The following is a 50,183-nucleotide window of genomic DNA, read 5'->3' on the forward strand; positions in this document are numbered from 1 at the left end:
TTCCCGGGAATCGACAAGGGGATCCTCCTCTCAGCCCGCGTTGAGTACGGAAATGAGCTGCTGCTGGCCCTCGTGCATGACCTGCGTTGCGACGCCCTGCACCTTGCCCAGGAACTCGCCCGAGTCGAGGTACAGGTCGCCCTGGAAGCTGGCCGGCCCGGATGCTCCGTCGCTGCCGCGCACGGAGGCGCCGGTGATGGCGTTCCACTGCGCGGCCGTCAGGACCGGCTCCGGCCTGCCCGTGCCGTTGAAGGCCAGGTTCATGCCGGGCTGCAGGAAGCCTCCGCTGTCGAACTTGCCGGGCATGAACCCGTACCACGACCCGAACAGCTTGTTGTTGTAGCCGCGGGCCCGGGAGCCGACCACGACGCCGTCGCCGCCACGGGACTCGACGTTCGTCTTGCCCAAGGTGCCCGCGGTGTGGCCGACGCCCGCATTCGTGATGCCGATGCGGAATGCGGAGTTGCCGTGATACACCCACCCGGGCGGGGCCGTCTTCCCGGAGAACGCCATCGTCGCCCACCGCCGGTGGGGCTTCTGGCCGCGGATGACGGACTCGATCGCGGACATGAACCCGGAGCAGTCCCAGCTGGGATCGCCGTTTCCGGCCCACTGATAGGGCTTGCCGGCCTGGGTTTTCGCCCAGGTCAGCGCCGCCTGGATGCGGGGGCCGCCGATCCCTCCGGCGCCCTTCTTGTCGGCCTCCTTCGAGTAGCCGAACAGGGCGTCGATGATCCGGTTCGGGATGTGGCGGATCAGCCGGCCGAAGCCGGTGTCCATGCCCGGGAACTTCGCCAGCAGCGGGTTGACGACGTTCTTCACGCCGGCCCGCGCCGACGCCTCCAGGGTGTCGCCCAGCCAGGACGCGCCCTTCTTGATGGCGTTCCACACGTCCGATCCGGCTCCCGAGATCTTGTTGATGCCCTTGCCGATCCAGCCGAAGATCCCGCCGTCCGCGAAAGACTGCGACGGAATGATGCCGCCCCGTGCGTAGCGCAGGGAGCGGTCGGTGGACACGGGTGCGCTGCCGCCGAACACCGGCGCCAGGGCCGCCTTCACGCCCTGCGCGCCCCGGGAGCTGGCGATCGCGTTCATCGTGGAGACGAACCCGGAGCCGACAGCCCGGGTGAACTCGGGCCGCATGATGGCCTCGCCGCCCGACAGTTCCAGCATGCCGCCGGTTGGCGAGACGAACTGGTGGACGTCCCGGCCCGGGGTGTAGCCGGGCATGATGCCGCCGGAGGCGAACTTGAACTTCGACAGCTTCGGGGCGCCGAACGCGCTCGCGACCTTGTTCCAGACGCCGACGATGCCGTTGTTGTAGACGGTGTCGACGACGAACTGGACGGGCTTCTTGGAGACACTTTCCAGCTTTCCCCAGGCCAACTTGATGGCGCCGACCGCATCACGGAAGATCCCGCCGAGCCCCTGGATGATCAGCTTCCAGCCGTCGAAGATCGGCTTGATGCCGTACTTCCAGGCCGTCTTGCCCACCCACACGATCCCGTCGAACGCGGGCTTGATCGCGTTTCTGTACAGCCACCTCGCCCAGCCGCCAACCGTCTGCATGCCGCCCCAGATGGCGCGGAAGATCGGCCTGAGCCACTGCTCCCACATCGCCTTGGCGACGGCGATGATGAAGTCGAAGCTGGGCTTGATCGCGCTGGTGTAGAGCCAGCGCGCCTTGTTGCCGATCAGTGTGAAGACGGGGCTGAACACGTTGCGCCACAGCCACAGGGCGACCATGGCGATCCCGTCGAACGCGGGCTTGATCGCGTTGCGCCACAGCCACATCGCGATCGCCCCGAGGGCCTTGAAGGCGAGAATCCCGGGCAGGATCAGCGCCACGACAATCGCCGTGATCAGAATCCGTGCGGCCAGCGAGATCGCGTCCCAGGCGGGCTTGATGGCGTTCGTCCACAGCCACATCGCCCACCGGCCGACCGTCTGCACAGCCAGCACCAAGGCGTTGAACACGGGCTTGAGGATCGAGTTCCAGGCGAACAGGGCGGCCGTCTGGATGGCCGCCCACACCGTCTGCACCAGGCTGCGGAACCAGCCGAACTTGTTGTAGGCGTAGATGACCAGCCCGACCAGGGCGAGGATCGCCAAGCCGATCAGCACCAGCGGGTTGGCCGCCATGACGAAGTTGAACGCCATCTGCGCCAGCGTCCACAGCTTCGTCGCCAGGATGATCCCGTAGATCAGCTGGATGAACCACGGCGCGTGCGCGGCGATGATGCCGATCGCCTCCGCCAGGCCGCCCAGCAGCGGCAGCAGCACGTCGGCGATCGGTGACATCGCTTTGCTGACGTTGAGGAACGCGGTGAAGATCTGGCCCAGGACGCGGGCGAGGACCGGGCCGTGCTCGGAGGCGTAGGCCAGGAAGGCCTCGAACTCCGGCGAACCCTTCAGGCTGGCGCCCCAGTTCGCGAACCGGCCCGTGATGCGCTGCATCGTGGACGAGATGCCGTCCATGTGCGGCAGGAACCCGTCGACAATCCCGGCCATGCCCTTGATGACGTTCCCGAATGCCACACCCAGGCCGATGATCGCCGGACGGACGTTGCCCTGCAGATCCTGCTTGAAGCCCTGCCAGAACGGCGACTTGACCTGCGCCGAGAACCGGTCCTGCAGCGCCTTGATCGCCGATGCGGCCCCCAGCACGAAAGGCGTCAGCGCCGGCAGTGTGTCCCGGATCGCCAGCAGCGCCCGCGTGAAGATGGGCATCACCGCAGGCTGCAGCGACCGCGACCACGCCGAAAATGCCGTCCTCAGCCCCACGAACGCGTTCAGGGTGTCCCGTGCCGACGGCGTCAGCTTCGCCAGCGCCGCCTGGTACTTGTCCTGCGCGATGGCAGCCTGATCGACGCCCCCGGCCGCCGACTGCGACGCGGAGGCAATCTGCCGCTGGGCCGAAGCGATCGAATCGGCGGCGTTCTGCTGAGCGGTCGCCACATTGCGTTCCGCGTCAGCAACCTTCTGCTGCGCGTCCGCGATCGACCGGGCATTCTGGACCGCCACCTGTGCCTGATTGGCCTGCGCGTCCTTCAGCGCCTTCGTCTGCGCCGCCACATTCTGCTGGGCCTGCGCCACCTTGTCCTGGGCGCTCTGGTACGTCTGGGACCCCTGAACGCCCGCCTTGTTCGCCGCAGCCGTATCGGCGGCCTGCCGCTTCTGGGCGAGCTGCTGCTCCTTCAGATGCTGGACAGCCTCGTCGTACTGCAACTGGGCCTGCTGGCGCTGCAGCGCGGTCGCCTTCGAACCCGCCGCATTGACGCTGTTGAGGTTCTGCTGGGCCTCCTCAACCTGCAACTGCGCATCCCGCACCGACAATTGCGAGTCGACGAGCTGGTTGTTCATGTCCTCCAGCTGGCGGGTCGCCTCCTTGCGGGCGGCCACCAGATCCAGCTGCGCCTGCTTGGCCTCCTTCTGCGCCTGAGCCAGGGACGTCTCGGCCTGCTCCACCTGCTGCTCGGCCTGCTTCGTGCGCTGCGCCGCCTGCGCGATCGCATCCGCGACCCCCTGCTTGGCCTGCTTCACCTGCTGCTGAGCCTGCGCGATCTGCCGCGCCCCGTTACGCTCAGCGGTCGCCAACGCCTGCTGCGCGCCCGCCATCTGTAGCGCCTTCGACGCCCCCTGCGAGGACGCCTGAGAGCCCCGGTAGGTCGCGGTCGTCGCCGCTTCCTGCGCCGCCTTCTGCGCCTGCAGAACGGTGCCGATCTGCTTGAACGCCGGAATCGCCACCAAGGCGACCGAACCGACCCCGGCCGCGGCAGCCGCACCCGCAGCAGCAACAGCCCCCAGACCTGCAGCAATCACCGGCAGGACCGGGATCAGCGCCGGCCCGAGCGCGAGCGCCGCGAACACCAGGCCGTTGATGCTGGCCGTCGCCGAGCTGGCATCGACGTCGACGTTCTTGCCGTCGACCGCATCCACCTCGGCCCGCAGCGCCGCCAACTGGGCCAGCGCCGCCGCGGTGTCGGCCCGCACCTGCACATTGGGATGCTCGGCACCCAGGCGCCGCAGTCGCGCCTCGACATCGGTGATCTCCGCCAGGGCGGTCGCCGCATCCACATCGATGCCGATGCGCTTGCCCGACAGCGTTTCCAGCCGGGCCCGCAGCCGGGCCATGTCCGCGTCGAACCCGGTCGTCGACAGCGTGACGTCGGCCTTCGGCAAAGACCGGAACGCCGCCTCCAGTCTTGCCTTCAGAGAGCGGGAGAAAGCACCGGCCGTCTCATCGCCCTGGCGAACCGCAGCCGGTCGGGCCGCTTTCGCCCCATTGTTGATGCCCTGAGTGATGGCAGGCGTCATGTGCTGGACGATCTGCTGACCGATGATCCGGCCGACCTCGTCACCGATCTGCGACGCCGGAGGAACTAGCGCCGCCCGCAAGCGCCCCTCAATGCCCTGAGCGTTGGGCAGAACATCGACTTCCACGCTGCCGACCGAAATGGCCACCGGGTGCCTCCTCCCGGCGCCCTATGCGACGCGGTCTCGTGTCAGGTTGAACAGGAAGTCGGCGGCGGACGCCGACAGTTGCGGCTTGGGCCGCAACGGCTTGGCGCCAGGGCGGGGCGTGGGTTTCGGCGCTTCGGGCCGCTGCGTCTTCTTCTCCGTATTGGCGCAGATCAGCACGTACTCGACGCGCCGGATCGCATCCAAGGATGCGGCCAGGAGCTGCTCGGTCTGGGACCAGCGCCCCTTTTCGGGCTCACCCTTGTCGGCCTGCTCGGCGAGCTCCTCGTCCGACATGGCGTTGCGCAGCGCCGTCCACGTCGCCGACTCCGGCGGCAACTGCTGGATCAACACCCGCAGCCGCCGCCACGACATGACGCCACGGTGCACGTCGAGCAGGTCGACACCGTGGTAGTAGCGCAGCAGGTCGGCCTCTACCGCCTCCGCGTGCGCCTCGACGACGGCGCGGGTCCACGCGAGTTTCCCAGGCTTTCACCCGCCCGGTCCGCGGCATCCCCGACGAACTCTCCCCATTCCTCGTTCGTGGGATCGATGTCGAGATACAGGTCGTAGTCGTCGGGGTGCAGAACGATCTGAGCGAATGCATCGATCTGCCCCTGGGCGGCAAGCCGCTGCCACGACTGTCGCCACGCCCCCGGCGGGATGATGCGCACTTCCTCGTCGCACAGCACGGCAGTCACATACTTGTTGACCGCCTCAACCTCCTGCGCTTCGGCTGCCGACACGACGTCGACATCCGGATCCGTCGGTGTGCGGGTGGTCGCGGGCCGGGATGCGGCACGGGCCGCCGTGCGCGGCTTCCTGCTGGTGGTGGTTCGCTCGTTAGCCACGGCGCGGGCTCCTCACTATCTGATGGCGCGGGCAGGGTTAGAGGTGGACGGGCCGGGCCCGCGCCAACGTGGCGGCCCGTCCACCCGTCTCACGAGCCCGTGTAAGCGGGCGTCACCGGCAGCTTGTCCGTGTGGTACACGGTGTTGCCGGCGTCGTCGGGATAGGCGGTGATCGTCACCTCGTAGCCGGACATCTCGTCCTGCTTGAAGGTGACGTCCGAGCGGTCCGAGACCTCGCCCTGCGGGACGTAGAAGCCGCGGGAGGTTTCGCCGTCGACGACGATGAACCACCAGGCCCGCCGGTCCGGTGTCGGCGACGCGGTCTCCGCGAAGGACGTCAGGCCGCTGGTGCCGTCCGGGGAGAGGTCGCCGACCGGGATGCGGTACATCACCGACTGCACCGCGACGCGGGCCGTCTCCCACAGCGTCACCTTGAACGTCCGGATGCTCTTGGTGATCGTCGTGCGGATCGGGGAGGTCAGGCCCCACGGGGTGAACTCCTGGTTGTCCTCGTCGAAACCGTAGACGAGGCCGTCGTCCGAGATGCAGCCCAGCGGCTGCCAGGGCGCCTCCGGCTGCGCCAGCGGCGACGTCGGCGACGACGTACCCACGTCGGCCACCCAGCCGCCACCGGTCGTACCGATGACCGTCAGATCCGACGCACGAGTGATGTTGACCATGAAGGGTCTCCTGGGCATGAGAAAACCCCGCACAGGCGGGGTTGAGGGAAACAGGGTCCGGCGCGGGCCCGCAGGCCGGTCAGGAGACCGGGTGGCAGAAGACTTCGTAGGTGGCCCCGACGCGGCGAAGTGCCGTGTTCTCGTAGGGGCGTGAGGCGGGAAGAGCCAGGGCCCGGATGCGCCCGAATACGACGCTGTCGCCCGCCGAGCCGGGCAGTTCCGCCTCCATCCAGGCGTGCACCTGACGCGCCAGACTGATTGCGTCGGCCCGCGTTCCCGCGTACACGTCGACGTCGACGAGCATGCGGGCCAGGCGCAGCCCGTCGTCACTGCCGCCGGGAATCTGCTGGATCTGGATGGTGGGCAGCTCGTTGAGCAGGTCGTTGTCGAGCTCGTCCCGCACGACAGCATCCGGGAATCTGGCGGTGGTGCGCGTGATGAGTTCGAGTTCGATGTCGACGAGAGCCGTCACTAGTCGCGCCCGCCCATCTCGGCGGCCCGCAGCAGCACATGGTGTGCCGGTACGCGCTCGGTTCCGTACTCCACCCAGCGGGCGTAGTAGGCCGTGTTGCGGACGTAGGCGGCGGCCCGGTCCCGGCGGCGGCCACCACGTGCGGTGCTGTCCGTTTCCCACGACGCCTTGTAGTGGCCGGGGGTGGGACTGGATTCGTCGACCGGAGACAGGGCCACCGCGGCGCCCTTGATGGCCTCGGCGCGGCGCAGCATCTCCGCCTGCATGCTCGGCATGCGCAGCATCTCGCCGACACCTTTGCGGTTCATCTTGAACCGTGCTCCCATAGCCCCTCCATCAACTCGCACACCAGGGGGCGGACATGGACGTGAAAGGCGTGCTCGGCACGATCAGCTTCGACGGCGAATGGATCACCATCACCAAGACGCCCATCGGGGCGCGGCCGGCACCCGTCCGGCTGCGGGCCGCCGACATCACCGGAACCCGCTTCAAGCGGGCCAGCCGGCTCTTCCACGGATACGTGCAGTTCCAGCTGCCCGGCACCGTCACCTCGGGCGGAAAAGGCGGGCTCATGGCCGGAGGCAGGCCCCCCTACGAGGACCCCAACAGCCTGTCCATCCCCCACAAGAGCAACGACGCCGCCGAAAAGCTCGTCGCCGCCGTCGAACAGGCCCGCAGCTAGCCCGTCACCCGGTCCGCCGCGAACTGGATCACGCCGCGGGTCCCGGTGAACGGGGAACGGCCCCAGTCGCCGGGCTCGCCGGTGATGTCGCACTTCACGCCCCGCACCATCACCTGATCGGTGGTGCGCAGCGGAAGGCTCGACGCCGCCGCCTGGTTCACCGGGACGTACACGGTCCAGCCGACGATGACCGTGTCCCGGCCCTGCTGCTCCGGGCCGCCGACCTGCGGCGTCTCCGCCCGCGGCGTGACTACGCAGCCCTGCAGGTCGAACGACTCGTCCGGGCCCGGCAGCGGATGGCCGCGCCCGTCACGCCCCGGGGAGGCGCCGCTTCGCACAATGCGCACCGTCTCCCCGAACGGGTACAGGCCCGCCATTACAGGTAGCCCCAGCCCGGCTCGTACTCCTCCGGGAAGCCGAGAACACTCTCCACCGGCCAGGTCGGCGTCGGATCCGCCGTTGCCGGTGTGGGATCCACCGTGAACGCTCCGCCACGACCGGCCAGCGACTTCAACGCCGACTTGTCGCTCTTCGTCAGGTACAGGCCGCCCGAACCGGACGGCCGCTGCACCGACATGGGGCCGATCGTCTCGTAGGACACCTGCTGCGGGTTCACGTAGGCGCGGCCCGCCACCGACAGCACCACCGCTTCCGCGCCCTCGGGCAGCGGCTTGACGACGGTCTGGCACAGCGAGATGGCCGTACTGATCAGCAGGTCTGCACGGTCACCGTCGATTTCGTCCAGCCCCAGGAAGAGGCCGAGCTGCTCGACGGTCGGCGGGATGAACGCCACTCCCCGGCCTCCTATCCGGTCAGACCCTCCACGGCCTGGCACCAGGCGGCCAGATCCGCTGCGGGATTGAGCTCGGCGCTGCGTGCCTTGGCCCGCTTCGACGCCAGCCGGTACTCGGCCGCCACGGCGAGCTTCCGCAGGACCGCCTCGTATCCGGCAACGTCCTCCCGGTCCACGAAGATCCCGGCCTCGCCGAGGCTTTCGCACAGCCCCTGGGTGGGGTGGGCGACCACGGGAATCCCAGATGCCAGCGCCTCGCAGCCGGCGCGCCCCCACGATTCGTAGGACGACGGCATCAACAGCACCCTGGTCCGGGCGTACACCTTGGCGCGCATGTCGGCACCGTCGACGTGGCCGACGACTTCCACGTTCGGCAGATCCGGGAGGATCTGCTCCCCGTAGGCGCCCTTCACGGCGAGGAACTGCTGGTCCGGCATGCGTTCAGCGAGGGCCTTGAGGACCTTGCCGCCCTTCTCCGGATTGCAATTGATCAGCGTGATGGCCTTGCCGGGCTTCGTCGCATACTCCTCGGCGAACACGGGCGGACGCACGATCATGCTGGACGCTGGGCGGACGGACTTCGGGTACTCGGCGAAGAACAACTCCGCCTCACGGGCCATCCACTGGCTGTTGTAGACCGCCAGCGACGTACCGCCCGCCGCCATGTCACGGAACGTCGGCAGGTGCGTGTTGTGACACACCACCACGAGCCGCTTGCCGTAGCCGCGGGCCAGGGACGCCGTCGACGGCACCGTCTCCAGGTGCGCGAGCAGCACATCCGCGCGCCGTACCGCCGTGGGCCAGTCCAGCCGTGACTCAAGCGGCACCACTCGGATGCCGCGGTAGTCGTACTCCTTGCTGGCCTTGCCGTAACGCGACAGCCACACGGACACGTCATGCCCGCGCTCCACCAGTGGCCGCAGCATGCTCACGACCATGTGCTCCGCTCCGGCGTTGTGCTCCGGAGGCATGGCGTGAACGCGGGCCACGATCTTCAGGGGCTTGGCTGCCCCGCCCGGCGCGGAAGCCGGGACAGCCCTCGCCATCAGGACCCCGAAGGGGTGCCGGTGAACTTCACGAACGCCTGAGCGTCGCCCTGCACGTAGCCGTAGAAGGCCTCCGCGAGGAGCAGCACCAGGTTCTCCTGGAACGCCGAGTGCACGCCGCCGTCCTCGTCGACGTAGGTGGCCTCCTTGGAGATGCGCACCGTGATGTCCATGCCGACGCCATACGCAGCCTGCGAGAAGTCACCGCCGATCGCGCGCAAGCCCGTGTCCGTCGATGCGGACTGGCGGCGCTGCTTGCCGGATACCGACCGCGAGTAGGCGAGCGGCTCGCCGATCAGCGTGCCAGCCGACGCCATGTTCGTGCCCGGCGTCTGCGTGTCGACGAGGATCGGCCGGCCCGTGGTGTCGGTGGCCAGAAGCAGCTTCGGCTTCAGCCGGTGATCGGCGATGGTTCCGGTGTAGTCCCAGTCGCCGTCGATGACCTCCTCCATGCCCGTCACCAGGTCGGCCCAGATGCCGCCGGTCGACTGGGAGGCGGTGCCGAGCGCGACCGAGTTGGTGGTCATGGTCAGGTAGTCGTCGAAGGGGCCGGTGGCGCCCTTCATCGTCTTGCCGTGGATCGCCGCGTGGTCGAAGGCCCGCGCGAACGCTGTCGGCAGGTCGTTCTGCAGCTGGGTCCACAGGCCGCCCGCGTTGGTCATGACGACCTCTTCGGCGACCGGGATGAGGACGGCGAGCTTCTTCGCCGTCATCTGCTTGACGTCGACGCCACCGGTCGACAGGGGCTTCTTGGCGGCCTGGCCGACCCAGTCCGCGGTCGGGACGTCCATCGGGATCGGGATGCTCGTCGTCGCATCGATGCTCAGCGGGGCCCGGCGCGCAAGCGCCATCACCGCCGACGCCTCCACGGACTTCTCGAAGATCGGCCCCGTGATCTCGCGGGGCAGCAGCGACGCACTGACGTCACTGAGCTTGAGGGGGGCGGTAGCCACCATGGTTGTCTCCTTCTCGCAGCTAGTGCTTGAGCTGCGGCTTCAGCCACCCGGCGAACACGTCGGCCGGGTCCTTGGCCCGTTGGTTGTTGGCTCCGGACGCCTGAGTGCGATCCGGTGCGGGACGCCGCGGGCCCTCCGGGGGCTGGGGCTTCGCCCAGTGCGGCTTGCGCTCCAAGAGCGCATCGAGGTCCGCCTTGATGGCCGCCTCGTCGATCTCACCGTCAGAGTCGATGTACGAGCCCAGATCGAGCGCACCGACCGCGTCCTCCGGGTCCGCGAACCCGCCCGCGGCCAGCGCCTGCACCTGCGTGCGCACCAGACGCTGACGCGTCTGCGTGATCTGCTCGGTGGCCCGCGCAAGCTGCTCGTTGAGCCGCTCGGACTCCGTCTTCTGCGAGTCCTTGATGCGCTGCAGCTCCTGAGCGGCCGGCTCCAGATCCTTCAGGCGCTTCCGGAGATTCGCGGCCTCGCTGTTCTTCTTGCGCAGCTCAGCCTCGAACTTCTTGCGGTCGAACGGCTCCTCCTGCTTGCCCTTGGCCGCCTCCTGGGCGCCCTCGGCCTCGCTGGTGTCGTCCTCCTCGGAGGCGCCGGCCGTCTCCTCGACGGCCTGCTCGTCCTCCGTGCCGGTCTGCTGCTCGGTGCTGGTCTCGTTGTCTTCGGGCATGACGAAACGGCCCTCCAGGGGCTCGAAAACAGGAATCGGCCGCCACCAGGGCAGCCAGTCGGAAAAGGGTCAGTGGGCAGCCGGGAGGTGCCCGTGTTCGGCCAGCGCCCGCCTGAACAGGCGGAGCTGGTCTCCCGAGTGGTTGGCGGCGTACTCGCGGTAGATCCGGTCCCACTCGCGTGCATGGGCGGACAGCTCGAACCGCTGCCCTTTGAACACCGGGATGGCCATGCAGTGACAGCCGTCGTGAGCCCGGAAGTCGACCGTCTCCCGTGCATAGACGGCGCCGCGGGCCGCGAGGAGCTTGCAGAACGCGCAGGCGCCCAACGATGCCGAGCGGGCCCAGGCGACGGCTTGTCGGTCCGCCCGCACGGCGCCTTGGACCGTGCCCCGGCCGGTGTCCGCCACCAGCTTCTGGGCAACCGCCTCGGCCTTCTTCTCGGCCTGCACAAGCCGGGTGTCCAACGGTAGCCGCTGAGCCTCCGTGGTCGTGGGATCCTGCGGATCGCGCGGCCACAAATCCTTCGTCGCCCACCGCAGTGACGCGTCCGTGTGATCCGGCGAAGGAGGATCAGCGACCGCAGCAGCGAACACGCCGCTCGCACCGGCAGCATCCCTCTGCGTGTCGTAGAAGTCCGCGGCCAGCGACGACGACACCTGCGCGTACTGGGCTATCACCGCATTCATCGCGGCCAGCCAGTCCGGCACAGAAGCCTGCAGCCGAGCCGGAATGATCAGCCTGCGAAGGCCGCGGACATCGCGCACCAGCAGCCTCGTCAGACCGAGCTGAGCGGCCCGGTAGCGCTCGGCATCGCGGCCCCCGTCAGAGACTGTTGCCGCCACCGGAGACCTCCGCTGCCGACGGAAGCGGCGACGACTGCTGATCGTTCAGGGCGGCCAGGCGCTCCATGAGCCCGCCACCGGCAGCCGTGGCACTCGAGCGGCGCCGGTCCGCCGCGACCCGCTGCCGCTGACCCTCCGTCAAACCGGCCATCTCCAGCGTCACATCCGAGTCCGCGGGCAACACCCCGGCCTGGACGAGCTTTACCGTGGCGTCCACCTGCGCCGCCACCGTCGGCGTCGCAGGATTCCGCCACACCGTCTCGATGCGGCGCGCCTTGTCCGGCGGTTCACCGTCTCGAACCCACAACGCCAGCCGCATCGCCTGCTGCCAGGCCGCACCGAACCTGCGGATCCGGCGTTCGCTGCGCTTGACGAGCTTCGACTCGGTCGAACGGATCGCGTCCGCCGACGCCGGGTTGTCGGTGGTGTAGCCGAGCATGTGCGGCGGCAGGCCGAACTGGCTCGACATGATCCGTGCATACAAGTCGATGATCTTCGTCATGCCGGTCGGATCATGGGCAGCGAACTGGCCCACCGCCGGAACATTGCCGTCCTCGTCCCGCTCCAGCGCCAGCACACGCCCGATGTACGTCTCCCACGCACTCTTCGCGTTGCCCTCGGCATCCTGGAACGCCGACTCCGCCGCCCCGAGAATGTAGCGCTGCGGAGCGCCGAAGAACTCGCTGGCCACCTCCATGCCCATCAAGCGCCGGCACGCGGCATCCGTGATCGACATAACCTCCGGGGTGATCTCCGAACGGCCGATGCGGTCCGCGGTGCGCTGCCGGTTCGCCATCCGCACCACCGGCACAACACCCAGGTTGTGCACATCCCGGTCGACCACTTCCCAGCCGCCCGACTGAGACGGCAGCGCAGTCACCGTCTGATCCGGCAGATACAGGACGAGCATGCGCTCTTCCGGCCCGGACTCGAGGAAGGTGTCGGCCATGCACTCCCGCAGGGCCGCCGTCCCCATCCGCAGACGCGCATCCCACATCAGCGTCATGTCCAACGGCGACTCAACCGAGATCAGCGGCGGCGCATCCGTGTCATCGGAGGAGCCCACCGCCAGGTACTCGCGGCCGTAGACGAGAGCGTCCAGATGCGCCAGCGACGACTCGTCGAACAAGTCGTTGGCGTCCGCGATCTCATCCAACTCCGCAGAATCCGAGCCGTCCTTCCAGCGGAACGCCTCCAAGTCGAGGCGCTCCTCCAGCGACTCCACACCCACCCGCGGCCAGCCGATCACCGTATGCAGGCCCTTGAGCTGCGGAGGAATGCTGATGCCGAGATCCCGCACCAGCTGCTCGCCGTTGAAGTAGGCGTCCCTCAACAGCAGCGCCCAGCGATCCCGCAGCATGTCCGCCCGCAGCACGTTGATCAGCGCGAGTTCATCGTCCGACAGCGTCAACAGCGGCAGTTCGGGGATCGAGACGGTCACCGCAGCACCACCACCCGTCCCTTGCCTGGCGTGCGCTTCTTCGCCCGCTTCGGAGAGTTGAGGATCATTCGGCGCAGCATTCGCGCGCCCACCATGCAGACGGCGAGGTCGATCTTCCGGGCCGACTCGCGGTGTTCCTTGCCGATCGTGACGCCCCAACGATTCGTGCGCCGCCGCGCATTGATCACATGCGTGCGCAGCACCTTGTGCCCGTCATGGATGAGAGTCCGCTCCAGCACGTCCGCATGGGTGCGCCGCACGGCCTCCGTGAACGTCTCCTGGTTACGGGAGTCACGCATGTCCCAGCGCACCGCATGCGCCTTCGGGCCGGAAGAAACCGAACGCAGCGCCAGCTTCGCACCCCAGGTCTGCCCCCACAGGTCGATGTAGGAATCCCAATACATCTCGCCGTCATCGTCCTGACCGGAGCCGGGGTCCGCGAAGAACGCCAGCACCTTGAACCGGGCGAAGGCATTCTCGACGACACCGTGCACTTCATCCCGCGGCACCTGATAGGGGACGAAGCCCGGCGTGTTCGGCGCCGGCCAGTTCGCCGGCTTCTGCCACACGCCCAGCGCAGTTACGAGTCCGTCCGACAGGCGGCAGGCGCACAGCCCGGTCGCGTCGTCCGACTTGGAGCCGTCGAAGAAGAGGACGACCTCGTCGCCGTCCGCCAGACTCACGCCGTCACGCTTGCAGGCATCCCACTCGTAGCGGGCCATCCACGCGTCCTCGGCGGCGACGATCTGGTTGTACCAAAACCGCCGGGACCGGCTGGGCGGATTCCGGGGGTCGAGGATCGACGCCTTCAGGCGGCCGATGTCCAGCCATGTGGAATCGCCCCGCACCGCGCGCAGTGTCGGCTCGATCCACGCATCCGTCAGCTTCGCCTCGGGCGGTGCTTCCAAAGAGTCGTAGAACAGGCCCACGTCCACGACGCGTCCGGCCTCGGCAGCCTCGTAGGCGTCCCGGGTGCGCTCGGCCACCGAGTCCTCGCCGGGCTCGAAGGCGTTCGTGTTCGCCAGCGACCGCGTCTGCCCGTCCGCCGACTTTGTGGCGTTGCGCTCGATGACGGCCGCCATCTCGTGGCCGCCGTTCGACTCCAGCCAGTGGTGGGTCTCCCCCATGTTGACCGCTGTCGGCCGGCCGCCCTCGAGGGCCCGTGGCGACGACGTAACGGCCTCGATGCGGGCTCGCCCTTTGTCGGCGTAGATGATCTCCTTGCCGAGGTCGATGCGGTACTCCTCGATCGCCCGCTTCGAGAAGATCGACGGGAACAGGGTCATCGTGTTCCGCGTCTGATCCTGCGACACCGCCGCGATCTGCACCCACGCCGCAGGATGCTGAACGCCCAGCGGCTGCCCCGGCGGGACACCCCACTCGTTGCCCTCGTCGGCGATCCCACCGAACCGGCACGGGCCGACGAACTCGAAGGCCGAGTACGTCGCGACCAGTGGATCCTTGCCGTGGCCCTTCAGCCTCTGGATCACGCCGTCGCGGTACAGGAACCGGTTCGTCGTCGGGTCCATGGCGTACCACCACAGCGTCAGCCGGGCCTGCTCGGGCGTGTACTGCCACGGCTTCCCGACATAGTGCTGCAGGTAGGTCTTCGTCCAGGCCAGACAGTGCCAGCCGAGCGTGTACTCGGGCAGGACGAACCGGCCATCCGGACCACGCTTCCAGGTCGGGCCGATCGTGAAAGGTTCGACGACGTCGGGGACCTGCTCGTCAGCCCCCTGCAATGTCACGGTACGAATCCAGCGGGCTCACCGACGCCAGTTGGGCACCAGCAGGCTTCTTCCGCTCCAGCTCCATGCGCGCCCGGCGCCGGTCGCCCTCCGTCGTCAGCAGCGACGACATCACCGAGTTGAGGGCGGCCACCAGTTGCCCGTTCGGCCCTCGCTCAGAGCAGTCCAGCACCCTCGACATCAGCTCCGCCGCATACCGGGCCACCGCCCAGTCCGACGGCTCATAGAACGCCGCCTGCCCCGACTCGCGCAGTGAGAGATACCAGTCGACGGCGATGTCGTGCCAATTCGGATCAGGATCCGGGAGGACCGGCAGATCATCCGGCGCTCCGGCCGGGGCTTGGATCAGTTCGGGACCGTCGTCCTTGTTGCGGCGGCGGCGCTCCTCGGAACGCTTCGGGATGGGGCCATGCGTGCCCACGAAGACCTCCAGGGTCAAAGCACGCCACCGGGGCGCGCAACGGGCGTAACAAACGAGGCCGCAGGCGGGCATGCCGGCGCCACCAGGGCGCAAGCCGAAGGCCGCCTGCCGGCCAGTGAGAGCAGCTCCGCCAGGCCCGGGAGGGCCAAGGGAACCCGTACACAGGGTCAGGTGCTATACGGCCCCGATCCGGGAAGATCGCCGGGGAGGGGTAACCCCCCGGGTGGATCATGGGCGGCCCGGCCGGCTGGGACCCTGGATCGGATCGTGGGGTCCGGCTGGGCTGGACCTTCCGCGGTCCTGGCCGAAGCGTCTTCGACCTTCGTGAATTGATCTTCGATTGAAGATCATTGATTGCTCGACTCGACAAGGTCACACACGATGACCATCACCACATCGCCTGCCTCACCCGTGTGCCATGCCCAGGCCGGCACGCACCCTGGGTGGGCGGCACCCGCCCGTGCCCGCCGGCGCCAACCCCGCAGCCTGGTCCCGGCCGTCGAGGGAGTCGTGCACCAGCAGCCAGCCCACCGACCCGTACCCCAAGGGTCCGGCCTGGTGCTGGGTCCGCAGACGCAGCCGGCTTCGCTCGTGCTGGTGTCGTGGTCGACCGGGTCGTGGTGCGAAGCAACGTGATGGACGCTCGTTACCGCTTCCGTCCGCTGGCGCCGCGCACGAGCTTGGCGTGTGCGCTCGTGGTCATGCCGGTTGCGGCGATGTGCCTGAGCTGGCAGTAGCCCTTGGCTCGAGGTCCCATGAACTTGCTGACCTGGCGCACACAGCGTGACCAGTCTCCGGGTGTCCCCCACCTGATCTTGGCTGCGCCTGCTCCGTGGGCCCAGTAGTCGCGCAGGGTCTGGGCGTTGCCGCCGCCCCTGCGCCCGCCGTTGCCCTGCCGTCCGCGCGCCATCACTTGCCGCCCTTGGTCTTCGCCGCGGTCGTCTTGGCGGAGGCCGTCCTGGTGGGGCTGACCTTTCCACCCTTGGCGCCAGCGGCCTTGGCTTTGGCGCTTCCCTTGGTGAACTGGTGCGCCTTGAGTACTGCGGGAACCTTGCCCTTGGCCATGACGGTCACCTCTTCCGGGTCTTCTTGGGGGCGCCACTGACGTTGATGGAGGGGTACTTTTTCGCGACGGCCTTACGCACGGTGGCCTTCTGTGCGGGGGTGCCGTGCTGCGCTACTCGTGCGAGTGCGTTGCGGGCGTGGGCTGCGTCGTCGATCCGGTACTTCTTCTGCTTGGGCAGGGCGAAGCTGGTTGGGGCCATGGCCTTGCAGCCGACTTTGGTGTTGCGCCGCGCGTTGGTCTTGCTGGGGATGCTGGTTGATCGTTTGCCTGCCATGACGGTTACCCTTCCGGCGCGGGCCCGTCGTGTGGTTCGTCTACCCGCATGATGCAGGCGACTTGCTCGCGGGGTACGGCATAGCAGGGGCCGTTGGCGTCGTGGAAGGTGACCCAGTGGGGGGTGAAGTCGACGGTGAGGTGGTCGTCTTCTAGCCGGACGTCTTCGCCTCGGCGTTCGTTGTGGACGATGACGTAGGTGGGCATTGGTTCACCTCAGCCCTGGGTGTGGTTCTTCGGGCCGGCGTCGTCCGGGGCGGGGGTTGGCGCGTTGGGCGTCGTTCCCTTCGCGGCTGGACTTCAGTCCGTGGCAGGTGGCGCATACGCCTTGCAGGCGGTCCTCGGCGTGAGCGTCTGTCTTCGCTTCGATGTGGTCGCAGTGGGTGGCTGGCCGGACTCTGCAGATCTGGCAGATCACGTCGCGGGCGAGGACTTTGGCGCGGATCTTCTCCCAGTTCGAGGGCAGTCGCTGCTTGCGATCGCTGCCTTGCCAGCCACCGGGCATCAGCCCATGCCGCCGCAGTTGCAGCCGTCCGGCCCGTCCATCTGTCCGGTGTCGCCAGCGTCGCCACCGTCTGCCTGGTCGTCTTCGGTGGGGAGTTCGACGCCTGCTTGCTGGAGCCAGTTGCGCATGTCGGTGGCGGCTTGGCCTTGTGCCTGTACGACGTTGCGGGCGAGGTCGGCGATGCGGCTTTGGCGTTGTGCGGGGCTGCTGTTGTCGAGGTAGCCCTGGGCGATGGCGACGCCTGCTTCGCTGTGCTGGATCATCAGGTCGAGGAACTGGATGTCGTCCAGGCTGATGGCCACGGCGTCTCCTTCAGGTCGTGGTCGACTCTTTGGGTTCGTGGCCCGTGCTTCCGGTGAGCGCCAAGATGGTTGCGCACTGGTCGTAGGCGATGGGTGCGTTGTCGGTGGTCTTGCCGACGAAGTCGTAGGCGGAGCACTCCCAACAGATCTCCTGGCCCCTGTGGAACACGGGCTTGTGGAGCTGCCGGACACGTTCGATGGCGGCGCCTTGCGCGTCACGCTGGTTGCGCAGCCCGGCAGCTGCGTTGCGGATGTCGTCCCAGTCGCGGGTGCGGTCCATGCCGAGCGCGTCGAGGAGTTCGTTCTTCCATTTGGCGAGTCGGTCCATGTCGCGGGTGATGCCGGCGCGCTCGTGTGCGAGCCGCAGCCCGTCAGGCTCCCGCGCGTCGCGCAGGAAGAGCGGGTAGCCGTCGGGTCCGAGCGGCGTCTCGTTGGCGGGGATGTCGATGGCGTCTTCGAAGACAAGGACGCCTTGGGCGCCTATGCGCGCGGCGATGTCGTTGTCTGCCAGGTCGCGTCGGAGCGCTTCGAATGCGGGCTCGTCGCGCGGTACCTGGTCGACGACGATCAGGTAGGGCGGGCGTTCGTCTCCGCTGCCTTCGGGGAGTTCGAGGATCTGCAGGCGGGCCATGGGCGCGGGCCTTCCGTGGGTTCAGGTGTTGAGTGCTCGCCGCACGCCTTCTTCGAGGGTGATGCGCGGGACGTAGTGGTTGAGCATTCGTGAGGGGTCACTGACGCGGTGGTGGACGCCTTGGGGTGCGTCGTGCCGGTGCTTGAACTGCGGCCGGTATCCGGCGGCGTTGGTGACGGTGCGGGCGAGTTCGTCGAAGGTGACGGCTCTACCCCAGCCGAGGTTGACGGGCCCGGTGACGTCGCCGTCGAGGAGTGCGAGGGTGGCGCCGACGAGGTCGTCGATGTGGATCCAGTCGCGGGTGCTGTCGCCGCTGCCCCAGATTTCGAACGGGTCGTCGTGGCGCTTGGCCCGCTGGATGAATGCGGGGAACGGATAGCAGGGCGCCTGATCCTCGCCATAACCGGAGAACGGGCGCGGGATGAGGATGCGGCAGCCTTCGGCTTCGGCGTAGGTGGCGAGCTTCTCCCCCGTCAGCTTCGCCCAGCCATACGTGGCATCGGGTTCTTCCATGTACGCGAGGCTGATGTCCTCTTCGTATAGACGCCGCACGTCCCCGGGCTGCTGTAGCGCGACCGGGTACGCGGCGCTTGAGCTGAAGTACACCGCCCGGGGCGTCTTGGTCCTGATCAGCCAGCGCATGTACCAGGCGTCGAGGGCAAGGTTGGTGGCCACCCCGAGGGGGCTACCGTCGATGGAGGCCCGGCCGCCGACGATCGCCGCTGCGTGGATGGCGAGGTCGAAGCGGACGTCGCTGGTACGGAAGTAGTCGAGCGCGTCCCGCTCGTGCACGTCGTCGCCGGGCTTCAGGTCGATTGCCGCGACGGCGTGACCGCGAGCCTCTAGCGCGCGGTGCAGGTGGCGCCCGACGAAGCCGGAGGCGCCGGTGAGGAGGACGCGCATCAGGCCTCCTCGACGAGCTTCCGCAGCTTTTCCAGGTCGGCGGCGAGGCCGCCTTCGTCGCGGTAGGCGTAGTAGGCGGCGGCGTCCTTGGATACCTGCTCGCTGCTGTTGACCTCTTCGTAGCCCGCATCTGTCGGCGCCTTCCCGGCGGCCGGGTGCAGGTGCTCGATCACCACGTCGTCGAGGTAGGTGATGCGCTGCATCCCTTTACCCCAGTCGACCCAGACCAGGTCGGCGCACAGGTGCTCCAGCTGCGGAGGCGCGAAGTAGCCCAGCGTCTGGACGATGTCCGAGGTCATCGCCACGGCAGTGGCCATCTTCTCGCCTTGCAACAGGTCGTTGCCGTAGACGATGCCGGGCCCGCCGCTGAGGCATTCCCGGAAGCGCTCGTCCCACGGCCGGTCAGCGGGCCGCGGCCGGTGGTCGTCGCCGAGGAACGCGAGGAACCGGTAGTCGCCGGCGTTCTTGAGGGCAGCCTGGTTGAGGGTGCCGACGAGGCGCTTCCGCGCCCAGTACACGAACCGCACCCGGGCGTCGTGGGCGAGCGCCTTGGCCTGCTGCTTGTATGCGGCGAGCTCAGGGTCGTCTTTGTCGACGCAGAACAGCAGGTCGGCGGTGGCCTTGGTGTCGTCCCAGGCTTGCATGATCTCTGGGATCGCTTGGGGCCGGCCGCGGGTGGGGATGATAACGAGCAGGTCGTCGGCCATGGCGCGGGCCTCCTGTCTACCGGATGCGCTGGCCGTAGCCGGTGTCGCAGCGGACGGTGTTGGCAGTGGCGGCGGCCGACCACTGGGCGGTAATGACCAGGTCGTTGGTGCTTGTGGTGGACTGGGTGACCGCCGCGGATGGGGCGCCGGCGGTGGCCGGGTTGGCGGCAGCCGTGAAGCCGCCGGACACGATCTGCCCGACGGCCTTGATGGTGCCGCGCCAGGTTCCGCTGCTGCCGGTGGTGATGCACACGGCGTCACCTTCGACGGCCCAGGCTGGGGCGGCGGTTGATGCGGACGACGTGCAGGTGAGAACGCAGGTGGCGATGACGGCGCCGGTGACGCCGCCGAGCCGGACGCGCAGGGTCAGGGTGGGGCTGCCGGTCGTCCAGTCCATGGTGCCGGTGGCCTTGATGGCGTACACGGAGCCTGCGGATGCGTCGCTGCCGGCGATCGTGAAGGTGTGCAGGACGGTTTCGGTGGTGGTGTTGGAGACGGTGGTGGTGCTGGTCTTGCCTGCGCCGCTGATGGGGATGGTGCCGTTCAGTCCGGACGCGTTCTTGAGGACGGCGCGGCTGGTTCCGCCGTAGATGATGGCGCCGGTGGAGGGGGTGGCGGGGGCGGTGGCCGCGGATGGTAGTGCGAGGCCGAGGCCGGATATGGCGACGCCGTTGTTGTAGGCGAAGGTGGGGGATGTGCGGCTGCCTGTGGCTTCGTCGACGTTGAAGCGGCGGACGACGGTGCTGGTTCCGTCGTCGTTGATTCCGGCGGTGTTGCCGTGTGCGTAGCCGTTGTTGAGTTGTACGTAGGCGTTGGTTCCGGTGAGGCTGATGCCGTATTGGGGGCTGTTGGTGCCGGATCCGTCGTCGTCGACTCCGGTGTTGACGGTGATGCCGTTGACGATGACAGGGTTGGCGCAGCCGTCGATGCGTAGTCCTGCGTAGGCGCTTCCGCCGCTGCCGCTGTTGCGGCCGTCGCGGTTGAGGCTGGCGGAGGTGATGACGATGGGCGGGGATCCGCTGCCGGAGGACGTGCCGAGGTGGATGCCGTCGTGGCCGTTTCGGTCGGTGAGGAAGCCGACCAGGGCCACGTTTCCGACTTGGGTTCCGCCTGCGATGTTGAGTCCGTGCTGGGTGTTCCACAGGGCTTGGCAGCAGTCGAAGGTGAGGCTGCCAAACGGGCCGAGGAGCCAGCCGTCGCCGCCGTTGGTGGTGGCGATGCAGTTGCGGAAGTAGCCGTCGGTCATCGACATGCTGAAGCCGTAGGAGGCGTTCTGGTAGGTGACGACGGTGTCCAGGTACCAGTCGTGGGGGGCTTTGGTGCCGGTGCCGACGTTGGTGTGGATGCCGTTGTGCGTGAACTGTTTGATCATCACGCGGGTGAGGATGACGTCGAGGACTTCGCCTTGGGCGTGGATGCCGGACACGGAGCCGGCGGCCAGGGCGGAGCCGTCAAGTTCGATGTCGAGGATCCGGCAGTTGCCTTCGTTGCCGGATGATCCGGTGATGTCGGCGCCGAGCATGGAGATGGCGCATTCGCCTGCGAACCCTGATGTGGGTTTGATCGCGCACAGGGAGGTCGGGAAGCGGTTTACCCAGGCTGTGGAGTGTGTACCGCGCAGCGTGACCTTGCTCTTGAGGGTGAGGCTGTTGCTGATGCGGTAGGTGCCGTAGGGCAGGTAGACGGTGCCGCCTCCGGCGGCGGCTGCGGCGTCGATGCAGGCCTGGATGGCGGCCGTGTCGTCGGTGGTTCCGTCGCCTTTGGCACCCTTCTGCTTGACGTTGATCCAGTCGAGGAGGGGGGCGCGGACGGTTCGGGTGGTGGAGGTGGTGGCTCCGGCCGTGGTGATGATGGTGGAGCCGTAGGAGATGAGGGTGTTGGTGCCGTCGTCGGACAGGCCTGCCGTGTTGGCGTGCAGGTAGGCGTTGTCGAGGGTGACGGCGGACGCGCCGGAGAAGCGTGCCCCGTACTGGGGGCTGGTGGTGCCGCTGCCGTTGTCGTCGATGCCGGGGTAGCACTGGATGCCGTCGATGGTGACGGGCACGGTGGCCGAGATGACGGCGATGCCCGCGTAACCACCTCCGCCGGTGCCGCCGTTGCGGCCGTCTCGGCGCGTCATCAGCCCGGTGATGGTCATGGGGGTGTTGCCGGTGGCGTCGACGAGGACGCCGTGGAAGCCGTTACGGTCGGTGGAGCAGCCGGTCAGTTGCATGCCGCCGGATCCGGTGCCGGTACCCCAGCTGCCGGTGAGGTGGAATCCGCTGTTTCCGCACCATTCGGCGCGGCAGCCGATCAGCTGGCTGTTGGGCATGTTGGTGAGGGCCCAGCCGGTGGCCCAGCAGCCGATGGCCTGGCAGTCGACCGCGGTGAGGTCGGTCATCAGGGTGAGCAGGTAGCCGTTGGCGTGGCAGGTGTCGACGATGACGTTCCGCATGCGCCAGCTGTACGGGTACTGCCCGTCGCTGGAACGGGGTGCGGTGACGATGCCGTTGTTCGGCATGTTCTTGATCGTCACGTTGTCGAGGACGACGTTCTGCACGTTGCCGCGGGCGTAGAGGCCGTCGACGCTGCCGGTGAGGTTGGCGCCGTCGATGAGGATGTTCGTCAGGCGCTGCTCGCCGCTGAGGCTGGGGTGGGTGCCGTCGTTGTCGCCGATGATCTGAATGACGGAGGTTCCGGTGAATCCTGCGGCGGGCTTGATGCGGCAGGGGGATTCGTTGCCGGTCATGCCGGGCCCGGTCATGAGGCTGGCGTGGTCGCTGACGAGGCTGACGCCGTTTTTGAGGTCGAGGGTGGCGGTGGTGGCGTAGTCGCCTGCGGGCAGGTAGACGCGTCCGCCGGGCGAGCAGGCGTCGATGGCGGCCTGGATCGCCGAGGTGGGGTCGCCGATGCCGTCACTGGCGGCGTTGTAGGGGGCGTCTGCGGCGTTGACCCAGCCGGTGAGGCCGCGCAGGGTGACGTTGCCGGTCTGCCCGTTGACGGCGAACACGGCCCCGGCATTGACCTCGATGACGGGGCTCTTCTGCCCGCCGGACACTTCTACGCTGTCGGGCTGGGTTTCCCCGGTGACGATCAGCCTCAACGGGTCACCTCCAGCGACACGATCGCTTTGCCTTCGAGGAGGCGGACGACAATGGATCCCTGGACGACTTCGAGGTCCCAGACGCCGTTGCGGGTGAGGTTTTCCGTCTGGTCGGCGGGGATGGCGAGACGGATCGCGGCACCGGTGACGGTCAGGTAGGGGGTGAGGTTGAGCAGCAGTTCGCCGGAGTCGGCGGGCGCGGACCGGATTTGGGCCCGGGCGGTCCAGCCGTCCCAGGTGAAGCCGGGGTCGGTGACGGTGTAGGTCTGGGAGAACGTGGCGCCTTGCTCGATGTAGAGGTCCCAGTCTCCGGCACTCAACTCGGCCACCTCCGGGATCCCTTGGCTGGCCGCGTCGGCGGTAAGGGTGGCGTCAGCGGCCAGGGTGACGGTGGGGCGGGCCGACATGCGGAACGCTGCGGTGAGGGCGCTGTCGGATGCCATGGGGGCTGCCGCATGCGCGGAGAGCAGGGCTGCGGAGGTGAGGCTGCTGTCGCCTGCGAGGGCGGCGGAGGCGGTCCAGACGGCGCCGTCGGAGAGCGTGTTGAACAGGTCGAGGGCGGCTTCATCGCTGGTTCCGGCGTCGCGGTGGGCGGACATGTCGACGGCGCACTGGTCGACGGAGGCGGTGATCCAGGCGGGTGTGGCGAGGGTGCGGCGGTTGGTCCACGTCGACCCGTCGGGCGAGGTGTCCCAGTAGACGTTGGTGCCGTCCTCGCGCAGCCGCAGGAAGGCGTGCGTGGTCGGACTGTAGGTGATCTCGACGGCGCCTGCGTCGAAGTAGCCGGCGTCGGATTGCATGCGCAGCATGCCGGTGACGGCGTTGATGGTGAATCCGCAGCGGTAGCCGAAGAGGGGGCCGCCGCTGTCGTTGATGCCGGGCGCGTTGACCATGACCGCGCAGTACGCCTCGGTCGCCGTGGAGGCTGCCGGGACGGTGACGACCTTGACGAAGAAGGAGGCGCCGGCCATGGTCCACGTGTAGGCGGTCTGGTAGCCGGCGTAGGAGCCTGCGACGCACGGCACGTGGGCTTTGCCGCCGGACTCGCTGACGCCGCCGTAGGCGTTGCCCCAGTCGGGGGCGATGATTCCGTCGTTGAAGTTGTCGATCAGGGTGGAGAGGCTCGGCATGCCGCCCCCTCTACGAGATGGACAGGGCCAGGCTGGCGGCGACGAGCCTCAGTTCGTCTCCGGCGGCGACGGTACGGGATGCGGCGAGTGCCCCGTACCAGAGCCGCACCGGACTGCCGGCGGAGTCCCAGATTTCGACGCCGACGACGGTGCAGGCGGGCATGCCGGAGAACACGAGGTCGGCCGAGTTGCTGGTGGCTCCGGCGGATGCGGCGCCGACGGTGAGGGTTTGGCGGGCGTAGGAGCCGCCGGTGACCTCGGTTCCTGCGGTGGCGTCGTCGCCGTTGGCGGTGACCAACGCGACCTTGAGCGGGGTGGTGGGGGCGGTCGCCGTCAGCCCGTTGATGAAGTCCAGGCAGCGGTTCTCCGCGGTATTCGTGAGCGCGTCAGGGATCGGACTCGCCCCCTCTCAGGTGATGGTGAGGATTCCGGCCTTGCGGACGATGTCTTCGCTGCCGGGCGGATCCACGTTGACCCACACCCGGTAGTCGCCTGCGGCGAGCGTGATCGTGGCGCCGGGGCCGATGAGGATGCGGGCGTCGCTGCCGGACCAGTCGGCGTCGTGCCATTCCTCATCGGACGGGTTGTTGCGGTGGGAGACCAGCGCCACCCGGACCGGGGTGGCGCTGTAGTCGACGCCGGCCGGCAGCGTGACGGGGACGTGCAGGTATTCCGTGGAGGTGGCGGGGATCATCACGGTGCGCCTGCCTCCCAACCGTCGGTCTGCGGCGGGCCGGTCGGCCAGGGGTCACTGCGCGGCTGCCCCGTGGCCCACGGACTGTAGGGGGTTCCGACGGTGATGGTGACGTCGTCGTGGGTGGAGTGCGTTGTGCCGTTGGCGGTGAGGGTGGCCGTGATGGCGGTGGCCGCCCCCCTGGCGGTTGCTGTGGCGCCTGCCGCTTCGAGGGCTGCGGTGGCGTTGAGGCCGGCTCCTGTGGAGGCCGCTCGGGTGCCTGTTGCGGTGAGGGTGGCTGCCGCATTCAGGGTGGCTTCTCCGCGCACGGGCGGCACGCCCAAGATTCCGTCCGCGGCGAGCGCGGCTGTGACTGCTAGGGCGGCATCCGTCTTGTAGGTGATCTGCCCTTGTGCGGCCAGGTCTGCCGCGGCGGTGACGCCCGTGTCGGCCTCGGCGCTGCGCAGCCCATCTGCTGCGAGGGCGGCGGCTACGTCGACTGCGGCCTGCCCGGGGTGGTCTACGAGCGCGTCGGCGGCCAGCTCGGCTGTAATCGCCAGGCCGGCGCCTGCGGTCGCCGCGTACTGCCCGACCGCAGTGAGGGCCGCAACGCCCGCGAGTGCGGCGTCGCCGCCTGTCGACCTTTGCCCAGCTGCAGTGAGTGCGGCTGCCGCCGTGACGGCCGCATCGCCGCTGGTGGCTACGGTGCCGCTGGCGGCCAGGACTGCGGATGCGGCGAGAGCCGCCCCTGCGAATGCCGACCGGGTGCCGTCCGCGGTGAGGCCGGCTGCGGCGGCCAGGCCGGAGTCACTGGTTGTGGCGCGCACCCCGCTTGCGGCCAGGCCGGCAGCAATTGCGAGTCCTGCACCGCCTGCGGTGGCCCGAAGTCCCGTTGTGGTCAGGGTTGCAGTCGCAGCTAGCGCGGTGGAGCCGACGGCGCCGCGACCGCCCGACGCGGCGAGCGTAGCGGTGCCGGATAGTACCGCGTCGCCCGTGACGCCGGAGGTGATGTCGCCAGCAGAGAAATCGTCGAAGCGGATCGCCGATGTCGACTCGGAGCGGACACCGACGGACGTGCCCGTGGGGACGACGGTGTCGGTGACCGAGATCCGCAAGGTGCCATTGATGTACACCTTGATGGCGCTGCCGACAGCCTGCAGTTTGACGACATCGCCTGCGACCGCTGCGGCGGCGTAAGTGCCGATGCTGGTGAAGGATCCACCGACGACGTAGAAAAGATCCCAGCTGCTGCCGTTGTTGCGGACCAGGTAGCCCTGGCTGATGTTGCTGTTGCCGCGGATCCAGATCCCGTGACTCGCTGCCGCGGTCGCCGTGATGGTGATCTGGACGAAGTGGTCGTTCGTCGCCATGGCGGTGGCGGCACGCAGAATGATCGTGCCGCCTGCCGATCCGGGACTCAACTGCTGGGAAACGATCGACCAGTCGCCACTGACCTCGACCCATCCGGCTCCGAGGTTCGTGGAGTCGGCCCTGTTGAAATCGTCGCTGATGCTGGTCACGACGACCTCCCCGTCAGGCCGTCACGCCGCCTGTGGCGTCAATGCCGCCGTCAGCGTGGCCAGCGTGAACGTGTCGCCCGACGCCCAGGCCTTCGAAGCCGTCAGCGCCACGGTGAACAGCAGCGTTCCAGCAGACGACGCCGTCCACACCGAAATGTGGGTCAGCGTCTCCGAGGTGCCGCCGTTCGTCCACGCCGACGGTGCCGTGCTCAGCGACAGGGACGATCCGGAGGAGGAGCTGGAGAAGACGAAACTGTTGCGGGCCGTGGAGCCGACGCTGATGTTGGCGGTACCGGCGGCGCCAGGGTCGCCGGTGTGCAGCTGCACGAAGGTGCCGGCGACCGCGCTGTAGGCGGCTCCGCCGTTGCCTGTGGTGCGGAGCGTGTTGAGCCAGCCGGAGACGAGACTGGGGGCGAGTCCTGCGGTCACTGCTCGGCCTCCTCGGATTCGGCCTTCACGGGTTCGGCCTCTGAGGCTTCGGCGGGAGGCTGGGCGGGGGTGACTTCGCCGGACGCTTCGATGGTCACGGCGAAGGTGTGCGTGGTTGCCATGACGTCCCCTCAGCCTGACGCGGGCGGGCTTGCCGGTTCGGACTCGCTCGGTACAGGCGAAGTGTCCGGCGGCGCGCTCGGCGTTGGGGTCGGCGACGGAGCGGCCGTGGAGGGCGCCGGACTCGTGGGCGGCCGGCTTGACGGCGGCCTACTTGTGGACGACGGCGCAGGAGCCGGCTTGTCGTGAGTGCAGGCGACGGGCCCGGCCATGAACGCGGCCACGAACAGGGCGGTGATGACGGGACGGCGCATGCTGCTCCTCGACTTCGGCCCGTCGCCCGGGGCGTAGGTTCCGGGCGACGGGGGTTTGGCGGTCTCGCCGCCCGCAACGGGGTGTAACGGGCGGCGAGATGTCGGGGCCTGGATGAGCGGCCAGCCCCGGCTGTTTGGTCCGCCCGGCCCCCACATAGGCCGGGCGGACACGGCCCGAGCGCGTGGCGCTACAAGGGCCAACCTGCGCACCGCCGCGCAGGAGCTATGCGGCGCGGGTGTGGGGTCCGCGACTGTTGGAAGCGGGGTCGGCGGGCGTGAACTTGGCGCCACCTACTGATGCTTGCCGCACGGTGGGGAGGTGGAAGTACTGGCCTGCTTCACCGTCGAGGATCGGTTCGATCTTTCCCCGGGTTACCCAGACACGGATGGTGCCGGGCTTTACGCCAGCGGCGCGCGCTGCTTCCCAAAGGTCGCCGAGGTCTCGGTCGCCTTGGAGTTGAGCGAAGTGGATTTCGAGCCCGTCGGGGTTGGGGTAGGCGACCACAGCACCTCCCCGGGGTACGAGAAAGCCCCCGCCGGATGGTTCACGGCGGGGGCTCCAGAAGCGTGTTGTGACTCGTGTGCCACGATCAAGGATCACGATTACAGCTTCGGCACCTATGCGTCAAGTACCCGCAGTATCTGCGCCTTCCTCTGCCTCGCCGGGACAGGCTTCTGTAGCTGGCCCGATGAACACCTCAACGGGTCCGCCAAAGCTGAATGGTCCAGCTTCTAGGGCGACGCTCTCTACGCCGGGCAGTCGGGTAAGGCGGGTGATCCGAAGGCCATCGCAGGTTGGGCCTAGATCGAGATGGTGGATGCAGTCTCGAGCATCGCTCATGCCGCGGCTCCCGCTGCTTCGGCGAGCACGGCATCTTGTGCGGCCCGCAGGTCCCGCCACTCCCCCAGGGTCTCCCACCGTGTCCCGCAGCCGCCGCAGCGCACGCGGTGGCTGGCTGCGGTGGCGGTGAGCGGCGTCCAGCACAAGCTGCCATCGACACTGATCGGGCAGTTGCCGATCTGCACCCGGCCAGGGCGGCGTTCGTCGTTGACGAGGGCCACGCATTCGCCGTGTAGCCGTCGGAGGTCGTCGACGTCCTGGCCGATCTCCTCGTAGCCAGAGCAGGCCCACAGCAGGTTGTTGGCGAGGAACGCCGCCAAGTCGGGCACCGCCTGGGCCGGGTTGCCGCGCCACGGGGCCACGGTCCAGCCCAACGTCTGCCGCCACGCGTCCTCGATCGCCGACAGGCGGGCGGCGACACCGCCCGGGCCGACCAGGTTGAGGACGTCCAGGCGGGGCGGGATCGGCGCGGTACGCGAGCCGGAACTGCCGTTGGTGGCACGGCGGGCGCCCTTCATAAGCGACGCCGTCGTATCCAGCTGTCGGAACAGAGCGGGGAGTTCGGCAATGCGGGCGGCGGTGCGGTCCTCGCATGGCCGGCACACCCGACGGCCGGCTTCGACTTCAGCCGTCCACAGTTCCCGACCACAGCCGGGGGCGAGGCACGTGGGCCACGAGTAGTCGTCAAGGGTGGTGTCGTGCATGGTGCGGCTCCTCGGCGGCGGTACGAGAAACAGGGGCATCACTGAGCCAATGGTGCACCAGAGGGTTGACAACAGCCGTTCACGGCCCATCGACAGCCAGGACGACGCATCCATCGGCCCAACAGCCGGGCACGACAAAGGCCCCGGCCTGGCGTGATGCCGGCCGGGGCCCTGGTGTGTCTGGCTGATGGCTACGGGGTGGCGTCGTCGAGCATCTTGTTCTCGTCGAAGTTCCCGTTGTCGTCGAGCCAACCGAGATCGCCCATGGCCGCGTTCAGGACGAGCGTGTCGTAGTCGTCGCTCTTCACGTCGTTACAGGCGGACGGCTTGCCTTTCCCGCCGGCCTTGTACTGGGCTGCGAGCGCCTTCTCGCATCCTTTGACGATGTCGTCGTAGGACGGCTGGCTGATCCAGTAGGCGATTCCGCCGATGGTGAGGGCGAGCGCGGCGGCGGCAGCGATGATCAGGTTGCGGCGCTTCTTCCCTGTCGGCTTCGATGCGGGCAGGGGTGGGGTGTTGGGCATCGGCGGCAGGTCGTTCGTCATGGTCCCCCAGGGATGTTATGGATCGGCAGGATACGGCCAGACGAAGGCCCCGGCCGAGGATCCGGCCGGGGCCCTGTCGCGTCCGGGTGGTTCAGTCGGCGCTTCAGTGCCGGTTGATGGTCTTGGACCAGACGGCCCGGGTGTTGGTCTCGGTGGTGTGGTGCTCGTGGTACTCGGGCCCGTTGTGGTGATGGATCTCCGGTACGACGGCCCGCTTGGCTTTGCTGATGGCGCCTCCGATGGCGGTGGCGAGCATCGCGGCTCCGGCGAAGGGGATGGCGACGGTGAGGACGCCGGCCAGGGTCACGGATGACAGGCTGTGGATCACGGAGGCCAGGCCTTTGCAGGCGAGCCAGACCGCGCAGCCGAGGCCGGTTGTGCCGGCGCCGACGCCGATGGATGCGACGGCGACGCCGAGCGCCCACTGGGGTACGAGCCGGCTGTCGGGCTGCGGCACGGGCGGGGTGGTGCCGACGCGCGGCCCGTCCTGGTGGCTGGGGACGTTGGGGTCGGGGTTGCGGTAGCTGGTCTGGTGGATGAGGTCGCGGACGGCGGCCTGCATGACGGAGTCAGTGAGCGGGTTGGTGGCCTGCCCGGTCGTGGTCACGGGCGGCTCGGGCAGGTCGTACACGGTGCTGGTTCTCCTTCTGGTCGGGGTTACGAGGTGGCGGTTTTCGCTGCGGCCTTGCGGGTCTTGAGCTTGGGTGCGGGTGCGGGCTTGGAGGGGGCGAGGGCTGCGGCTTCGGTCTGCTGCGCGTACCAGGTGCCGCCGACGCTTGCGCCGCCATGCTTCGTCTTCTCGTGGGCTCGGAGGGCTTTGGTGGCGGTCTTGGCGTCGCGGTAGCGGGGCTTCTCTTTCTTGCCGCAGGGGCAGGTCCAGCCGACGAGCCCGGTGCGTTTGTCGGCGCCGATGCGTGCGGCCCGGTTGATCTCGGCGCGGGAGACCTTGGTCTTCGTCGGCTTGGCAGGGCAGGGCTTGGAGCCGGTGAAGGAACCGTCTTTGCCCTTGGTGAAGATCTGGCCGTTGCCGTGGCAGGTGGTGCAGCCATCGTGGGTGGCGCGGAGGATGGCGGCGTCCTTGCGGGACTGCATGACGGATCGGCGGTCGGCGACCATGGGGACGACAACGCGCAGCACGAGCCAGGTGCCGAGCCGGGCGTGGAGGGGGCCGCGGCGGGGGACTTTGACGCGGCGGGCGGGGTGCTTGCGTCGGGCGGTGGTGCGACGGCTCGCCGGGGCCTTCCGGCGGGTGGCGGGGCGCTTCGCGGCCATGATCGAGACTCCTTGGGCGGGTGATCGGTTTGCGGTGGTTTGTGAGGTGCTATGTGGCTGCTACTGGCCGCTAAGCCGCAGGTCAGGGCCGCTACGGCGGGTGCTACGGCGGGTGCTACGCCTTTCCCTTAGCAGTCCGCGTAGCAGGAGGCGTAGCGGCTGTGGCCTGCGGCTTAGCAGTGCGTAGCGCCCGCGTAGCAGTGGACGAATGCCTACAAAGTGGTCAGCATGTCGATCGTGAATCCGCGCGGGTTGCGCTCCCCCTCGCACGGGCCGAGCTGAACCGGCGACCCGGCCCCCGCGTCCTTCAGCAGCGCTCGCAGCTCGGCTGCGGTCAGGTTGCTGTAGGTCTCGGGGTCGCACTGGGCGAGTGCGTCAGCGAGAGTCTCGGTCTTCATCCGGTCGACGCCCGCATCGGCCATCACGCCAATCGCGTCGGCGGCGATCTGCCGGTCCCCAGGGATGAGCTTCTTTTCTACTCCCCCGCCGGTCAGGCTCATCAGCCCTGCGGCCCGCAGCGTGTCCTCGTCGAACCACGGTCGGCCCGCCTGTCGGCGATCGACTACCGCCCTCTTAATGGCCTCGTTGCTGTGCTCGTTCCACCCGTACAGCAGAGGCCGGTCGAGGCTGGGCCCCTTGATGTAGGACTGGCCGGCGTCGTTCTTGATCTGCTTGTTCTGGGCGGGTACGAGCCGGTCGGGCCGGTAGCCGGCGGCGATGGCGCCCTGGCCGAGGACGAGCGGGATGTCGGCATGCCGGGCGGCGAGCATGATCCGCAGGGTGAAGGAGTCGGCGATGGCGTCACCCATTGCGTCACTGGTGGCGTCCTGGCCTGCCGCGACGGGGTAGATCCCGGATTGCTTTGCGAGGCGCAGCAGTTCGATGAACAATTCCTTGGCCTTGGGGCTGAGGTAGATGAACTCGTCGACGAACGGGAAGATTGCCGGGTGGTCGGCGGTAGCAACCCAGGTGTCGCCCATGTTGAGCCGGTTGCGGACCGTGTTGCGGGCCTTGGCCATCTTCACCAGGTAGTCGAGCCACTTCTCGCAGTCCTTGTTGCCGCGGATCGGCGGCACGGCCATGGCCCCTTCGAACTCGCGCAATCCGTCCTTGACCGGGTCGAGGTCCAACGCGATGGCGTTGTGGCAGGCGGTAATGATCTCGGCCAGGTCGCGCAGCACACCGGTGGTCTTGGCGGCGCCGGAGACTCCGATGGCAAGAATCCGCAGACCTTCGAGGACGATGTTGAGCGGGCTGCCGTCCATGCAGCGGCCGAAGTTGTGCGCGTCGGTGATGTCGAGGCTGTTCGGAGCGTGCAGGTCGGGCGTCGGCATGTTCTCGAACGGGTTCGAGGTGACGAGGCGGAGCACCAGGTGGGAGGCGTCCTGTGGGTCAGGGTCGACGAGGGTGCCGCCCCGCTTGATACCGAACAGGCGGTCCAGCTTGTCGGCCTTCGCGCCAACGTCGTCGGGGGTTACGATGTCGATCTCCCAGCCCCAATCACGGTGGCCCAACGCCCTCACCGACCGGGTGCTGATGCCCTCCCATGCCAGGGCGCGGGACACGCATTCCTCGACCCGGTCGGGGGTCTGGCACATGCTGAGCGGGAACGGCTCGTCCGACTCGGGGTTGTCCTGGTCGGCGATGATCTGTTCGGGGGCGAGGCCGGGCCGGTTGATGCGGTAGCGCCCGTACCAGGAGACTGCGGCGAACGCTGCGAGTGCGACGGTGGCTGGCGTCATCCACCACGAGTCGGCGGCGGTCAACTGCCCGTACTTCACGAGCGCCCACCAGCCAGCCAGGTTGAGTGCGACGACGGCGCCAGCACTCCAGCCGAGGATCTTCCAGCGGGAGCGACGTTCGGCTTTGTTCTGGTTCCAGTCGGACTTCTTCTGGACGCCGCCGACGGCTTCCTGGAAGTCGTGGGTGCGGACGTACCGCCAGCCGAGGTAGCCGATGGCGCGGGCGCCGACGCCGAACCAGCGCAGCAGTCGGCCGCTGCCGCGGGCGGTCAGTCCGATGGCGCGGCCGGTAACGGAGGCGACGACCATGGCTGCGGAGCCGGCCTGCCGCAGCACGGGGAAGGACGGCTCGTAGGGGACGAGGATGCCGGGCGGGATGTCCTCATCGGACAGGTCGTCGGGCACGTCGAGCTCGCCCGGGATCACCTTGGACAGGTCCCAGTCGGCGGGGAAGTCGGGGTGCTGGTCGAGGCTCATGACGGGTCCTTCTTGGCTGCGGCGTTGCGTGCTGCGATGGAGGCCTGGCGGCGGGCTGCGGGGGCGAACTTCACGTCGCCCTTGGTGCGCTTGCCGGCGCGGGCGGGCGGGTTGTAGACGCGGGGCTTCTTGGGGCCGAGCACTTGCGATGCGACCTGCTGTGTTGATCCGTTTACGGAGCGCTTTTCGCGGGCTGCTTCGACCCTCGCTTCGGCGGCGTTGCGCATGCGGAGAACCTCCGCGGACTCGCCCGGCTTCGCGCCCTCGACGTCGAGCTTGGCCCGCTCCCAGATCGAGTTGGTGACGGTCGTCTGACCGAGGTCCGCGGCGAGCTTCTCGGCGTGCTCCCACACCTTCGGGAAGAGGTGGGCGCGACGCTTGGCGAGTAGTGCGGCATCCTCCGCCGCCGCCTTATCTGCGGCCTCCTTCTCGGCGGCCCGCTTCTTCTCCTCGGCGGCCTTCTGTCGGGCCTCCTCCTTGGCGGCTTTCTCGGCGGCCTTGCGCTCCCGGCGGGTGAGGACGCCGTCGCGCTTGCGGATGCGGCCGTGCTCGTGGAGATCCCACACACCGGGGCCGGCAACCGACGCGAACGCGGTACCGATCGCGGTGGCCGGGTCGAAGGCGTTGAGGCCGTGCCACAGGTTGATGCCGGCGGCGATGAACGCCAGCAGCCAGGCGATCAGCCGGTAGTGCCAGTGCGGCCGGTGCCCGGCAACAGCTGCTGCAGCCCCCTTCAGAACGACCCAGGCGCCGCCTTCGAGCATGAGCGGGGCGGCCATCAGCCACAGCGCGTGCGGGTCGTAGAAGGCGGCGACCTGCACGGGCAGGGCGACGATGGCGCAGACGATGTAGAAGCTGCGGGCGTAGCCGCGCCACCGGTTCTCGGCCTCTTCAACCTCGGCGGCCTCGGTTTCGGCTGCGGCACGCTGCTCGGCGGCCAGACGGTCCGCTTCTTCGCGGGCCCGGTCGGCGTCCGCCTTGCGCTTGCGGCTCTCGGCGATGCGCGCCTCTGAGGCGGCGTCGTCCTCGCGGGCTTTACGCTCGGCACGGTCGTTGGCGAGGCGCAGCTTCCGCGCCTCCTCCTCAGCCTTGATGCGAGTCGCGTCCGCTTCGGCCTGGGCCGCGATCCGCTCCTTCTCGGCCGCTGCTTCGGCGGCGATACGGCGTTCTTCGACTTCGGCCCAGGCTTTGGCGCGAGCTACCTCGGCGTCAACGACGGCGGGCTCGGGCTGGGGTTCGGGGGTGCGCTGTTCCTCGACGGGTTCGGGTGTGGCGGGCCGCCAGTCCCCGAGCACGGGCATGGCCGGCCTCTTGTGGCCGTTCAGGGGCGGGCTGGCGGTCATGATGTTCGTGTCCTTTCGGGTGTCAGCGGGTACGTCGGCGGGTGGAGCGGTATCCGAAGGGGCCGGGGAGGTCCATCGAGGTTGTGGTGCGGCCGGTGCTGGACCAGGTGCGCTTCGGCCCGTTCTTCGGTCCGACGGTCACCGACCACGACTTGGCGTTGATGTTGAGTCGGATGCCGGGCAGGATCCGGAAGCTCTTGCGGAACGTGATCGGCATCAGACAGTCAGCCCCTTCTGTGCGAGCGCGAGCCGCAGTCCGGCAGTAGCTTCGTCGTCGGTGAGCGGTGTCTTCAGGTACTGGCCGTACATGGCGCTGGTTTTGGCGGTCACGTCGGCGGGGGTGGCGGTGGGCCGCCCGTCGGACCACTCGCCCCAGGTGGCGAGCTCGGATGCGGCGTGGCGGGCCATCGCCACACGCTCGGTGATCTTTCCGGGCATGTCGGTTCTCCGTTTCAGTACGAGGCGGGGATGGGCTTGTTGGGGTGGCGGACATGGAATCCGGCGGCGAGCATGGCGTGCTGGTCGTCTTTCTGAACGCCCCGCCTTCCGCAGCTGCAGGTCCAGGTGATGCCGTCGGTTGTGGCCTTGTGGCCGTTGCGGCGGTTGTTGTAGACGCCGTTCATGGCGGCCCCTCTCAGGCGGGCGCGCCGGTGCGCGCCTTGTGGAATTCGGTTCGGAACTCGTCGGTCAGGCCAGCGCCGAGCGCAGCCCCGAGCGGGCCGATCCCGGTCACCGATGCGGCCCACAACTCCAGCCACGCCGCCCGGGTCGCCGCATAGTTGATGACCGGGCGAGCGCAGCGGACGGTGAACACGACCGCGCCGAGCACGGTCATCACCGTCAGGGCGAGGGCCCGCAGCGCCCACCGGCCAGCCCATGCGGCGGCGCGATGCAGCCGGCCAGGCTTCGCAGTGATCAGATAGGCGTGCACTGTGGGCTCCTCTCTCGGGGTTGATCGGATGGGGGTGGTGCGGGCCGGTTCTCCTTGGCGCACGACCGGGGCCGCGCGCCGCGGACAGCCGGTCAGCGGCGGTTCTTGGTTGCGTCGATGTGGCGCTGTGCGGCGCGCATCTCGCGGTCGCCGGTCGCGGTGTCGCCCCGGCTGTCCGCTTCGAACATGCGGTTGAGTGCGTCCCGCGCCTGCTCCGTGTGGCTGGCGGGCGCGGCCGGTGCAGGGGTGTCGGACTTCGGGTACTTCGGGGTGAACAGGCCCATGAAGGGGTCCAATCGGTTCGGGTGGTGGGTGGTTGGTGGTGCTGGGGGCGGTACCGGTGGGGCGATATGGTCCCCGGCAACACCGGCCGGGGCCGTGGCGCGGGCGGGGGTCCCGCACCACGGCAGTCAGGGGGTCAGGCGGCGCCCAGTAGGGCGATGGCTTCGTCGAGCGCCGCCCACACGCGGTCGCCCCGCCCGTACTCGGGGTCGATGACGGTTACTTGCCAGGCGTCGGCGATCTCGGCGAACGCCGGCCGGGACACGCCCGGCCAGATCTGCCGCAGCGTTCGCACCGACAGATAGGCGCCGAACTCGGTGTACGGCTCACCACCCCGCAGCGTTCCCGTGATCCCGCGGCCCTGTGGCAGCAGCCACGGATGCGCGATCAGCACCACCAGCCCGGCCCGCTCGCCGGCCTGGCGAACCTGGGCGAGCAGCTGCTCGTCGGCGATGAGCCCGGACACGGAGGCCCGCTGCTGCCAGTGCAGTCCGTCGTAGCCGATGCCGTCGAAACCCGGCTGGGACTGGTCGGTGAGGAAGCCGGCCCGGTTCGCGCGGGCCAGCACCGGTACCAGGGGTGAGGTCTCGCCGTCGGGCCAGTCCTGATGGCCGGGCCACATCGACAGCTCGCCCTCCAGCCAGCGCGCCATCAGGACGCACAGGTCATCGAAGGTTGCGGCCTGACGCCACAGCCGCCGGTCAGCGCGGATCCTCCGCCACTGGGCGAACATCACGCCGCCGCCGGGTAGTCGAAACCGTCGAGCTGAGCCTGCAGCTCCGGGTCGGCGGCGAGACGGATCTCCGCCCGCCGGGCCCGGCCGGCAGCGGCGTACTCGGCGAACAGGTCGGAGATCGACAGCACCGACGCCTCAGCCACGGTCACGGCGGCGCGGGCCCGGCGGCCCACCTCGGAGGCGGCGAAATCGGCAGAGAACAGGAACGGGGACATGGGGGTAGCCCTTCAGGATCAAGAAGTGGGTATGGGGTCGTGCGGAATCGGGTGGCTGCGGGCGGAGACGGGGGGGTTGTCGATCCGCCCGCAGCCGGACTGTGGGGTTACTTCGGCCGGGTCTGCGACTGCCGGTTTGCCTCGGCGACCTTCCGGAACAGCTCCTGGTGGCCGGCCTCGTCGAGGAAGAGCACGAAGCCCGGGTGTCCGCCGCGGGGCCTGGTCGGCAACTGGGGCTTCGTCTTCTCGTGCTCGGCGCTCATCGCTTCACCAGCTTCAAGACGGGCTGGCCAGCCGACCACTGCCGGTCCTCGACCTCCTCAAGGATCCGGGTCAGGCCCTCCACGGCCGTCTCGGACAGTTCCAAATCCCAGGCGAACACGTCGTCGTGGGTTCGGATCGGCAGTTTCAGCAGTGGTGCCGCCCCGGGTTCGGGGTCCAGGGCCTGCAGGAGGCGGGCGAGCCGGTGGCCGAGGGTCAGTGCGCGGTTGTCGATGATGGTCACTGCTGCTCACCCCGCTCGCGGAACTCGCGGCGGGACAACTCGGACGCCTTCGTGCGGGGACCCTCCACCCACGGGAAGGGGCGGATCGAGTCGGCCGCCGTGAAGACGCGGATAGCTGCACCCTCCGGGGCGTCTGGCAGCCCGTACACCCGGCCGCCCTCCAGCGAGGCCAGCAGCCGGGCGCCGTGATGCTCACAGCCGGCCGCGCCAGCGTTACGCGCATCCAGCACCATCACGACCGGCGGGCCGTCACACGGAGTGGGATCGTCGGGGTGGGCTGCCGGGCAGCGGACGGCGCTCACGACGACACCTCGTGCAGATGCCGGCAGCGGTCACGCCAGTTGAGGTGGATCGGGCACGTCGACCGCAGATCGGCCGGGGTCTGCCGCGACGTCTCCTGATACAGGCGCAGGATCAGGTCATCGGAGGCGTCCGCGGGGATACGGGGCAGGGTGGTGGTGGTCACGACGCCACCTCGATGAGGTCGAGGCGGCCGGCCTTCGTGAGGGTGGCGCGGGCGCTGGCCATGTAGTCCTCGGCGAGCTCCCAGGCGCGGATGTCGACTGCCAGGAGGTCGTGGCCGATCTCAGCCTTCGCGGCCAGCTTCGCAGCGTGCCGGGCGTGCGTCTGGTAGCTGACCGCCGCCGCCTGCACCGCCTTGTACTCGCGGATCTGGCCCTGCAGCGAGAGGATCTCCCAGGCGGCGCTCTGGAAGGAGCCCTCCGCCTCGGCGCGCTTCGCCTCCGGGATGCTCAGGTCGCGCATCGTCGCCAGGTCGGCGTCGCGGGCCTCGCGCTGGATGCGCAGCGACTCCTCCAGGCGGGCAACCTGGACACGCAGCCGCTCGATCGGAGCGGTGCCCTCGTGATCGGTGCTGCTGAGAGCACCGCTAAGCTCTTGGGTAGCCACAGGATCTCCTCGTTAGAACCTGGTGGTCAGGGCCGGCCTGCGAGGTAGGAGTCGCAGTGTCCGGCCCGTCTTCTTTTGTGGGGTGCCGCCCTCGGACTGGGTCCGGTAGGAGTGGACAGCTGGGCCGCTCTCAAATCTCGATTTGAGCGGCTTGGTACGACCGTAGAGGCATGACGTTGGCGAGTCAAGCGCCCAACTCAACTTCTCCAATCGAGTCTTGAGCGCGCGTCGGATCGCCCGTACCCTCACGTCATGGCCGACTCCCCCGACGCTCCCTTCACCCGCTACGACGACCAGCTGCGCCAGATCGCGGATCTCAACGAGCGCTGGGACACCTTCGTCGACCTTTCCAAGCAGTTGGAACGCGAGCTGGAACTGTTCCGCAAACGCCACCGCCAGGAGATCGCCCTCGGCTTCAAAGACCAGGGCAAGACCTGGAAGGAGGTCGCAGAACTCATGGGGGGCGTCACGTACCAGCGCGCCCACCAGTTCAGCAGGGGTGAGTGACCGGGAATCCATGGGATCGAGTCTTCGCGTGCATGCGCGCCCAGACCATGAAGGCCCCATGCAGCAACATGCAGTGATCATGCAGCGGGCATGCAGGCACCATGCAATCCCGCCGCATGAAGGCCCACGACAGCGGCGCAGGAGCCGATAGTGGACGTCGAACAGTGGACAGGCCAGAAAGCGGCCTGGCTCCAAGAAGCATTCGACATGACCCAGGAAGAATTCGCGGGTCGCCTCGGAGTGTCGGTACGCAGTGTCGCCAATTGGCACGCATCACCGAACATGATTCCGCAGCGCGAAACGCAGCGAATCCTGGACACGGCCTACGAGAGGGCAGGTGATGCGGTGCGCCGCCGATTCATCCATTTGTCGCGGATAGCGGTGCCGCAGCCAGAGGCGCAAGCACTACGAGTGGCGATCGCCGTCGTCCGCAGGGGCGGTGACGTGCTGCTCGTCTGCAGGCAGGACGGCGACGACATCAGCTGGCAGTTCCCGGCAGGCATCGTCAAGCCGGGCGGCTCGGCACCGAAGGTCGCCGTGCGGGAAACCCTGGACGAAACCGGGGTGCACTGCATGGTCCGCGAACACCTGGGTGAACGACTCCATCCTGTTACGCGCGCACTCTGTAGCTATTTCACATGCGATTACGTTCACGGCGAGGCAATCAATGGGGACTCCTCCGAAAACGTCGCCGTGACGTGGGCCCCGATAGCGGAACTCAGCCGCTACATCCCCGCCGACCGCATCTACCCGCCGATTCTCGACGCCTTGGAGGCGACCGTATGACCACCGAGACGAAGAAGCCTGACGTGTCCGCCGCGATCATCGTCGACCGGGGGCGCGTGCTGATGGTCCGCCGCCGCATCAAGGAGGGCGAGCTGTCGTGGCAGTTCCCAGCCGGCGGCGTCGAGGGCGGGGAGACCGCGGAGCAGGCCGCGGTGCGGGAGACGCTCGAAGAGACGGATCTGACGGTGCGCGCCGTGCGCTACATCGGCGACCGCGTTCACCCGAAGTCCGGCAAGTTCATGGCCTACACGGCTTGCGAGGTCGTGTCGGGTACGGCCCGGGTTGCCGACGAGGATGAGCTCGACCAGGTGGCCTGGGTGCGTCACGAGGAGATCCCGGCTCTGGTGCCTTACGGCTTGTTCGGGCCGGTTCAGGAGTATCTCGACGAGGTGCTTGCCGGCTGATGTGTAGATGCCGTGTGGTGCCCTTCCGTGCGGGGTGATCCCGCTGTGAGGCTCCTCTAACGCGAAGGGCCCGGTGCGCGAACACCGGGCCCGTTCCACCGGCGAGCGCGAACTCGCCGATCACGAAACCCACCCTTCGAAGAGATGAGGTTCGTCCATGACTTTAGCGCCTGCGGCGGTAACGGTGCCTGCGGCTTCCGCCACACTCGACCTGCTCGACGCCCCACTGGTCGATCTGCTGGCCGCGCACGACGTGGAGCTGGTCGATTCGTCGATCACGGACGCGACGTTCTTCGGTGCCTACGTCGAGCGCCGTGACGGTAGCCGGGTCCTGTCGATGCCAGTCGGCCGGTCCAGCTTCGAGCGGGACACGGCGGCGCGCATGCTGCTGGCCGAGGGGTTGGGATTGAATGCTCCGCCGCTGCCGGAGCCGTTGGCGGTGGCGCGCGCCTGAGCTGCTGGTGAAGCGCCCCACCCAAGTCGGGTGGGGCGCTTCTGTGTCACTGCTCTTCGTCGACTGGTCCGGCCCGGTCGTCGATGACGATGCGTACCGGTTCAGCTCCGTCGCCGCGGTGTGGCCTTGTGACGATCTCTTCGATGGTTTCGGTGAGACGGGCGTGGAGGTGCCCGGCGATGGCTGCGGTGCCGGTGTCTGCGGCGGTCTTGTTGACGGCTGCGAGGCGGGTGAGGGCGGCGACGAGGGTCGGGCCGGAGACGGCCACTTCGATGGCGCCCTCGTTGGCTGTCGCGGTGGCGGGCAGGTGGAAGTGCTGGTCTTGGCCGGCATGCTTGACGAGGAATTCCCAGGTGTCGCGGTGGGCGTGGAGGGTGGCAGCGGAGATGCCGGCTGCTGCTTGCAGGATGGCCGGGTCGTCGCCGGGTTGCTCTGTTGCGGCTTGATCGTCCGGCTCCGGGTTCGGCGCCAGTTCGGGAGTGTGGTCGTCGGGCTGGGCTTCGGAAGTCGGCTCGGCGGCGGCCAGGGTGGGGGCTTGCTGGATTTGGGCGCCGAGTTGGGTGATATTGCCGCGGATGGCGACGAGTTCGTTGCCGATGTTGGCGAGTGGCCCGGTGGCGATCTCGTTGGTGCGGGCGAGTCCGTCGCGGGCGACGGCCCGGATTTCGGCGAGACCGGTGGTGATGGCGGCGGTCGCATCCTGGCGGATTTGATCGATGGTGTGCTGCTGGTCGGCTACTTGCTGCTTGAGTGCGGCGAGGTCGGCTACGGCCTGGCCGAGTTGGCTGCTGATCTGTCGGAGTACTTCGCGATCTCCATTGCCGAACGGCACATTTCCCCCTCTGATCGTCAGCTGACCAGGAAAGGGTGAAGGTGGAACGACTTGTCGACAAGCGCGCGATCCGGACACACGAAGAAGCCCCGCACCGTTGGGTGCGGGGCCGTCGTTCGGTGGGCTACTCGTCTGGGTGTCTCCGCATTCGTTGCAGTGTCCGCGGGCTGACGGTGCGTGGGTACGCCTGACCCCACATCAGGACGTCGCGTGCTGCACGAAGTCCGTCCGTCCAGTCGCGTGCGAGGGTGCGCAGTAGTCGCGTCAGCTTGCTCATGGTGTGGGCTCCTCGTCCGGGCGCACCGGGCCCGCGCTCGGGTCGTGCCAGTACGCCACTGACCCGTCCGGCATGATCACAGGCGTGCCGTCGTCTCGCGTCATCAGTCGGAAGGGGATCCCGAATACGCCTGGGGTGTCGCTGAGATAACGGCCACTTTCGCTGAGCTTGTGCACGTAGACGGTGGCCGGTGGCTCATTCCACTCGTCCGGCATGGGAACGTCGACGGGGCCGCCTGGGTGTCCGCCGAGGTGGGCTTTCGTGGTCATGCGCTCTGCTCCTTTATGGCGGTCGGGGTCATTCTGTCGCGTCGGCCGGGCGGCTACTCGCCGGTCTTCTGCAGTGGCCATCGCCGGTCGTCCTTGGCGCATTCGGCGACAGACGGCCCGTTGTCGCTGGCTGGCTGGTCGGTGGGGAGGATGGCGTTGCGGAGTTCGGCGAGTCGCTGGTCCCACCAGCGGGCCGCGGGTGTGCCGATCGGTGGCGGTCCGGCTTTCACCCACCGTTCGTACAGGGTCGTGACGCGCTGAATGTCGGCCGCGGCCGTGCGGGCGAGGGCGGCGGTGATGCTCACGCCTGGTTGGAGTTCAGCGACTACGGCGGCGGCGAGGGCCCGGTAGTCGGGGCCGTCTTGCATCTGGCAGGAGTGCTCGTCGGCGAGTTCGATCGCGCGGGCGAGGACGCCCCGCAGCGGGTTGTCCGCCGTGTCGCTGCTGGTGGCGGGGTTGTCCGGGGTTGTCCGGGCGCCGGTCAGGTCGTCGGGCTGACTATCGGCGATCTCCAGTCGGATGGCGGAGGTGAGGTCGCGGACGGCGGCGGCGAGTTCGTGGATGGCGCCGGGTGTCTGCTCGTCGCGCACGACTTCGAGGGTGGCGAATTGCTGGGTGGGGTGGAGTGGGTGGCCGGTGGGGATGATCCCGGCTTCGGAGCCCCATTCGGGTGCGAGGAGGGCGGAGGCGATGTCGTTGAGTTTGGCGACTCGGCTGAACAGTTCGCGGATGTCTTCCTCGGGGGTGGACTTGCGGATCTGCTGCTGGGGCTGGTCGGTCATGCGGCGGTCTCCTGGGTCTGTGCGAGGGCGGCGGCTGCGATGGCGTCGGCGAACGGCTGGTCCAACGCCTGCACGGCCGTCGACAGTTGCGGGTAGGGGATGAGATCCCGGTGGTCGGGCCGACTCCGGCTGCACCAGATCGCCCACGCGTCGTGCACGTCGGCCGAGGTGACGGCCGGCCCTTTGACGAGGGCGAGCAGCAGGTACAGGTCGAGGAGGGGCGGGTCGAGGTCGGGGATGCGGGCGGCCAGGGCGGCACGGGTCGCAGCGATGTACGTCACGCCGCCTCCTGCTGGCCGGTGAGTTCGGCGATGCGGGCTTCGAGTTCCTGGATGGCTTCGGCTGCTGCGGCCCGGTGGCGTTCGAGGGCCCGGGTGGTGTCGCCAAGCCTGCGCCGGGTGAGCTCCCCCAGCCGCTGGTCTTCGCGCCAGTACTCTGCGAGCACGGCTGCTTCGGGGATCGTCAACACGCCGCGCAACGCTCGCTGGAGGAGGTTGTCGATGGTGGCGTCACGGAGGGCACGTTCCCGCTGATTGGGCTTGAGGGCGTGCCCGTTGGGCCGGCGTCGGGTCACGGCCGCCTCCGGTGTCCGGGTTCGGTGATGATGCGGTCTTGGTTGTCGAGGATTCCGTCTGCGCGGGCGAGGGCGCGCAGGGCTCGCTGGAGGACGTCTCGCCAGTTCTGCCGGCGTCGGGCGTAGGCGGTGAGGATGGCGGCGGACAGGGTGTCGGGCTGCCAGCGGCGAATCGGGCCGGTCACAGGTGCTCCTGGGTGGGGATGTCGGTGATCGCGGGTTGGGGTGCCCAGTCGGGTTCGCAGTCGCCGGCTGGCGACGCTTCCGACTGGTCGGTGACGTGGGCGCCGCCGCACTTCCCGCACTGCCAGGCGGTGAGCTGGTGGTCGGCGTATCCGTGGCGGAGGGCCTCGCAAGCGAAGTCGAGGGTGGCGAAGCGGGGCAGGCCGGTGGGACAGCGGATCGGCCTGCCGAGGGTGCGGGCGGGGTGTGGGAGCCAGGCGCGGGTCATCGGCACCACGGGCCGTTGTCTTCGTCGTCGGGCTCGGGGTCGACGACTGACGCGGGGAGTTCGGTGATGGACCACAGGACGGTCACCGCTGGCCCCCGTTGATCTTGCGGGCTGCGGCGAGTGCGGCCTGTAGCCAGTGAGCGGTCTCGTCGACCTCCAGGCCGTGCCGGATGACCGCGTCGACGGTCTCGGCGGTGTCGCGCAGGAGTTGGGCGTAGCAGGCGTCGAGGTCGGGGTATTCGCCGGTCAGGGTCAGCCGGGTCGTCGATTCGGGGGCCAGCTTGTCGGCTGCGTCTCGGAGTTCGTCGGCGGCGGTCATGCGGCTTCCTTGTCGGTTCGGGCCCACGACGGGGCGGGGTGTGCGCCGGGCCGGTGAAGGCCCGGCGGGGAGACGGGTTCAGTCCCAGGAGTGGAGAAACCACTCGCTGCCGTCCCATGCGTCGGCGACGGGTACGCGTTCGATGCCCATGTCGCGGGCGAGGATGGCGCGGTGGTGGCCGTCGACGACGTGCTTGGCCTGGCAGCAGGTGGGGTGTCCCCAGCAGAGGCGGATGGGTTCTTCGATGCCGAGCTTGGTGATGCTGGCGCGGAGCTTGGCCATGCGCTCGGTGTGGTGGGTGTAGAGCCAGGCGGCTTCGGTGTCCCAGTCGTGGCCCGGGGTAACGGTCTGCTCGGTGGGCGTGAAGAGCCGTAGGAGCTTGGTGGTGGACATCGTTTTCTGGCTTGGTCCTTTCACGCTGCCTCCTTGTCGGCGTGGGCCCACGACGGGGCTGTGCGGGCGTGTGCGGCGTTATGGGCGGCGTGGCGCTCCGGGAGTGCTCGAAGGGCCTGTGAGGCGCTCAGCGCGGCGTACAGCGCGTCTCGCGCGGTAGTGCACGGCCACGCCACGGCCGCGACGACCGTGTACGCGGCGAGCGTGGTGGCGACGGCCAGCAGGACGATCCACACGGCGAGCGCCCAGCCGAGGGTGCGGATGCTGTCGACGGCCTCGACGAACAGAGCGACAGTCACGGGCGCGCCTCCGCTATCGAGGCGCCACGACCCGCGGCCTGCTCGTTCCACTCAACCCAGCCGCACATGGCGTCGTGGAGGACATCGAGTGCGGCGATAACGGCGGGCGGAACGTCGGTGCGTTGAAGGTTCTTGATCGCGTGATGCCAGTCGCCGACGTCTTCGAGGAGGGCGCTCGCAATCTGCGCGACAGGGTTCTCGGCGAACGACACAGCGGAGGCGTCGGGGTCGTCCATCGCGCAGATGAACATCCAGGGCGTGTGGACGGCGGGGTGCGGTTTGAAGTCGGCAGTGGCCACGGCTCAGGCCTCCTTCGGCTGCTGCTGCGCAGCTTCGTAGTCGAGGGCGCGCTGTTCGTCTTCGGCCCGGAACGCGGCATAGAAGTAGTGGCCGTCGGGTGGGAACATCCGATCGCTGTCGGGCCACTCGGCGAGGGCGGCGTCGGTCTCGTATTCGGCGGCGATGGTCTCGGAGGAGAACCCGCACGCGTTCAGCCGGCGCGTCACGACCGGGCCTCTCCGTCTGTAGCAAGCGGCTCGTCGCACTCGCAGCGCTCCCCGTACTGGAGGGCTGGGCACTTGCGCGCACGGTGGACGAGGTGGCCGCAGCCGTCGCACTGCGGGACGGCAGGAGCGGACTCCTTCGGCTGCTGCGCGGCGGCGGGGAGTTGTCCGGAGGCCGCCCGGCGCAGCAGCTCGTCGAGCATCCCGGCCGTGCCCGGGTAGCCCTTCGCGAGGATGAAGTTGCGGAGCTTGTCGCTCGGGAACTCCACCTCGCAGGTCGGCCCGCAGAATGCGTGCTCGCCCTCGGCGTGAGCGCGTTCTGTCTCGTGCTGGTCGCAGAGGTCACCGTCGGGGTCGCAGCCGTTCGGCTCGCTGCATGGGGTGGGCTGCGCCGTCTCGTCGACGAGACGGCGCAGTTCGCGTGTCTGCCAGGCGGCCAGCTCTTCTACAGGGGTGCGGTCCGGGCAGTGGGAACACCACCCGAACGCCCGGTGTGCAGGAATGCTGTGGCCGAGGGGGATGTTGGGGTCGACGTTCATCGGGGCTCCTGGGTCTCGGGCTGCTGCGCCTCGTCGTCGTGTCCCGTGTCGGCGGGCGCGGACTCGGCGGCGACGCAGATCGAGTGCCCCTTGGCCCGACAGTCGGGGCACAGGGTGGCTTTCCCGGGCGCGTGCTGGACGGGCTGCGGAGTCGTGGCGGGCGCCACCTCGGCAGACGCGTCCGGCTCGTCGTCGCCGTCCTCGATGCGCTGGATCACCGCGCGCATCTCGTCGGCCCATTCGGCGGGAACGTGGATGGGCACGTTGTCGCTGCGGCAGGCCATGGTGGCGAGATGGCCGTGGTTGTCGCCACGCCAGCACCACCAGCCGACGTGCACGAGTTCGGGGTTGTCAGTCACAGCTCACCTCGGTACTGGAGTTCGGCGCGGAACAGGTCGACGACGGCTGGCAGTTCGTCGCCCGGCGCCTCAGGGCGGAAGCAGACGGCCTGACGGGCGTGGGTAGCGGCGAGGTCGAGGGCGGTCTGCAGCACCTCGGTGGGCTCGTCCGCGAAGGGGCGGACGGGCGCGGTCGGTTCGGTCATTGCTGGCTCCTGGTGGTGTGGGTTGGGTTGACGCGGCCCCGGGAGTCCGCAGGAGGCCGTGTGCGGGCCGAACGGCGTCCTGCGGCTCCCGGCGCCCGTTCACGGCCGCCTGAGACGCCGTCGGCAGGCTTGGCGGGCGTCACCGGGCGACATAAGGGCCGGTAAGGTTCGAGGCAGACCCGGGCGCGATACGAGCGCGCCCGGGTCGCGGCATTCACGGGGCGGCGGGGCCGGCGAGACGCTGACGGCCGGCGTCGGTGACGGACACTCGGTGCCCGCCGATGCTGGACACCCGCTCGGTGCGGACGTAGCCGGCCTTCTCCAGCGCCACCCAGATGCCGATGGACGCTCGATGCCCGTCACGAGAGGCGACCCGCCAGACGCGGCGCAGCCCGTCGTCGTAGACCAGCGACCCGTCGTGCTGGGCGATCTCCCGGAGCAGGCGCAGCGCGGTCGCCCCGTCCGCAGACGGCTTCGGGCGGCCCTTCTTCCTGGCTTGCTCCGCCTGGTACTGCTCCTCCAGCTCGGCGGCCAGCTTCCGGCCGGCCTCGGTGATGCGGACCGGCGTCTCGTCGCTGCCGCCATCGTCCACCAGGCCGCCGCCGGTAAGCGGGAAAAACGTGCGGCGGTTGTAGACACTCCGCGTGTGCGGGTGGCTGTAGCGGCTTCGGGGCTCGTGCCGGAACAGGACGCCGACGCCGGTGTCGTACTTCGCGATCTCCCGCAGCAGCTTCTGCGAGGCGGGGCTGAGGTCGGTCATGTGCTTCTCCTTCGGGTTGGCGGGTGGGGTTCAGGGCTTGGTGACGTGGAGGCGGCGGCGTCCACCGCCGGGCATCTGGTCGGGGACGACGTGGAAGCCGGCAGCCCGCAACTCGGCCTGGTAGGTGTCGAGGTGGTGTTCTTCGCCGGGGCCGTCGTGGAAGACGTTGACCTGGCGGCGGCCGTCCTGGGCGGTGCGGTAGCCGGGATCCCAGTCGTCGCCGAGCCACTCGGAGGGTTCGAAGCCGCCGAAGGCGAGGACGGCGTCGACGTCGGCGCGGCGGATGTGGCGGGCCATCAGGAGGCCGTCCCGGCGCGGGCGGCGATCTTTGCGAGCTTTGCGTCGAGGACGTAGCCGGGGTTGTCGATCAGCGAGGCGAGGGCGACCGCGGCGGTGACGATGACGTCGCAGAGTTCGTCCTGCACATCGGGGTGGGTGTGGGTGACGCCCTTGCGCGGGTTCTGGCCCTGCACGCCGATCCAGGCCTGGGCGACCTCACCGGCCTCCTCGGTGAGCTTCAGGATGCGCAGGCTGATCTCGGCGTCACTGCGGCCGTTCTCGGCGTCGAGCCAGTCGACGAGGCTGCGGATCGTGGACCACTGGTCGGGGCTGATCATGTTGAGGCTCCTTCGGGTTGGGATGGGGTCAGGTGGCGGTTCGGTGTTCGGCGGGGAGGTCGGTGTCGCAGTAGAAGCCGATGCTGAGCATCGGGAAACCGTCCGCACTTTCGTGCTCCTCGACGACCTTCCATACGGCGGCCGCAGTGCACTGCGGCCGGCCGTCCTGCTGGCGGTGGAAGTTGCTGGTGCAGTCGGCGAAGTCGGTGTAGTCCGGCCGCATCCAGCCGGTGTCGCGGCGGAAGACGCGGACGACGGGACCGGGATCTTCGGCAGGGGGCGCCGCGGGGCTGTCGGCGGCCAACTGCTCGTACACGGCGGCGGCCCGCTCGAGGTCGCGGCACATCCAGTCGCAGCCGTCGCCGCCTCCGTGGGCGAGTCGCAGGAGATGCAACTGCCCGTGGAGCTCGTCAGCGCTGGACCACGGCATGTCGCCCGCATGCAGTTTCGGGGCGCGGGTGCAGCCCCGGTACTGGAAGGCGGCGAACGCGGTCAGCCGGTTCGTGCGCTCGTCCCGCCGCTTCGACTGGGCGTACAGCCAGCGGGCGAACGTCGGCCGCAGCACCAGCAGCGGCACCGTGCCGTCACCCGGGCAGCCGTGCGCGTACAGGCGGCCGTTGGCGCGGAGACGGATCTCGTCTGGGCAGTCCGGGCAGCGGCCCAGACGCGGCAGGGGGACGGCGGTCGGGGCGGTCATCAGGCGGCCTCTCCCGTCTCCGCCGCGACCCACGCCTGGTGGGCGGCGCGGTCATAGGATCCGGCGGCCAACCACTCGGCGGTCGCCTTGGCCGCGGCCTCCTTGCGCCAGCCACGCTTCGCGGGGCGCGGGTACAGCTCGCCGTCCTGCCAGCTGTCGCCGCAGTGGCAGCACGTGGTCGTGGTGCCGTACCAGACCTCGTCCTGGAAGAGCATGCGGCGGCGGGTCTTGCAGGTGGGGCAGCGGAAGATGCGGCGGATGTTGTACTGCCGGGCGCGGCAGACGATGACGGTCACGCGACTTCTCCTGTCTGGGGCTGGTGGATGGTGCGGCTGGCGGGGTTGCCGCCGCACTTGGCGCACCTGCACACATCGGGCGGCGGGGTGGGGCCGGTGGCTGCGGTACCGAGGGGCCAGCCGCCGACGTGAGTGATCTGGTAGCCGCGGCGCGGAGCCGCTTCGGTCTCGGGCTGCGCGTCCCGGGGAGCGGTGACGGTCCGGCCGGTGATGTGTCGCAGGTAGTCGCGGAAGCTGTCGGGGTCTTTGCGAAGTTCGGCGATGTCCTCGACGTTGGGCTCGCTCATCAGGCGGCCTCCCCGTGCTCGAAGCGGGCGGTGCGCCCGAGCGTGTAGGCCGCCTCAAGGTGCGGGCCGACGGGTATACCCGGGTGGAGCATGGGTTTCGTCAGGTCACCCTTCGGGGGCTTCGTTGAGGCACGGCCGACGGGGATCGGCATGGCGCCCCAGCGCTGGAACGTCTCCAGGTCCCGGGCCTTCATGGCCCCTAGGTCGGCACCCAGGCGCTCTAGGTCGTTCGCTGCCATGAGCCAGCTCAGGCCGAACAGGGCCGGCGGGAACGTGCACTCGTCGGAGCAGCGATGGAGTGGGGAACGGAGGAGTTCGTCGCAGTACGCGCCACGGGTGACGCTGTGGTGCAGTGGGGCGGCGCCGTTGGTGTCGGGGATCTGGCCGAGGATGAGCAGGTTCGTGCTGCCGCCGTCGGGGCCAAGGCCCTTGGTGGGGTGGACGGCGTCGGCGAGCAGAGTCAGGTCGAGCCAGTCCTGGCTGCCTTTGACTTCGACCCACCAGCCGATGTCGGGCAGGTGGAAGTCGGGCAGGTAGGGACGGCGGCTTTCGCCTACGTGGTAGCCCTGCGGCTCGTACTCCCAGCGGATGCCGAGGTCGTTGAAGACGTGCGCCCAGCGGGCTTCGAGGCGACTGCGGAAGTGATGGCCGGAGTAGTACGTGTTGATCGCCTGGATGGTCATGCTGCACCTCCGAGCGAGGAGGTGGGCGACCAGCTGGGCGGTGCGATGGAGCGGAGCCGACCGAACTCGCCCTGGAAGTTGAGGGTGATCTCGCGCCCCTGGCCGCCGTTGCGGTTCTTGCCGACGATCAGGTCGACCTTGCCCGCGGTGGGTCCTGTGTCGGATCCGTCGGCGGCGAGCTCGCGGTGGAGCAGGAGGATGACGGAGGCGTCCTGCTCGATCTGTGAGGAGTCCTTGAAGTCGGTGACGAGCGGCTTGCGTCCGACGCTGCCACGGTTGAACTGGGCGAGCGCGATGACGGGGACGGCGAACTCGTCGGCGATCAGCTTGAGGCCGCGGGAGATCTTGGCGACCTCCTGGGCGCGGTTGGCGTCGCCGCCCTTGGTGGACTCGGGCGTGATCAACTGCATGTAGTCGACGACGACGAGGCCTGGCCGCTGCCCCTGGGAGACCATCCAGCGGACTCGGGCGCGGATCTTCGGGACGGTGAGGGCGGCGGAGTCGTCGAGGATGAAGTTGTCCGCGTTCTGGATGCGGTCGGACACCTTGGCGATGCGCGCCCAATCGTCGTCGGTGAGCCTGCGCCTGACGAGGTGGTCGAGCTTGACGCCGGCCTCGGCGGCCGTGAGGCGGGCGATGAGCTCCTTGCGGGTCATCTCCATGGACGCGAACAGGACGGGCTTGCCGCGGCGCATGGCGACGTGAGCAGCCATGTTCATTCCGAGGAGGGACTTGCCGCCGCCCGTCGCGGCGCCGACGACAGTGAGCTCCTTGGGCTTGAACTGGACGACCTCGTTGAGGTCCTTCCACGGGGAGTCCATGGCGTCCTTGTCGACACCCTCGTTGAGCTCGTCGACGAAGGACGCCCAGTTGTCGGCGACGGACAGGCTCTCTTCGATCTGACCCCCGGTGGCCTCGACGAGAAGGGCCTGCAGGTCCGCAAGGGCCTTGTCGAGGATGACCTCGGGCTCGGCCTCGGCCATGCGCGCGGCGGCGGTGGCCTCGGTGTTGATTTGCATGATGCGGCGCAGCCGGTAGAGCCGCACGACGATCTCGGCGTACCACTCGGTGTTGGCGGCGGTCGGGATCATTTGCACGCAGTGGTGCAGGTAGGTGGCTCCGCCGACCTTCTCTAGGTCGCCGCTGCGCTTGAGGTGGTCGGAGACGGTGATCGGGTCAGGGCGGACCCCGGGGGCGCCGTTCAGTTCGAGGATGGCTCGGTAGATGGTTTCGTGCTTGGGCCAGTAGAAGGCCGGCAGTTGGCCGATGATGCGCTCTGCGTCGTTCACCCCGATGGGGGCAAGCAGCATCCCGCCCATCACGGCCTGCTCGGCGTCGAGGTTGCGGGGCAGGTCCAGTTCGGGCGTCTGGTCGTAGTCGTCGGCGGGCGGCTCGTCGTACAGGTCGGTCACTTTCGGGCTCCTTGGCTGTGTGGATGGCAGATGGCGCACGGGATCAGGACGGGGAGGCCTTCGTCGTCTTCGACTTCGCGCAGCCGGGTGGTCGGGTGGCAGTCGATGTCGCCGCAGTGCGGGCCGCCCCCGCTGGGCGGCGAATCGCGGCCGGGCGGCATGTAGCCGGGTGGCAGCGGCGCGAGCTGCCGCCAGGCGGGGAGGAAGTACTTGGCCGACTCGACGCTGGTCCGGGCGGCGACCTTGGCGGCGGAAGTGACCATGGCCTCGATGCCGGATTTTTGGATCAAGGCTTCGATGACGAACCACTGGTTGCCTTCGAAGGGCCAGCGGATGTAGCCGA

Annotated in this window: 79 protein-coding genes (2 of these 79 only partly in view); 6 read left to right on the forward strand and 73 right to left on the reverse strand. The window is 68.8% G+C overall.

The features are described 5' to 3' along the window. From ABZZ74_RS23210 to ABZZ74_RS23240, 7 genes are all read right to left on the reverse strand, one after another. Window positions 1–17: the 5' portion of a hypothetical protein gene (locus tag ABZZ74_RS23210; protein WP_356767795.1), read on the reverse strand. It extends 2,209 nt beyond the left edge of the window; only the first 17 of its 2,226 coding nucleotides appear in the window; the start codon lies at window positions 15–17; the stop codon falls past the left edge of the window. Window positions 18–30: 13 nt separating this feature from the next. After that, window positions 31–4,464 (reverse strand): hypothetical protein, encoded by a 4,434-nt coding sequence (locus tag ABZZ74_RS23215; protein ID WP_356767797.1) that lies wholly within the window; start codon window positions 4,462–4,464, stop codon window positions 31–33. A gap of 21 nt (window positions 4,465–4,485) precedes the next feature. Further along, on the reverse strand, window positions 4,486–4,836 hold the full coding sequence (locus ABZZ74_RS23220) for a hypothetical protein (protein ID WP_356767799.1): 351 nt from the start codon (window positions 4,834–4,836) through the stop codon (window positions 4,486–4,488). A gap of 59 nt (window positions 4,837–4,895) precedes the next feature. Beyond that, complete coding sequence (locus tag ABZZ74_RS23225; RefSeq protein WP_356767801.1) at window positions 4,896–5,312, reverse strand: hypothetical protein; 417 nt, start codon at window positions 5,310–5,312, stop codon at window positions 4,896–4,898. A gap of 89 nt (window positions 5,313–5,401) precedes the next feature. Continuing rightward, window positions 5,402–5,992, reverse strand: coding sequence for a phage tail protein (locus ABZZ74_RS23230; RefSeq protein WP_356767803.1), 591 nt, complete (start codon window positions 5,990–5,992; stop codon window positions 5,402–5,404). Window positions 5,993–6,071: 79 nt separating this feature from the next. Beyond that, window positions 6,072–6,464 (reverse strand): hypothetical protein, encoded by a 393-nt coding sequence (locus tag ABZZ74_RS23235; protein WP_356767805.1) that lies wholly within the window; start codon window positions 6,462–6,464, stop codon window positions 6,072–6,074. Beyond that, window positions 6,464–6,790: an HK97 gp10 family phage protein gene (locus ABZZ74_RS23240; protein WP_356767807.1), complete on the reverse strand. Its 327-nt coding sequence runs from the start codon at window positions 6,788–6,790 to the stop codon at window positions 6,464–6,466. The genes ABZZ74_RS23235 and ABZZ74_RS23240 overlap by 1 nt, the downstream gene beginning before the upstream one ends. 35 nt (window positions 6,791–6,825) lie before the next feature. On the opposite strand from ABZZ74_RS23240, the gene ABZZ74_RS23245 reads away from it, so the two are divergent. Beyond that, complete coding sequence (locus tag ABZZ74_RS23245; protein ID WP_356767809.1) at window positions 6,826–7,146, forward strand: DUF4429 domain-containing protein; 321 nt, start codon at window positions 6,826–6,828, stop codon at window positions 7,144–7,146. Here the strand turns inward: ABZZ74_RS23245 and ABZZ74_RS23250 are convergent. The 24 genes from ABZZ74_RS23250 to ABZZ74_RS23365 form a co-directional block, all read right to left on the reverse strand. Then, a complete protein-coding gene (locus ABZZ74_RS23250) occupies window positions 7,143–7,493 on the reverse strand; it encodes a hypothetical protein (RefSeq protein WP_356767811.1) in 351 nt (116 codons plus the stop codon). The genes ABZZ74_RS23245 and ABZZ74_RS23250 overlap by 4 nt on opposite strands. Before the next feature lie 29 nt (window positions 7,494–7,522). Further along, the gene (locus ABZZ74_RS23255; protein WP_356767813.1) at window positions 7,523–7,939 is read right to left on the reverse strand and encodes a hypothetical protein; all 417 of its coding nucleotides are present in this window, start codon (window positions 7,937–7,939) and stop codon (window positions 7,523–7,525) included. Between the two features lie 11 nt (window positions 7,940–7,950). Further along, entirely contained in the window at window positions 7,951–8,985 is a 1,035-nt protein-coding gene (locus ABZZ74_RS23260) for a glycosyltransferase family 4 protein (protein ID WP_356767815.1), read from the reverse strand. Beyond that, window positions 8,985–9,941, reverse strand: coding sequence for a phage major capsid protein (locus ABZZ74_RS23265; RefSeq protein WP_356767817.1), 957 nt, complete (start codon window positions 9,939–9,941; stop codon window positions 8,985–8,987). The genes ABZZ74_RS23260 and ABZZ74_RS23265 overlap by 1 nt, the downstream gene beginning before the upstream one ends. Before the next feature lie 19 nt (window positions 9,942–9,960). Beyond that, the gene (locus ABZZ74_RS23270; RefSeq protein WP_356767819.1) at window positions 9,961–10,605 is read right to left on the reverse strand and encodes a hypothetical protein; all 645 of its coding nucleotides are present in this window, start codon (window positions 10,603–10,605) and stop codon (window positions 9,961–9,963) included. Window positions 10,606–10,674: 69 nt separating this feature from the next. Then, window positions 10,675–11,448, reverse strand: a complete 774-nt coding sequence (locus ABZZ74_RS23275) for a hypothetical protein (RefSeq protein ID WP_356767821.1) — start codon at window positions 11,446–11,448, stop codon at window positions 10,675–10,677. Further along, window positions 11,429–12,889, reverse strand: coding sequence for a phage portal protein (locus ABZZ74_RS23280; protein WP_356767823.1), 1,461 nt, complete (start codon window positions 12,887–12,889; stop codon window positions 11,429–11,431). The genes ABZZ74_RS23275 and ABZZ74_RS23280 overlap by 20 nt, the downstream gene beginning before the upstream one ends. Next, window positions 12,886–14,637, reverse strand: coding sequence for a terminase (locus tag ABZZ74_RS23285; RefSeq protein ID WP_356767825.1), 1,752 nt, complete (start codon window positions 14,635–14,637; stop codon window positions 12,886–12,888). Before ABZZ74_RS23285 ends, ABZZ74_RS23280 begins: the two co-directional genes overlap by 4 nt. Beyond that, window positions 14,618–15,076: a hypothetical protein gene (locus ABZZ74_RS23290; RefSeq protein WP_356767827.1), complete on the reverse strand. Its 459-nt coding sequence runs from the start codon at window positions 15,074–15,076 to the stop codon at window positions 14,618–14,620. The genes ABZZ74_RS23285 and ABZZ74_RS23290 overlap by 20 nt, the downstream gene beginning before the upstream one ends. A gap of 628 nt (window positions 15,077–15,704) precedes the next feature. Continuing rightward, window positions 15,705–15,968: a hypothetical protein gene (locus tag ABZZ74_RS23295; protein ID WP_356767829.1), complete on the reverse strand. Its 264-nt coding sequence runs from the start codon at window positions 15,966–15,968 to the stop codon at window positions 15,705–15,707. Then, window positions 15,968–16,123 carry a hypothetical protein gene (locus tag ABZZ74_RS23300; RefSeq protein WP_356767831.1) on the reverse strand — a complete coding sequence of 52 codons (156 nt, stop codon included), beginning with the start codon at window positions 16,121–16,123 and terminating at the stop codon, window positions 15,968–15,970. The genes ABZZ74_RS23295 and ABZZ74_RS23300 overlap by 1 nt, the downstream gene beginning before the upstream one ends. Window positions 16,124–16,128: 5 nt before the next feature. After that, window positions 16,129–16,398 (reverse strand): DUF6582 domain-containing protein, encoded by a 270-nt coding sequence (locus ABZZ74_RS23305; protein WP_356767833.1) that lies wholly within the window; start codon window positions 16,396–16,398, stop codon window positions 16,129–16,131. Between the two features lie 5 nt (window positions 16,399–16,403). Beyond that, window positions 16,404–16,604 carry a hypothetical protein gene (locus ABZZ74_RS23310; RefSeq protein WP_356767835.1) on the reverse strand — a complete coding sequence of 67 codons (201 nt, stop codon included), beginning with the start codon at window positions 16,602–16,604 and terminating at the stop codon, window positions 16,404–16,406. Window positions 16,605–16,901: 297 nt separating this feature from the next. Further along, window positions 16,902–17,204 carry a DUF305 domain-containing protein gene (locus ABZZ74_RS23315; RefSeq protein WP_356767837.1) on the reverse strand — a complete coding sequence of 101 codons (303 nt, stop codon included), beginning with the start codon at window positions 17,202–17,204 and terminating at the stop codon, window positions 16,902–16,904. A gap of 10 nt (window positions 17,205–17,214) precedes the next feature. Then, complete coding sequence (locus ABZZ74_RS23320; RefSeq protein ID WP_356767839.1) at window positions 17,215–17,835, reverse strand: hypothetical protein; 621 nt, start codon at window positions 17,833–17,835, stop codon at window positions 17,215–17,217. A 21-nt stretch (window positions 17,836–17,856) separates the two neighbouring features. Next, complete coding sequence (locus tag ABZZ74_RS23325) at window positions 17,857–18,738, reverse strand: NAD-dependent epimerase/dehydratase family protein (RefSeq protein ID WP_356767841.1); 882 nt, start codon at window positions 18,736–18,738, stop codon at window positions 17,857–17,859. Continuing rightward, on the reverse strand, window positions 18,738–19,445 hold the full coding sequence (locus tag ABZZ74_RS23330; protein ID WP_356767843.1) for a glycosyltransferase family A protein: 708 nt from the start codon (window positions 19,443–19,445) through the stop codon (window positions 18,738–18,740). The genes ABZZ74_RS23325 and ABZZ74_RS23330 overlap by 1 nt, the downstream gene beginning before the upstream one ends. A gap of 16 nt (window positions 19,446–19,461) precedes the next feature. Next, window positions 19,462–22,527 carry a glycosyl hydrolase family 28-related protein gene (locus tag ABZZ74_RS23335; RefSeq protein ID WP_356767845.1) on the reverse strand — a complete coding sequence of 1,022 codons (3,066 nt, stop codon included), beginning with the start codon at window positions 22,525–22,527 and terminating at the stop codon, window positions 19,462–19,464. Further along, window positions 22,524–23,657 carry a hypothetical protein gene (locus tag ABZZ74_RS23340; protein WP_356767847.1) on the reverse strand — a complete coding sequence of 378 codons (1,134 nt, stop codon included), beginning with the start codon at window positions 23,655–23,657 and terminating at the stop codon, window positions 22,524–22,526. The genes ABZZ74_RS23335 and ABZZ74_RS23340 overlap by 4 nt, the downstream gene beginning before the upstream one ends. Window positions 23,658–23,667: 10 nt before the next feature. Next, on the reverse strand, window positions 23,668–23,955 hold the full coding sequence (locus tag ABZZ74_RS23345; RefSeq protein WP_356767849.1) for a hypothetical protein: 288 nt from the start codon (window positions 23,953–23,955) through the stop codon (window positions 23,668–23,670). Window positions 23,956–24,066: 111 nt separating this feature from the next. Next, window positions 24,067–24,354: a hypothetical protein gene (locus ABZZ74_RS23350; protein WP_356767851.1), complete on the reverse strand. Its 288-nt coding sequence runs from the start codon at window positions 24,352–24,354 to the stop codon at window positions 24,067–24,069. Continuing rightward, a complete protein-coding gene (locus ABZZ74_RS23355; RefSeq protein WP_356767853.1) occupies window positions 24,351–25,850 on the reverse strand; it encodes a hypothetical protein in 1,500 nt (499 codons plus the stop codon). Before ABZZ74_RS23355 ends, ABZZ74_RS23350 begins: the two co-directional genes overlap by 4 nt. A 21-nt stretch (window positions 25,851–25,871) precedes the next feature. Continuing rightward, window positions 25,872–26,279 carry a hypothetical protein gene (locus ABZZ74_RS23360; protein ID WP_356767855.1) on the reverse strand — a complete coding sequence of 136 codons (408 nt, stop codon included), beginning with the start codon at window positions 26,277–26,279 and terminating at the stop codon, window positions 25,872–25,874. Further along, window positions 26,276–26,401 carry a hypothetical protein gene (locus ABZZ74_RS23365; protein WP_356767857.1) on the reverse strand — a complete coding sequence of 42 codons (126 nt, stop codon included), beginning with the start codon at window positions 26,399–26,401 and terminating at the stop codon, window positions 26,276–26,278. The genes ABZZ74_RS23360 and ABZZ74_RS23365 overlap by 4 nt, the downstream gene beginning before the upstream one ends. 571 nt (window positions 26,402–26,972) lie before the next feature. Here ABZZ74_RS23365 and ABZZ74_RS23370 point away from each other — a divergent pair. Beyond that, entirely contained in the window at window positions 26,973–27,389 is a 417-nt protein-coding gene (locus tag ABZZ74_RS23370; protein ID WP_356767859.1) for a hypothetical protein, read from the forward strand. 101 nt (window positions 27,390–27,490) lie between these two features. Here the strand turns inward: ABZZ74_RS23370 and ABZZ74_RS23375 are convergent, their stop codons facing one another. From ABZZ74_RS23375 to ABZZ74_RS23460, 18 genes are all read right to left on the reverse strand, one after another. Then, window positions 27,491–28,198: a hypothetical protein gene (locus ABZZ74_RS23375; protein WP_356767861.1), complete on the reverse strand. Its 708-nt coding sequence runs from the start codon at window positions 28,196–28,198 to the stop codon at window positions 27,491–27,493. 191 nt (window positions 28,199–28,389) lie between these two features. Continuing rightward, window positions 28,390–28,743, reverse strand: a complete 354-nt coding sequence (locus ABZZ74_RS23380) for a hypothetical protein (RefSeq protein WP_356767863.1) — start codon at window positions 28,741–28,743, stop codon at window positions 28,390–28,392. Between the two features lie 103 nt (window positions 28,744–28,846). Continuing rightward, window positions 28,847–29,374, reverse strand: a complete 528-nt coding sequence (locus ABZZ74_RS23385) for a hypothetical protein (protein WP_356767865.1) — start codon at window positions 29,372–29,374, stop codon at window positions 28,847–28,849. 26 nt (window positions 29,375–29,400) lie between these two features. Beyond that, complete coding sequence (locus ABZZ74_RS23390) at window positions 29,401–30,015, reverse strand: hypothetical protein (protein ID WP_356767867.1); 615 nt, start codon at window positions 30,013–30,015, stop codon at window positions 29,401–29,403. Between the two features lie 212 nt (window positions 30,016–30,227). Further along, entirely contained in the window at window positions 30,228–32,234 is a 2,007-nt protein-coding gene (locus ABZZ74_RS23395) for a hypothetical protein (protein WP_356767869.1), read from the reverse strand. Further along, entirely contained in the window at window positions 32,231–33,577 is a 1,347-nt protein-coding gene (locus ABZZ74_RS23400; RefSeq protein WP_356767871.1) for a hypothetical protein, read from the reverse strand. The genes ABZZ74_RS23395 and ABZZ74_RS23400 overlap by 4 nt, the downstream gene beginning before the upstream one ends. A 22-nt stretch (window positions 33,578–33,599) precedes the next feature. Next, window positions 33,600–33,794, reverse strand: a complete 195-nt coding sequence (locus ABZZ74_RS23405) for a DUF4236 domain-containing protein (RefSeq protein ID WP_356767873.1) — start codon at window positions 33,792–33,794, stop codon at window positions 33,600–33,602. Next, window positions 33,794–34,015: a hypothetical protein gene (locus ABZZ74_RS23410; protein ID WP_356767875.1), complete on the reverse strand. Its 222-nt coding sequence runs from the start codon at window positions 34,013–34,015 to the stop codon at window positions 33,794–33,796. Before ABZZ74_RS23410 ends, ABZZ74_RS23405 begins: the two co-directional genes overlap by 1 nt. Window positions 34,016–34,029: 14 nt before the next feature. Continuing rightward, a complete protein-coding gene (locus ABZZ74_RS23415; RefSeq protein ID WP_356767877.1) occupies window positions 34,030–34,200 on the reverse strand; it encodes a hypothetical protein in 171 nt (56 codons plus the stop codon). A gap of 11 nt (window positions 34,201–34,211) precedes the next feature. Beyond that, window positions 34,212–34,508 (reverse strand): hypothetical protein, encoded by a 297-nt coding sequence (locus tag ABZZ74_RS23420; RefSeq protein WP_356767879.1) that lies wholly within the window; start codon window positions 34,506–34,508, stop codon window positions 34,212–34,214. A 92-nt stretch (window positions 34,509–34,600) separates the two neighbouring features. After that, window positions 34,601–34,792 carry a hypothetical protein gene (locus tag ABZZ74_RS23425; protein ID WP_356767881.1) on the reverse strand — a complete coding sequence of 64 codons (192 nt, stop codon included), beginning with the start codon at window positions 34,790–34,792 and terminating at the stop codon, window positions 34,601–34,603. 134 nt (window positions 34,793–34,926) lie between these two features. Further along, entirely contained in the window at window positions 34,927–35,526 is a 600-nt protein-coding gene (locus ABZZ74_RS23430) for a hypothetical protein (RefSeq protein WP_356767883.1), read from the reverse strand. Beyond that, on the reverse strand, window positions 35,523–35,741 hold the full coding sequence (locus ABZZ74_RS23435; RefSeq protein WP_356767885.1) for a hypothetical protein: 219 nt from the start codon (window positions 35,739–35,741) through the stop codon (window positions 35,523–35,525). The genes ABZZ74_RS23430 and ABZZ74_RS23435 overlap by 4 nt, the downstream gene beginning before the upstream one ends. Window positions 35,742–35,848: 107 nt before the next feature. Then, window positions 35,849–36,004 carry a hypothetical protein gene (locus tag ABZZ74_RS23440; RefSeq protein ID WP_356767887.1) on the reverse strand — a complete coding sequence of 52 codons (156 nt, stop codon included), beginning with the start codon at window positions 36,002–36,004 and terminating at the stop codon, window positions 35,849–35,851. Then, window positions 36,001–36,246, reverse strand: a complete 246-nt coding sequence (locus tag ABZZ74_RS23445) for a hypothetical protein (RefSeq protein WP_356767889.1) — start codon at window positions 36,244–36,246, stop codon at window positions 36,001–36,003. Before ABZZ74_RS23445 ends, ABZZ74_RS23440 begins: the two co-directional genes overlap by 4 nt. Next, window positions 36,243–36,548, reverse strand: a complete 306-nt coding sequence (locus tag ABZZ74_RS23450) for a hypothetical protein (protein ID WP_356767891.1) — start codon at window positions 36,546–36,548, stop codon at window positions 36,243–36,245. Before ABZZ74_RS23450 ends, ABZZ74_RS23445 begins: the two co-directional genes overlap by 4 nt. Then, window positions 36,545–36,712 carry a hypothetical protein gene (locus ABZZ74_RS23455; RefSeq protein ID WP_356767893.1) on the reverse strand — a complete coding sequence of 56 codons (168 nt, stop codon included), beginning with the start codon at window positions 36,710–36,712 and terminating at the stop codon, window positions 36,545–36,547. The genes ABZZ74_RS23450 and ABZZ74_RS23455 overlap by 4 nt, the downstream gene beginning before the upstream one ends. Then, window positions 36,709–37,155, reverse strand: coding sequence for a hypothetical protein (locus ABZZ74_RS23460; RefSeq protein ID WP_356767894.1), 447 nt, complete (start codon window positions 37,153–37,155; stop codon window positions 36,709–36,711). The genes ABZZ74_RS23455 and ABZZ74_RS23460 overlap by 4 nt, the downstream gene beginning before the upstream one ends. Before the next feature lie 252 nt (window positions 37,156–37,407). On the opposite strand from ABZZ74_RS23460, the gene ABZZ74_RS23465 reads away from it, so the two are divergent. The 4 genes from ABZZ74_RS23465 to ABZZ74_RS23480 all read left to right on the forward strand — a co-directional run bounded on the left by ABZZ74_RS23465 (window position 37,408) and on the right by ABZZ74_RS23480 (window position 39,306). Next, window positions 37,408–37,662 carry a hypothetical protein gene (locus ABZZ74_RS23465; RefSeq protein WP_356767896.1) on the forward strand — a complete coding sequence of 85 codons (255 nt, stop codon included), beginning with the start codon at window positions 37,408–37,410 and terminating at the stop codon, window positions 37,660–37,662. A 150-nt stretch (window positions 37,663–37,812) separates the two neighbouring features. Next, the gene (locus tag ABZZ74_RS23470) at window positions 37,813–38,448 is read left to right on the forward strand and encodes an NUDIX domain-containing protein (protein WP_356767898.1); all 636 of its coding nucleotides are present in this window, start codon (window positions 37,813–37,815) and stop codon (window positions 38,446–38,448) included. Then, the gene (locus ABZZ74_RS23475; RefSeq protein ID WP_356767900.1) at window positions 38,445–38,852 is read left to right on the forward strand and encodes an NUDIX hydrolase; all 408 of its coding nucleotides are present in this window, start codon (window positions 38,445–38,447) and stop codon (window positions 38,850–38,852) included. The genes ABZZ74_RS23470 and ABZZ74_RS23475 overlap by 4 nt, the downstream gene beginning before the upstream one ends. Before the next feature lie 157 nt (window positions 38,853–39,009). Beyond that, window positions 39,010–39,306: a hypothetical protein gene (locus tag ABZZ74_RS23480; RefSeq protein ID WP_356767902.1), complete on the forward strand. Its 297-nt coding sequence runs from the start codon at window positions 39,010–39,012 to the stop codon at window positions 39,304–39,306. 46 nt (window positions 39,307–39,352) lie between these two features. Here the strand turns inward: ABZZ74_RS23480 and ABZZ74_RS23485 are convergent, their stop codons facing one another. The 24 genes from ABZZ74_RS23485 to ABZZ74_RS23600 all read right to left on the reverse strand — a co-directional run. After that, the gene (locus tag ABZZ74_RS23485) at window positions 39,353–40,138 is read right to left on the reverse strand and encodes a hypothetical protein (protein ID WP_356767904.1); all 786 of its coding nucleotides are present in this window, start codon (window positions 40,136–40,138) and stop codon (window positions 39,353–39,355) included. A 273-nt stretch (window positions 40,139–40,411) separates the two neighbouring features. Further along, window positions 40,412–40,684 (reverse strand): hypothetical protein, encoded by a 273-nt coding sequence (locus ABZZ74_RS23490; RefSeq protein ID WP_356767906.1) that lies wholly within the window; start codon window positions 40,682–40,684, stop codon window positions 40,412–40,414. Window positions 40,685–40,737: 53 nt separating this feature from the next. Continuing rightward, window positions 40,738–41,466, reverse strand: coding sequence for a hypothetical protein (locus tag ABZZ74_RS23495; RefSeq protein ID WP_356767908.1), 729 nt, complete (start codon window positions 41,464–41,466; stop codon window positions 40,738–40,740). Next, a complete protein-coding gene (locus ABZZ74_RS23500; RefSeq protein ID WP_356767910.1) occupies window positions 41,463–41,747 on the reverse strand; it encodes a hypothetical protein in 285 nt (94 codons plus the stop codon). Before ABZZ74_RS23500 ends, ABZZ74_RS23495 begins: the two co-directional genes overlap by 4 nt. Continuing rightward, entirely contained in the window at window positions 41,744–42,040 is a 297-nt protein-coding gene (locus ABZZ74_RS23505; RefSeq protein ID WP_356767912.1) for a hypothetical protein, read from the reverse strand. Before ABZZ74_RS23505 ends, ABZZ74_RS23500 begins: the two co-directional genes overlap by 4 nt. Then, the gene (locus tag ABZZ74_RS23510; protein ID WP_356767914.1) at window positions 42,037–42,225 is read right to left on the reverse strand and encodes a hypothetical protein; all 189 of its coding nucleotides are present in this window, start codon (window positions 42,223–42,225) and stop codon (window positions 42,037–42,039) included. Before ABZZ74_RS23510 ends, ABZZ74_RS23505 begins: the two co-directional genes overlap by 4 nt. After that, on the reverse strand, window positions 42,222–42,491 hold the full coding sequence (locus ABZZ74_RS23515) for a hypothetical protein (RefSeq protein WP_356767916.1): 270 nt from the start codon (window positions 42,489–42,491) through the stop codon (window positions 42,222–42,224). Before ABZZ74_RS23515 ends, ABZZ74_RS23510 begins: the two co-directional genes overlap by 4 nt. Window positions 42,492–42,573: 82 nt before the next feature. Next, complete coding sequence (locus ABZZ74_RS23520) at window positions 42,574–42,810, reverse strand: hypothetical protein (RefSeq protein WP_356767918.1); 237 nt, start codon at window positions 42,808–42,810, stop codon at window positions 42,574–42,576. A 78-nt stretch (window positions 42,811–42,888) separates the two neighbouring features. After that, entirely contained in the window at window positions 42,889–43,203 is a 315-nt protein-coding gene (locus ABZZ74_RS23525; RefSeq protein ID WP_356767920.1) for a hypothetical protein, read from the reverse strand. Between the two features lie 20 nt (window positions 43,204–43,223). After that, complete coding sequence (locus ABZZ74_RS23530) at window positions 43,224–43,502, reverse strand: hypothetical protein (RefSeq protein WP_356767922.1); 279 nt, start codon at window positions 43,500–43,502, stop codon at window positions 43,224–43,226. Continuing rightward, a complete protein-coding gene (locus ABZZ74_RS23535; protein WP_356767924.1) occupies window positions 43,499–43,801 on the reverse strand; it encodes a hypothetical protein in 303 nt (100 codons plus the stop codon). Before ABZZ74_RS23535 ends, ABZZ74_RS23530 begins: the two co-directional genes overlap by 4 nt. Window positions 43,802–43,804: 3 nt before the next feature. Next, complete coding sequence (locus ABZZ74_RS23540) at window positions 43,805–44,008, reverse strand: hypothetical protein (RefSeq protein ID WP_356767926.1); 204 nt, start codon at window positions 44,006–44,008, stop codon at window positions 43,805–43,807. Continuing rightward, window positions 44,005–44,544 carry a hypothetical protein gene (locus ABZZ74_RS23545; protein WP_356767928.1) on the reverse strand — a complete coding sequence of 180 codons (540 nt, stop codon included), beginning with the start codon at window positions 44,542–44,544 and terminating at the stop codon, window positions 44,005–44,007. The genes ABZZ74_RS23540 and ABZZ74_RS23545 overlap by 4 nt, the downstream gene beginning before the upstream one ends. Then, window positions 44,541–44,903, reverse strand: a complete 363-nt coding sequence (locus ABZZ74_RS23550) for a hypothetical protein (protein WP_356767930.1) — start codon at window positions 44,901–44,903, stop codon at window positions 44,541–44,543. Before ABZZ74_RS23550 ends, ABZZ74_RS23545 begins: the two co-directional genes overlap by 4 nt. Continuing rightward, window positions 44,900–45,088 (reverse strand): hypothetical protein, encoded by a 189-nt coding sequence (locus ABZZ74_RS23555; protein WP_356767932.1) that lies wholly within the window; start codon window positions 45,086–45,088, stop codon window positions 44,900–44,902. Before ABZZ74_RS23555 ends, ABZZ74_RS23550 begins: the two co-directional genes overlap by 4 nt. 214 nt (window positions 45,089–45,302) lie before the next feature. Further along, window positions 45,303–45,848: a hypothetical protein gene (locus ABZZ74_RS23560; protein WP_356767934.1), complete on the reverse strand. Its 546-nt coding sequence runs from the start codon at window positions 45,846–45,848 to the stop codon at window positions 45,303–45,305. Window positions 45,849–45,878: 30 nt separating this feature from the next. After that, the gene (locus tag ABZZ74_RS23565) at window positions 45,879–46,145 is read right to left on the reverse strand and encodes a hypothetical protein (protein ID WP_356767936.1); all 267 of its coding nucleotides are present in this window, start codon (window positions 46,143–46,145) and stop codon (window positions 45,879–45,881) included. Then, window positions 46,145–46,465: a MazG-like family protein gene (locus ABZZ74_RS23570; protein ID WP_356767938.1), complete on the reverse strand. Its 321-nt coding sequence runs from the start codon at window positions 46,463–46,465 to the stop codon at window positions 46,145–46,147. The genes ABZZ74_RS23565 and ABZZ74_RS23570 overlap by 1 nt, the downstream gene beginning before the upstream one ends. Before the next feature lie 28 nt (window positions 46,466–46,493). After that, entirely contained in the window at window positions 46,494–47,162 is a 669-nt protein-coding gene (locus ABZZ74_RS23575) for a hypothetical protein (protein ID WP_356767940.1), read from the reverse strand. Then, window positions 47,162–47,458 carry a hypothetical protein gene (locus tag ABZZ74_RS23580; RefSeq protein WP_356767942.1) on the reverse strand — a complete coding sequence of 99 codons (297 nt, stop codon included), beginning with the start codon at window positions 47,456–47,458 and terminating at the stop codon, window positions 47,162–47,164. The genes ABZZ74_RS23575 and ABZZ74_RS23580 overlap by 1 nt, the downstream gene beginning before the upstream one ends. Continuing rightward, window positions 47,455–47,745 (reverse strand): hypothetical protein, encoded by a 291-nt coding sequence (locus ABZZ74_RS23585; RefSeq protein ID WP_356767944.1) that lies wholly within the window; start codon window positions 47,743–47,745, stop codon window positions 47,455–47,457. The genes ABZZ74_RS23580 and ABZZ74_RS23585 overlap by 4 nt, the downstream gene beginning before the upstream one ends. Next, complete coding sequence (locus tag ABZZ74_RS23590) at window positions 47,745–48,428, reverse strand: hypothetical protein (protein WP_356767946.1); 684 nt, start codon at window positions 48,426–48,428, stop codon at window positions 47,745–47,747. Before ABZZ74_RS23590 ends, ABZZ74_RS23585 begins: the two co-directional genes overlap by 1 nt. After that, window positions 48,425–49,840: a DnaB-like helicase C-terminal domain-containing protein gene (locus ABZZ74_RS23595; protein ID WP_356767948.1), complete on the reverse strand. Its 1,416-nt coding sequence runs from the start codon at window positions 49,838–49,840 to the stop codon at window positions 48,425–48,427. Before ABZZ74_RS23595 ends, ABZZ74_RS23590 begins: the two co-directional genes overlap by 4 nt. Beyond that, window positions 49,837–50,183 carry the 3' portion of a hypothetical protein gene (locus tag ABZZ74_RS23600; protein WP_356767950.1) on the reverse strand. The gene runs 16 nt beyond the window's last position, so the window shows 347 of its 363 coding nt (coding positions 17–363); its start codon lies beyond the right edge, outside the window; its stop codon occupies window positions 49,837–49,839. The genes ABZZ74_RS23595 and ABZZ74_RS23600 overlap by 4 nt, the downstream gene beginning before the upstream one ends.

The organism is Streptomyces sp. NPDC006476 (genome assembly GCF_040612015.1).
GTDB lineage: Bacteria > Actinomycetota > Actinomycetes > Streptomycetales > Streptomycetaceae > Streptomyces > Streptomyces griseorubiginosus_B.

Bases quoted from the DNA above. Each gene is read 5' to 3' on its own strand.
- ABZZ74_RS23220 (WP_356767799.1), bottom strand. From the start codon at position 4,836: ATGTCGTGGCGGCGGCTGCGGGTGTTGATCCAGCAGTTGCCGCCGGAG.
- ABZZ74_RS23230 (WP_356767803.1), bottom strand. From the start codon at position 5,992: ATGGTCAACATCACTCGTGCGTCGGATCTGACGGTCATCGGTACGACC.
- ABZZ74_RS23240 (WP_356767807.1), bottom strand. From the start codon at position 6,790: ATGGGAGCACGGTTCAAGATGAACCGCAAAGGTGTCGGCGAGATGCTG.
- ABZZ74_RS23245 (WP_356767809.1), top strand. From the start codon at position 6,826: ATGGACGTGAAAGGCGTGCTCGGCACGATCAGCTTCGACGGCGAATGG.
- ABZZ74_RS23260 (WP_356767815.1), bottom strand. From the start codon at position 8,985: ATGGCGAGGGCTGTCCCGGCTTCCGCGCCGGGCGGGGCAGCCAAGCCC.
- ABZZ74_RS23265 (WP_356767817.1), bottom strand. From the start codon at position 9,941: ATGGTGGCTACCGCCCCCCTCAAGCTCAGTGACGTCAGTGCGTCGCTG.
- ABZZ74_RS23270 (WP_356767819.1), bottom strand. From the start codon at position 10,605: ATGCCCGAAGACAACGAGACCAGCACCGAGCAGCAGACCGGCACGGAG.
- ABZZ74_RS23295 (WP_356767829.1), bottom strand. From the start codon at position 15,968: ATGGCGCGCGGACGGCAGGGCAACGGCGGGCGCAGGGGCGGCGGCAAC.
- ABZZ74_RS23300 (WP_356767831.1), bottom strand. From the start codon at position 16,123: ATGGCCAAGGGCAAGGTTCCCGCAGTACTCAAGGCGCACCAGTTCACC.
- ABZZ74_RS23305 (WP_356767833.1), bottom strand. From the start codon at position 16,398: ATGGCAGGCAAACGATCAACCAGCATCCCCAGCAAGACCAACGCGCGG.
- ABZZ74_RS23310 (WP_356767835.1), bottom strand. From the start codon at position 16,604: ATGCCCACCTACGTCATCGTCCACAACGAACGCCGAGGCGAAGACGTC.
- ABZZ74_RS23320 (WP_356767839.1), bottom strand. From the start codon at position 17,835: ATGGCCCGCCTGCAGATCCTCGAACTCCCCGAAGGCAGCGGAGACGAA.
- ABZZ74_RS23325 (WP_356767841.1), bottom strand. From the start codon at position 18,738: ATGCGCGTCCTCCTCACCGGCGCCTCCGGCTTCGTCGGGCGCCACCTG.
- ABZZ74_RS23330 (WP_356767843.1), bottom strand. From the start codon at position 19,445: ATGGCCGACGACCTGCTCGTTATCATCCCCACCCGCGGCCGGCCCCAA.
- ABZZ74_RS23340 (WP_356767847.1), bottom strand. From the start codon at position 23,657: ATGCCGAGCCTCTCCACCCTGATCGACAACTTCAACGACGGAATCATC.
- ABZZ74_RS23365 (WP_356767857.1), bottom strand. From the start codon at position 26,401: ATGGCAACCACGCACACCTTCGCCGTGACCATCGAAGCGTCCGGCGAA.
- ABZZ74_RS23375 (WP_356767861.1), bottom strand. From the start codon at position 28,198: ATGCACGACACCACCCTTGACGACTACTCGTGGCCCACGTGCCTCGCC.
- ABZZ74_RS23380 (WP_356767863.1), bottom strand. From the start codon at position 28,743: ATGACGAACGACCTGCCGCCGATGCCCAACACCCCACCCCTGCCCGCA.
- ABZZ74_RS23390 (WP_356767867.1), bottom strand. From the start codon at position 30,015: ATGGCCGCGAAGCGCCCCGCCACCCGCCGGAAGGCCCCGGCGAGCCGT.
- ABZZ74_RS23395 (WP_356767869.1), bottom strand. From the start codon at position 32,234: ATGAGCCTCGACCAGCACCCCGACTTCCCCGCCGACTGGGACCTGTCC.
- ABZZ74_RS23400 (WP_356767871.1), bottom strand. From the start codon at position 33,577: ATGACCGCCAGCCCGCCCCTGAACGGCCACAAGAGGCCGGCCATGCCC.
- ABZZ74_RS23405 (WP_356767873.1), bottom strand. From the start codon at position 33,794: ATGCCGATCACGTTCCGCAAGAGCTTCCGGATCCTGCCCGGCATCCGA.
- ABZZ74_RS23410 (WP_356767875.1), bottom strand. From the start codon at position 34,015: ATGCCCGGAAAGATCACCGAGCGTGTGGCGATGGCCCGCCACGCCGCA.
- ABZZ74_RS23415 (WP_356767877.1), bottom strand. From the start codon at position 34,200: ATGAACGGCGTCTACAACAACCGCCGCAACGGCCACAAGGCCACAACC.
- ABZZ74_RS23425 (WP_356767881.1), bottom strand. From the start codon at position 34,792: ATGGGCCTGTTCACCCCGAAGTACCCGAAGTCCGACACCCCTGCACCG.
- ABZZ74_RS23435 (WP_356767885.1), bottom strand. From the start codon at position 35,741: ATGTCCCCGTTCCTGTTCTCTGCCGATTTCGCCGCCTCCGAGGTGGGC.
- ABZZ74_RS23440 (WP_356767887.1), bottom strand. From the start codon at position 36,004: ATGAGCGCCGAGCACGAGAAGACGAAGCCCCAGTTGCCGACCAGGCCC.
- ABZZ74_RS23465 (WP_356767896.1), top strand. From the start codon at position 37,408: ATGGCCGACTCCCCCGACGCTCCCTTCACCCGCTACGACGACCAGCTG.
- ABZZ74_RS23475 (WP_356767900.1), top strand. From the start codon at position 38,445: ATGACCACCGAGACGAAGAAGCCTGACGTGTCCGCCGCGATCATCGTC.
- ABZZ74_RS23480 (WP_356767902.1), top strand. From the start codon at position 39,010: ATGACTTTAGCGCCTGCGGCGGTAACGGTGCCTGCGGCTTCCGCCACA.
- ABZZ74_RS23490 (WP_356767906.1), bottom strand. From the start codon at position 40,684: ATGACCACGAAAGCCCACCTCGGCGGACACCCAGGCGGCCCCGTCGAC.
- ABZZ74_RS23495 (WP_356767908.1), bottom strand. From the start codon at position 41,466: ATGACCGACCAGCCCCAGCAGCAGATCCGCAAGTCCACCCCCGAGGAA.
- ABZZ74_RS23515 (WP_356767916.1), bottom strand. From the start codon at position 42,491: ATGACCCGCGCCTGGCTCCCACACCCCGCCCGCACCCTCGGCAGGCCG.
- ABZZ74_RS23520 (WP_356767918.1), bottom strand. From the start codon at position 42,810: ATGACCGCCGCCGACGAACTCCGAGACGCAGCCGACAAGCTGGCCCCC.
- ABZZ74_RS23525 (WP_356767920.1), bottom strand. From the start codon at position 43,203: ATGTCCACCACCAAGCTCCTACGGCTCTTCACGCCCACCGAGCAGACC.
- ABZZ74_RS23545 (WP_356767928.1), bottom strand. From the start codon at position 44,544: ATGAACGTCGACCCCAACATCCCCCTCGGCCACAGCATTCCTGCACAC.
- ABZZ74_RS23555 (WP_356767932.1), bottom strand. From the start codon at position 45,088: ATGACCGAACCGACCGCGCCCGTCCGCCCCTTCGCGGACGAGCCCACC.
- ABZZ74_RS23560 (WP_356767934.1), bottom strand. From the start codon at position 45,848: ATGACCGACCTCAGCCCCGCCTCGCAGAAGCTGCTGCGGGAGATCGCG.
- ABZZ74_RS23565 (WP_356767936.1), bottom strand. From the start codon at position 46,145: ATGGCCCGCCACATCCGCCGCGCCGACGTCGACGCCGTCCTCGCCTTC.
- ABZZ74_RS23570 (WP_356767938.1), bottom strand. From the start codon at position 46,465: ATGATCAGCCCCGACCAGTGGTCCACGATCCGCAGCCTCGTCGACTGG.
- ABZZ74_RS23575 (WP_356767940.1), bottom strand. From the start codon at position 47,162: ATGACCGCCCCGACCGCCGTCCCCCTGCCGCGTCTGGGCCGCTGCCCG.
- ABZZ74_RS23585 (WP_356767944.1), bottom strand. From the start codon at position 47,745: ATGAGCGAGCCCAACGTCGAGGACATCGCCGAACTTCGCAAAGACCCC.
- ABZZ74_RS23590 (WP_356767946.1), bottom strand. From the start codon at position 48,428: ATGACCATCCAGGCGATCAACACGTACTACTCCGGCCATCACTTCCGC.